Genomic DNA, 56,634 nt, shown 5'->3' with positions numbered 1-56,634 from the left:
TTTCATGAGCGACCACCTATGAAACGTGGCATGCCGTGCCGCACGGCGAGTGCCGGGCGCCGGGGAACCGTACATGGGCACGTTCACCGCAATGGGGTCTGACGAACTGTTTGGCCTGCTCAACTGTCCGTTTCCCGCCACGCTCAACCCTCACCTGCTACAAGCGCTTCGCCGCGGAGCCGTCGGTCCAGGAACTAGAGGAGTTCTCCTGGCCGGACGCGGTGCGCTGGAATGGGCGGCGACCCCACAACCAGGTTGACTGGATGGTGCAGTGGGCACGATGCGGAACCCCGGCGCTTTCACGGGGCGATGCGCCCTGTCCTTGTGTCAAGCGCTCCGTCCTTGGAGGAGGACTGGCGCCGGGAGGCTGATGGTGAACGGTGCCCCGGAGAAACAGCAGTACGCGCTGCTCCGCCGCAGGGCAGGCAGCCGCACGGACCACTCGTCCGCGGACATCGTGGCGGTGGCAGTGCGGGTTCTGAAACGTGCGGAGAAGAAGGTCCGTGTGCCGTCCAGCGCGCCGAAACCGGCCAAGGGCATGGGCAGGGCCGGGAGGCGCAGGCCGCCGCTCGTGGTGGTCAGGGTGGCAAGCGGCCCCTGCTCATCTGTGATGCGGACCTGCGAGCCGCTCCAGTCGAACTCGGCGTGCTCCTTGGGAACGCCCCAGATACGGCGGCCACCCCACATGGCCTGGCTGTCGTCGACCCGGATCACATGCACATACACGCCTGCCCGTCGGCCGCGTCGGACGAGCGAGCCAAGAATGAACTCGTCGTAGCTGAGGGTTCCTTCGCGGTAACGGATCAGCAGGGCGACCAGCGAGCGTGACGCCAAGGGGGACACATCTCCGGGCAGCACGGGGGCGGCGGCTGCGGCGAAGAATCCGCCCCACAGCTCACCCCGCATGCGCCAGGGTGCGGGTGGGTAGCCGGTGCCCACTTCCGGCCCGGCCCTGCCTTTGTCTGCCGTGGTCATTGTGACTCCTCACGCATAGTCGCGGCGGGCGCTGCCGCCCACTGCGGTCAGCCGGCGGACCGCGCCGGGGGCCAGCGCGTACACCCGGTACATGAGCGGCAGATAGCGAGGTACGTCCACGCCTGCCTGCCGCATGGCCACGGCTCGAACCGTGGCCGCCGCCACCGCCTGTGGACTGCTGGCCGGCAGCAGGTCCGCGATCCGTGGCATCCGGGAGGAGGGCACGTGTTCGCGGAAGAAGTCCGTGCCACGGACCACTCCCGGCCTGACCAGCGTCACCGAGATGCCGCTGCCCGCCAGTTCGAGGCGCAGGATCTCGGTGTACGCCTCGATCGCGGCCTTCGTGGCGGCGTACGCGGCGGAGGGGCCGCCGACGAACAGCCGGCCGACGGAGGAGCCGATGGCGACGATCTGCCCCTGCCCCCTGGCCCGCATCAGCGGAAGTGCGGTGCTTACGATGTGGACCAGGGTGTCGTACCCGGTGCGCATGTGCAGTTCGGCCTCCTCGACGGGCATCTGCTCGACATCGGTCCAGCGCACGAACGCCGCGTTGTGCACCAGGACGTCGATCCGTCCCTCGGTCTCGTGGACTTGGCTCACCCACTTCTCGAGACCCGTGCGGTCGGTGACGTCCAGCAGGCTGAACTCCACGGGCAGCCCGGCCAATTGTGCCGTGGCGCTGTCGAGATGGGCTTGCGAAAGATCGCAGGCGTGTACCCGGGCGCCGGCCTGTGCCAGGCCCAGGACGAGCTGTAGACCGATACCGGAGGCCCCGCCCGTGACCAGGCAGACCCGGCCCCTCAAGGTGTGAACAGGGGTGCGGCCGATGCGCATGGCAGGGCTCCCTTCGAGTTGGATGCCATCCCGCGCCGCTGTGGCGGACCGGGCCGGTTCCGTAGGTGGCCGAGCGCCGGCAGCGCGAAAGCCTCGGCGAGGACGGGGACGGTGAAGATGGACGGCCGCGGTCCGATGGAGTCGGGGAGCGACCGGATCCCGTGCGCCACGGGGCCTGCCATCCCCCGGACGCTGTCGCTCAGCTGGGTGGTGGCCGCCGTGAGTCCCCCCGGGCTACAGGGCCGGGGATCAGGGCTGCCGGCCGGGGGAAGTGCATGCATCCTCATGGCTGGTCAGTCCTCGCCTTGTGCAGGAACCGGGTGAGCTGCGCTGCCACGTGTTCGCCGGAGCAGACGCTGCTGTTGGTGGTCGAGTGGGCGAGGAAGTCGCCTCCGGCGAACCGCACGCGTGTATCACCGCGCAGGGTCCGGGCGAAGCGTGCGATGGCGCGGTATTCGCCGGGCCGCCGCATGACGGTGCACGGGCTGACCCGGAAGACCTCGGCCATGGTCATGTGCCGCTCCAGCTCGGGCAGCACGCCCAGCCGCCTGGTGCCCGCCAGGGCGTGCTTGACCACCTGCTCGTCGTCGAGTGCCCAGTGGTCGGCCGACCAGGTTCCCCTGAAGTGCGCCATGACCAGGCCCGTCCCGGGTGGCACCCGGTCGGGGTGCTGGTTGTGCTCCAGGACGTATGCGGCCAGCTCCGGATGCTCGATCCGGGGGATCTGGAGCAGCAGCGAGGATTCGGCGGTGGGGCGGTCGAGTCCGAAGGCGATGTGGACACTGCGGGAGTACGCGATGTCCTGGAGGTAGGTCCGCTGCCCGTCGTCCAGTTGGGGATACAGCCCCGGCAGTCGGGGCGGCGGTACGGCGATCACGCAGGCCGCCGCGGTCTCGATGTGTTCCGGTTCGCCGGGCCTGTTCCAGGTGACGGTGACCTCGTCCTTGTGCTCCTCCACCGAGGTGGCTTCCGCCAGGTATTCGACCGGGAGTTGGCCGGCCAGGCCGCGGGGCAGGAAGCCGACGCCCTGCGGTGTGGTGAAGGTGCCGCCGCTGGCAATGAGGGTGTTGAAGAAGAAGAACGCGCTGAGCGCGGAGGCCTGTTCGGGCTCGGCGAGAGCGGGTCCGGCGACGAACGGGGCCAGGAGGTATTCGAAGGTGGCGGGGTGCAGACCGCGCCGCACGGTGTAGTCGCGTACGGACTCGAAGTCCGCGGGCGCCGCGCGCGACATGTCGTGCCAGCCGAACAGGTTCCTGGCCCGGCCGAAGTCTGCGGCGACCTTCAGCAGGTCGCGGGCGGGCAGCGCGCGCAGCAACGGGCTGCGCAGCATGTGCAGCCGGTTGCCGCTGCTGATCCGTTGGACCGCAGCGTCCCTGAAGATGCCGAAGACATCGCCGGCGGGGCGGATCTGGTGGGCGAGGCCCGCGTCCACGGCCAGCTGGATCATTACCTCGTACGAGGAGAGAAGCAGGGTCGCGCCCACATCGATGTGGAAACCCTTGCGCTCGACGGTGCTCATCCGGCCGCCGATCAGTTCGCTCTCCGAGCGCTCCAGGACGGTGACATCGAATCCTGCGCGCTGCAGCCGGAAGGCCGCCGTCAGACCGGCGATGCCGCCCCCGATGACGATGATCCGCTGGTTCTGGCCGGTCATGCCTGCTCCTTTGGAACATCCGTGAGTTCGCTGCCTGCGTGTCCGTAACGGCCGGTCGCCAGGCTCCAGTCGAGGCTGCCGCGCATCAGTGCCTCGAACCCGGAAACCTGCAGCGCCAGGGTGCTGACTTCCGGCCGGGCCGGGCCGGGGCCGGCCGCCAGGAGCCGGGTGCGCGCTGCGAGATAGTCGTCCAGTCGCGCATCCAGCCAGCCGTGAGCGAGCCCGACAGCGGCAGGCAAGTCGCACTGCTCGTGGTGGAGCAGGGCGAAAACGAGATTGTGGGCCTCACCGGCTGCACGCTCCTTGTCCAGGGACAGCAGGTCGTTGACCGTGCAGGCCACGTCCCCCGCGGCGGCGCGCACGGACCGGTACGCCTCGCCGCCCCGCACCGTGTCCGGCAGCACGGGCCCCGCGCCCAACTCCACGAGAGTGGTCAGGATGTGCCAGCCGGATGTGGCATGACGGGCGGCCAGATACTCGGCGGGAGTGGGCGTCCGGCCCGCGGTCCGCGCGAGCACCTCGCGTCGCATGGCGTCGGAGAATCCATGCAGCTCCTCAGCCAGCAGCCGCCAGCCCGCGGCGCCCACCAACGGCAGGAGGCGGTGCCGCAGCCACCACACCGACCCGAGCAGCGGGTCCGCGGGCGCCACCGCACAGTGGCCGTCGAGAACCGGTCGCAGCTGCGCGGTGAGGTGCCCGGCGTAGTCGGGGTCGTCTCCGGGCCCACCCGGGTCGAGCGCGTCGTCGTACAGGAACAGCCACACCACCGCCTCGCCCATGAGCTCAAACAGGGCAGGGGCGGGGGTGGGGAACATCCTGCCCACGAGCTGCTCGAAGCGGGCGGCGCGCCACGAAGCGGGGCCGGAGGATCCGGCGCCGCACCACCGGTGCGCCCACTCCTCCAGATGATGGGTCAGATGTTCCGTGTGCGGGTTGATACGGGAGGGGAACGGCAGGGTCAGCTGCGGCATATCGGGCACACCATCGCCGGGTGGCGGACTCGGCATCGCGACCTCGGGCACGGAGGAGGGGTTCACGATGAGGACTCCAGCCGGTGTCGCAGGTGGCCGAGGGCGAGGAGAGGGAAGATGTCGCCGAGCGCGGGGACGGTGAAGATGAAGGGCCGCGGTCCGATCGAGTCGGAGACCGAGTCCATATGGCCATTGGGCCGTTGCCGGGCAAGGAGCCATTCCACGCCGCGTATGGCGGGCGCGGGATCGCTCTGGCGGCACAGCGCGATCAACCCGTAGGAGGTGCTGATGGCGTCGCTCGGGTCCCCGGGCTGCTGGCCCCATCCGCCGTCGTCGTTCTGCACCTCGCGGATCGCGTCCAGCGCGCGAGCTCCCATACGCCGTGCGGCCTCTGGCGGTTCAGGACCCAGGGAGCCGACCGCCAGGACGGCCCGGAAGAGGGTGTGATGGCGGCTGGAGCTCCAGTCAGGGGGGAAGCTGCCGTCCTGGTTCTGCTGCTCGGCCAGGAACGTCAGGCCCTGGGCGATAGCCGTGCGGTGCCGGCCGGGGTCGGTGGACAAGGCATTGACCGCTGCCGCTGTCATGCAGGCCTCGGCCGGCGCCCCCGCCACGTAGGTGGGAAAGCCCCCTGGTGCGTCCCGGACCCCCAGCAGGGAGGCGGTGGCTTGGGCGATCGCGTCGGCGTATTTGTGTGGATCGAGCTGGTGCAGGAATTCCAGGGTGACGGAGGTGTCGTCCACGTCGGTCTGCTGGGCGACGTCGGTGACGGCCCAGCCGCCGTTGGGGCGTTGCTGGGTGGTGAGGTGGCGGGCCAGTTGGGCCAGGTCGTCGCGCCCGGCGCCGGCCGCAGCCAGGGCGACGCCTCCGGTGGCCGTGCACCACGTGTCCGTGTCACAGGTGAACGGAATGCCGCCGTCGCTGCGTTGGTGGGCGAGCGCTTTGCCGATGCCCTGTTGGATCACGTGGTCGGTTCCGGGGATTTCGGTGAGGGCGTGCAGCACGGACAGGTGCAGCAGGAGGTTGCCTTCCCATACCCATAACGTGCGTTGGGTGGAGGAGAGCAGCTCGATGTCGCCGGGCCGGACGAGAGCCATGCGCTTGGCCGCGCCGGCCATGATGACTTTGAGCGCGGTGACCTGGACGGCTGCCCAGCTGTGCAGTCCGACGGTGGAGAAGGCCTCGGTTTGGGCGAGAGCCTCGGCGGGGGGCTCGCTGCCGAACAGCGTCAGCAGCGCATCGATCATGCGGCGCTTGCGGTGCGCGGTGAAGTCGGGCACCTGTGCCAGGAAGTGGTCGGCCAACTCGGGCGCTACCGCGGCCTGGCCGTCCAGCGCCGCACTCACCAAGAGACGGTCCAGGGGGTCCGTGGCCTCCCGATGAGCCCCGAGGAACGTGACCAGTCCGGCGCGGGCGGCGGGAGTGTGCCCGGTGCGCTCGAGGAGCCGTAGCAGCAGAGCGGACTCAAGGACACGGCTGTCACACGGATCTCTGAGCGCCCCATGCGGATCGACCCGGTCCTGTACACACTCCCGCAGCCGCTCGGTCGCGGTTTCGAGCCTTCCCGGGAAATACGCCGGCGACCAGGGCTTGCAGTCGGGGGGCAGTTCACGCACACGCATCAGAGCGAATTCCTTCCCGTGCCAGTACTGGATTGGAGGCCCGTCCTGTTCTTGTCTCGGACGGCAGCGGCCTCACAGATCTACTCGGGGGCGTTGTCCACGGCTGCGCCGAGTTCCCTGGGCAGGGCGAACCGCTGGTGTTCTTCGGTGTACGTGAGGGTCTGTACGTCGCTGTAGCCGCGCCCGGCGAGCCACGTGAGGGCCTCGTGGATGAGGGTCTCGGGTACAGAGGCCCGGAGGTGACACCGACTGTGTACACGTCCTCGAGCCAGGCTTCGTCGATCTCGTCGGCAGAGTCCACCAGGTGCGATGCCTTGGCGCCTGCGCCGAGGGCGACTTCGACCAGGCGCTGGGAGTTCGAGGAGTTGCGGGAGCCGACCACGATGACCAGGTCTGCGCCGGCTGCGATCTGTTTGACGGCTTGTTGCCGGTTTTGGGTGGCGTAGCAGATGTCGTCGCTGGGCGGGGCCTGGAGGATGGGGAAGCGCTCTTTGAGGGCCGTGACCGTCTGGGTGGTCTCGTCGACGGAGAGGGTGGTCTGGGAGAGCCACACCATCTTGTTCGGGTCGCGAACCTGGATGTTGGTCACGTCGCGGGTGCCGTCGACGAGCTGTATGTGGTCGGGTGCCTCGCCGCTGGTGCCGATGACTTCTTCGTGTCCTTCGTGGCCGATGAGGAGGATGTCGTAGTCCTGCTCCGCGTAGCGGGCGGCCTCTTTGTGGACTTTGGTGACCAGGGGGCAGGTCGCGTCGATCGCGGTCAGCCCTCGCTCGGCCGCCTCGACGCGGACGGCGGGGGCGACCCCGTGGGCGGAGAAGATGACGATGCTGCCCTCGGGTACTTCGTGCGTCTCCTCGACGAACACGGCGCCCTTGTCTTTGAGGGTGTTGATGACGCGGGTGTTGTGGACGATTTCGTGGCGTACGTAGACCGGGGGCCCGTACAGTTGAAGGGCCTTCTCGACGGTGGCGCTGGCGCGGTCTACCCCGGCGCAGCATCCGCGGGGGGCGGCGAGCAGCACACACTTGCGGGGGTTCATGAGGTGCGCTCCACGGCTCGGGCGGCGATGTGCCGCAGTGCGGCAGTGGCCGGTGGCGGGCAAGGGACGGCGTCGAGGGCGGTGAGCGCTTGCGCATAGCGGGTGGCGATCATGTCTTCGACCGTGGCGCGGGCGCCGGTTGCGTCCAGGACGGCGCGGACGCGGGCGGCGCCGTCGTGGTCCAGCTCCGGGGTACCGAGCAGGGTGTCGAGGAGCTTGCGCTGGGCAGGGTCGGCGCGTTGGGCGGCCAGCGCGAGCACGACGGTGTGCTTGCCCTCACGCAGATCGTCCAGGACGGGCTTGCCAGTGGCCTCGGGATGGCCGTAGACGCCGAGGAGGTCGTCGCGGAGCTGGAAGGCCTCACCGAGGGGCAGTGCGTAGCGCGACAGCTCGGTGTACAGGTCCGCCTCGGAGTCGGCCAGGGTTGCCCCGCAGTGCAGCGGACGCTCGCAGGTGTATTTCGCGGTCTTGTACCGGATTACTTGCAGGGCCGCTTCGTGGTCGGTGAGGGGTCCCAGCGGCGTCATGAGGTCCAGGTACTGCCCGTAGATGACCTCTTGGCGCATGACGTCGATGACCCGGCGCAGGCCGGCGAGACGGTGGGGCGGGTGACCGGCGCTGTGCAGGAGTTCGTCCGACCAGGCCAGTGCCATGTCGCCGATCAGGATGGCCGCACTGGCGCCGAGGTGGTCGTGGCCGTACCGGTTCGCGACCAAGCGGTGCACGGTGGGCTGTCCGCGGCGGGTGGCGCTGTTGTCCATGAGGTCGTCGTGGATGAGGCAGAAGGCGTGGAACATCTCCAGCGCCGCCGCGGTGCGCACCACGGCCGTGCCGTCGCCGTGTCCGCCGGCGGCGTGCCAGCCGAGCACACACAGCAGTGGACGCAGTCGCTTCCCGCCCGCTGTCAGAAAGTCGTTCAGCGTCGCCGCTACGTCCAGGGGCAGGGACCGGTCCTCGGCGCCGCGCCGCTTGGTGTCGAGGAAGTCGTGGAGCACCAGGTCGACTTGGGCCTGCACGGCGGCGAGGTCAGTGCTCTCGGCCTTCAGGGACGGGCTGGTCATGAGGTCCGTCCTGCCGGCGAGGTGGGCGCTTCGGTGAGGCGGAGGGCTTCGTCGAGGAGGGCTTCGACGACCTGGGATTCGGGGACGGTGCGCACGACCTGGCCACGGGCGAAGATCTGGCCTTTGCCGTTGCCGCAGGAGACGCCGAGGTCGGCTTCGCGGGATTCGCCGGGGCCGTTGACGACGCAGCCCATGACGGCGATCCGCAGGGGGTGGGGGAAACCGTCGAAAGCTGCCTCAACCTGCCCTGCGAGTTTGTGGATGTCAACTTGGAGGCGGCCGCAGCCGGGGCAGGAGACGATCTCCAGTTTGCGGGGGCGCAGGCCGAGGGACTGGAGGATGTGGTTGCCGGCCTTGACCTGTTGGACGGGGTGGTCGGAGATCGAGACCCGGATGGTGTCGCCGATGCCGTCGGCGAGCAGGATCGCGAAGGCGGTCGCGGACTTGATCGAGCCCTGCACGGCGGTGCCGGCTTCGGTGACGCCGAGGTGGAGGGGGTAGTCGCAGGCGTCGGCGAGCAGCCGGTTCGCAGCGATCATGGTGAGTGGGTCGTGGTGCTTGACGGCGATCTTCAGGTCCCTGAAGCCGTGTTCCTCGAACAGCGAGCACTCCCACAGCGCCGACTCGACGAGAGCTTCGGGGGTGGGGCTGCCGTGTTTGGCCAGCAGGCGCTGATCGAGTGATCCGGCGTTCACGCCGATGCGGATGGGCACGTGAGCGGCTGCGGCGGCCTTGGCGATCTCGCCAACCCGGTCGTCGAACCTCTTGATGTTGCCGGGGTTGACGCGCACGCCCGCGCATCCGGCATCGATGGCGGCGAAGACGTAGCGGGGCTGGAAGTGGATGTCGGCGATCACCGGGATCGGCGACTTGGCCACAATTTTCGGCAGCGCCTCGGCGTCGTCGGCAGACGGCACGGCGACGCGGATGATGTCGCAGCCGGCGGCGGTGACTTGGGCGATCTGCTGCAGAGTGGCGTCCACATCGGCGGTGTTGGTGGTGGTCATGGTCTGCACGCTGACCGGGGCGCCGCCGCCCACTGGGACATCGCCGACGTGGAGTTGGCGAGTGGGGCGGCGCACCGGGGTCTTGGGGATGGTGGGCAGGCCGAGGTCGATGGCGGTCATCGGATGCTGCCTTCGGTGGGGGTGGTGTGGGGTTGGTGGGCGCGGGCCCGCAGAGCAGCGTGGACGATGCCTTCGCGGGTGAGGCCGGCTGCCTTCAGCAGGTCGCTGCGGGTGCCGTGGGGCTGGAAAGTGCCGGGCAGGCCCAGGACGCGTACGGGGACGGTGGAGCCGGTGTCGGCCAGGGCCCGGGTGACGGCGGTGCCGGCGCCGCCGGCGCGGGTGTTGTCCTCGATGGTGACCACCAGGCGGTGGTGGTCGGCTAGTTCGGTCAGCTCGGCGGGCACGGGGAGCACCCAGCGCGGGTCGGCGACCGTGACGCCGATGCCCAGCTTGCCCAGGTGTTGGGCTGCCTCGAGGGCGGCTGTGGCCAGGGGGCCGATCGGTACGAGGAGAACGTCGCGGCTGGTGGTTTCGTGCAGGATGTCGAGGGGGCCCTCGTGGCGTAGGGCGTCGATGTCGCCGGTGACGGTGGCTTTGGGGAAGCGCAGCGCGGTGGGTCCGCCGTGGTGGGTGACGGCTTCGGCGAGCAGGTCGCGCAGCCGGGCGGCGTCGCGGGGTACGGCCACGCGCATGCCGGGGACGGCGCCGAGGATGGTCAGGTCCCACATGCCGTGATGGGACGGTCCGTCGGGGCCGGTGATGCCGGCCCGGTCGAGGACGAAGGTGACGGGCAGGCGGTGCAGGGCGACGTCCATGAGGACCTGGTCGAAGGCGCGGCCGAGGAAGGTGGCGTAGACGGCGACGACGGGATGCAGTCCGCCCATCGCGAGTCCGGCGGCGGAGGTGACGGCGTGCTGTTCGGCGATGCCGACGTCGTAGCAGCGGTCGGGGAAGCGTGCGGCGAAGCGGGCCAGGCCGGTCGGTCCGGGCATGGCCGCTGTGATGGCGACCAAATCCTCGTTGCGGGAGCCGAGTTCGCACAATTCCTCAGCGAAGACGCTGGTCCAGCTCGGCGCGCTGCTGGTCTTGGCCGCCTTGCCGGTGGCCGGGTCGATGACGCCGACCGCGTGCATGCACTCCGCCGTGTCCTGCTCGGCCGGAGCGTAGCCCTTGCCCTTGGTGGTGACGGCGTGGACGACCACGGGCAGGCGCAGGTCGCGGGCCATGCGCAGGGCCTCTTCGAGTGCGGGCAGGTCGTGGCCGTCGACGGGTCCGAGGTAGGCGAAGCCGAGGAGTTCGAACAGGCTGCGGGCCACCGGTAGCGGCCCGATCACCCCGCCCGGGGCGTCATCGGTAAGCCAGTCCATGCTGTCGGCCGACTCGCCGCGGAGTTGTTGGAGGTGGTCGGCGAGGCCACCGATGGTGGGGGCGTAGGAGCGTTCGTTGTCATTCAACACCACGATGACCGGGCGGTCCTGGGCGCCACCGAGGTTGTTGAGGGCCTCGAACGCCATGCCGCCGGTCATCGCGCCGTCTCCGATGACCGCGACCACCGCCCGCTCCTGCTCTGAAGTCAGCTGGCGTGCCTTGGCCAGGCCGTCGGCATAGGCCAGGGCGGTGGAGGCATGGCTGTTCTCGACCAGGTCGTGTTCGGACTCGGACTGGGAGGGGTAACCGGACAGGCCGCCGCCTTGGCGGAGCTGGTCGAAGTCCGCGGCTCGGCCGGTGAGGAGTTTGTGGACGTAGGCCTGGTGGCCGGTGTCGAAGACGAGCGTGTCGTGGGGTGAGTCGAAGACCCGGTGCAGGGCGAGGGTGAGTTCGACCATGCCGAGGTTGGGTCCCAGGTGACCGCCCACCGCAGTGACCTTCTCCAACAGGAACTCGCGGATTTCGGTAGCCAGTTCCGTCAGTTGGTCCTCGTCGAAGGAGCGCAGGGCCTTGGGGCTGTCCGCCTCGCACAGCAGCGGGAAGGCGGTGATCTGGTCGCGGGTGGGCGCGGTCATGTGTGGTTCCTCAGCGTCGCGGGCGGGGCGAAGTAGACGTCTTCGGTGGTGTGGGTGTGCTCCTCCACGGTCAGCGGGCCAAGCCCCTTCAGGCCGGCGATCGTGTCCTCGACTAGGGCGGGTGGGGCGGAGGCTCCGGCGCTCAGGCCGATCGCCTGCGCGTGCTCCAGCCAGAACGACCGGATATGGCTGGCGTCTTCGATCAGATGGGCTTCGCAGCCGGCGCGCCGGGCGAGTTCGACCATGCGCAGCGAGTTGGAAGAGTTGTCCGAGCCGAGTACCAGCACCAGATCGACTTGTGCGGCTACGGTCTGCAGCGCGTGCTGGCGGTTGGTGGTGGCGTAGCAGATGTCCTCGGCTCCCGGGCCCCGGGCGTAGGGGAAGCGGGCTTTGAGGGCGGCGACGGTCTCGGCGGTCTCGTCCACGGCCAGGGTGGTCTGGGTCAGGTAGGTGACCTTGGTCGGGTCCGGTACCTCGAGGGTGGCGACGTCGTCGGCCGTTTCGATGAGAACGGTTGCTTCGGGTGCCTCACCGAGGGTGCCCTCGGTCTCTTCGTGCCCGGCATGCCCGATCAGCACCACGGTGTTCCCACGCTGGGCGTAACGGCGGGCCTCGGAGTGGACCTTGGTCACCAGCGGGCAGGTCGCATCCACCACCGAGAGATGTTTGCGCTCGGCCTCCGCGCGCACCTGCGGGGAGACGCCGTGGGCGGAGAACACCACCCGCGCCCCGTCGGGTACTTCGTTCAGCTCCTCGACGAAGACGGCGCCACGCGTGGCCAGTTCGTCGACGACGTACTGGTTGTGGACGATCTGCTTGCGCACATACAACGGCCCCTCATCGGGTCCGCGCTGGTCCAGGAGGCGTTCGACCACGTCGATGGCGCGCTCCACACCAGCGCAGAAGGAGCGCGGCTGTGCGAGCAGCACGGTGCGCGGCCGCATGGTCCTTGCCCAGGTGTCCAGGGTGGCGCGGGCGGACAGCCAGGGGCCGGTGGTTCGGGTGCCGACGGCGAGACCCACACCCCGATCGCCGTCCGCACCCAGGACGGCCACCGCCGCCTGGAACCCGTTCAGGCGGACCTGGTCCACCAGGTGCAGCGGGCCGGTGCTCACCGTGCGTCCGGCGCGTTCGTACATCCCGGCGATCACCGGTGCGGCCGGACACGGCAGGATCTGCCCGTCGGGGTAGTGGAGTTCGCTGGCCACCCACAGCTGCTCGAGGGGCAGACCGGGCTGCGGAGGCATCGCGGCCCAGACATGTCGGGAGGGGTACTCCATGGGTTCTGCCTTCCTCAGTGGTGGCGGTGGGTCATCAGGTGGGCCAGGGCGGTGAGCTGTTCCACGGCCGCCGGGGTGGGGTCTGCCGCGGTCAGTGCGGCGAAGGCGTGTTCCAGCTCCCGGTGGGCTGCCCGCTGCGCGGTTCGTCGTCCGCCCGCCGCCTCGATCAGGTGGAGGGCTTCCTTCACATGTGTCTCTTCTAGCCGGCCTGGCTGGTGCAGGAGTTCACCGAGTCGTGCGGCTGCGTCGCCGCCGGACTGCAGCGCGGCGAGGAGGGGGTAGGTCTTCTTGCGGGCGGTGATGTCGTTGCCGACCGGCTTGCCCGTGACCTGCTGATCGCCGTACAGGCCGAGCAGGTCGTCGGTGATCTGGAAAGCCACCCCCAGATGCCGACCGAAGACCCCCAGGTGCTCCGCGCGCACCTCACCAGCCCCGCCGGACAGTGCACCCAGCTCGCAGGCGGCGCCCATCAACGCCCCAGTCTTGCCGCGCGCCATGCTCCGGTACTCCCCCACGCTCACGTCCCTGCGCTGCTCGAAGAAGGTGTCCATCGCCTCCCCCTCGATCAGCTCCAGCACCGCGTCCGCAAGCACTCCCACTGACCGGCCCGCGCCGGGTGCGGGACTCTCGGCAAGGACCTGCAGGGCCAGGGTGTGCAGCGCATCCCCGGCCAACACGGCCGACGGCATACCGAACGCCGCCCACAGCGTCGAACGGTGCCGGCGCAGTGCATCACCATCGATCACATCGTCGTGAACGAGGGAGAAGTTGTGCGCCAGCTCGACTGCCACTGCCGCGCCCACCGCATCGGTGGCCCGGCCGCCCACCGCCTCGGCGCTGACGTACGCCAGCGCCGGGCGCACTGCCTTGCCGCCCACGGCTCCCTGGTCGGCTGTCGGTCGGCCGTGCTCATCCAGCCAGCCCAGGTGATACCCGGCCAGACGCCCCATCTCCCGGGGCAGCCGACCGCCCCAGCCGCGCAGCGCGGGAGTGGTCAACTCCCGCGCCTGCACCAGGAGTCTGGAAGCACCCTCACGGTCAGCGGGCAGCACGGGCGCCGGTAAAGGCATGGCATTGTCCTCACGGAAGAGCACACGAGCACGGGCCTCGGCAAGGGGCCGGTTGGCCCGCACCGCAGGGCGGGTAGGTCCCTTCCATGAAGCATCGAACGGGCGACCGAGGGAAGCGAGCCGTCCTGATCGATGCGTGAACGCGTTGAAAACCGAACACGCGGACAACGACCATGAGGGGGCTCCCTTGAGCCGTCAGCATCGCCCGAACCGGCAGCTCGCGGCACTGCTCGCCGAGGCCGACTGGAGTGCGGGGGATCTGGCCCGCGCGGTCAACACTCTGGGCAACGCCCAGGGCCTGGCTCTACGCTACGACCGCACCGCGGTAGCCCACTGGCTCACCGGCACCCGCCCCCGCCCACCGGTCCCCGACCTGATGGCGGCCGCCTTCACCGAACGATTATCCCGCCTGATCACGCCCGCGGACCTCACCCCCGACGCCCGGTCCCTGCGCACACCGACTCCGCTGGCTCCCACCGCACTTGGAGAGGCAGCAACCGTGCGCCACCTCAGCGTTCTGTGCCGACAAGACACCGACCCCGCCCGCCGCGCCTTCCTGGCCCAGACCGGCTACACCCTCATCGCCCTGCCCCTTGTCGCCTGGAACCCACCCGCCCCAGGCCGTACCTCCAAGCAGCCGGCCCTGGGGCAGGTGCACGCCTCTGATGTTCAGGCGCTGCAGGAGATGGCCGGCTTCTTCGCGTCTTTGCGCCAGCGCTACGGCGGCGGGCACGCCCGCACCACCCTGGCCGAATACATCGCCGACGACGCCGCTCCCCTGCTCACCGCTCCCGCCCCGCACCGGCTACGGGGCGAGGTGCTCACCGGGGCCGCGCAACTCGTGTACCTGCTGGCCGAGATGAGCGCCGACGACGGCCTGCCCGGCCCGGCCCAGCGCTACTTCCACCTCGCCCTGTCCCTGGCCCGCCACGCCGGCAATCGCCGCCAGTACGCCATCACCCTGCGCGCCACCGCCGCCCAAGCGGGCCAGCTCGGCCACCACACCTACAGTCACCAACTCGCCGACACCGCCCTCGACGCCGCCGGCCCCCACGCAGACGGCGCCGTCCGCTCCTTCCTCCTCACTGAGCGCGCCCTCACCCACGCCCAGCAAGGCCAACGTGGTCACGCCATCCAGGACCTGACCGCCGCCGAACACCACCACGACCGCTCCACCAGCCCGACCGGCCCCTTCGCCACCTACCCCGAGGCCGGTCTGCACTACCAGCGCGCCCAAGTCCTCGCCGCGCTCGGCGAACACACCGAAACCCTCACCGCCCTGCGAGGCTCCCTGCGTGCCCGGCCCTCACAAGAGCACCGGCCCGTGGCTGTCACCCACGCCCAGCTCGCCGAGCACCTCCTGCACATCGGACACATAGAGGCCGCCTGCCCCCACGCCCACCGCTTCCTCGACCACTACCCCCACCTCCACTCCGCCCTCGCCGACCAAGCCCTCAGCCGCCTCACCGCCCGGCTCAAACCTCACCGGAAGTACCGGTACGCCTCAGCCGTGCTGAACCGCGCCCGCACCCTCGCCTCTCCCCGGTCGGCAACCTGACCCGGCAGCACCAACTGGACTTCAGGCAAATGATCCACAGTGAAACGATTCTTCGGGTGCATCGAGAGCGCTACCCGATACGACGTCTCGCCAGCGGCATATACCACAAGCATGGATGATCCTTTCACCCACCCCCACGCCCTGCCGCGCCCACCCCTGGCTCCCGAGACCACCGCCACCGAATCGCCCGCGCCGTCAGCCACGCCTCCACCGCCTTCGAGCGGTACGCAGAACCAGACCCGGTACACAGAGGTCGAGGCCCCCACCGCCCACGGCCAAACCCACGCTCAGGCCCCCGGCAAGCCGAGCAGCCCCTCAGCCTCGCCGAAGCCAACTCTCCAGTGACGTTCAACGCGTTCACGCATCCCTGCCCACCTGCCCCTCCCCAGGTACCGCGCCGTGCGCTGCACTGAAGAACGGGCCCCTCGCCACAGCCCTGGCAGCACGACACGGCCAGCCACGCCACATCCAAATCCGTGACGCACCACCGTCAGCGCACAACACCTGGCCGTTTTCGGGCGGTCTTCTCACCTGCGGAAAGACGGGTGCGAAAGGTGTGCTGCCGCTTCGCGGCGGCCTGCCGGGGGGCTTCCCGGAGCTCCTCCGGCCTCATCACGATCCCCTTGCCGTCCACGGACAACACCAACACCGTGGAAGCCGGGCAGGGTTCGACGACCCGCGCATCGTAGAAGGCGTCGATATCGTGGGCGGCCTCGACGAGCAGACCGGCGAGGCGGCGTTTGCCGAGCACCGGACCGCACCGACGAAAGATCGCTTCTCGTGCGGCGTCGCAGGAGACACGGATCGCCTCGCGGACCGCGAGGCGGGCCAGCCCGTGCGAATGCCGGCCACGAGGCAGCGACAGGACCGCGTCGGCCGGGTGCACGTTGCCCGCTTCCAGTCGCCGCCAGGCGCAGCGGGACACGGTCACCGTGCCGAACACCGTGGCCAGCAGCCGCTGATGGCCCGTCTCCAGCCGCGGCCGCAGCAGGCCGTCGGGGCCCACGACCCGAAGCCGCCGCATCGTGACGGCTTCGGTTTCGCGTCGCGCGCGCAGGTCCAGATGATCCTGGAACAGCTGTCGCAGCAGGTCACGACCCGGATCTCGAGGAGTTCCTCCAACTCGTGATGGGGCAGCCCGCCCGTTTCGGGGGAGGCCAGATCGGTCACGAGCGCGTCGAACAATTTCGTCGCCGCTTCAAAGGAGTCAGCACTCAGCGGCATGTCGTACGGTTCCACTGCTCTTCTTCCTACGGACGTTTGGGTGGTACCTACGAACGTAGGAAGAAGGGCTCTCACCCGCCAGAGTCCGAACCGTGCGACCCGAGCCCTGCGGCCCGATCTACCAGCGCGAACAGGCCCGAACTGTCCTCGGTGAGCCAGCCCCTGCTCGCCAGGCGCTTCAGTTTCACCCGGATCGACTCCACCTTCGAGGCCCCTCGCCCCAGCCGATCGCCACGGAGACCGCCTTCGACCGCATCGGACGTCCCGCAGCCTGCAGCCCTTCCATGATGTCCCGATATGAGGACGGCAGGACCGAGGTCTCCATCCCCGGCTCCCACTGCGGCACCGTCGTCACCCCGATCGGTGACACCGCCTCCGCCTCCCGAGGCCCCGCCGCCGCCCGCGCCACCTGCTCGCCAGCAGCCGCGTCGTCGAGGATCTCCCGCACCACCACCCGGGCGACCTCGACCTGCGACAACATCTCCTCGAACGACTCCAATTGCTCACTCAACTCCGCAACCTGCACCCCGGAGTTCTGACACACGCTCCCGGATCGCAGCCTCGCGCCGCTCCAGCTCCTCGAGCAGGGACACCATCACCACACCCCCTCGTCGCCTACTCGAAAAGGTAGAAGCGATCAGCACCCACCACCAGCCTGCTCACATGAAAGCCCAGCTCAGCCAGTCACTCGAAACGAGCCGGACCCATTCGAATTCAATCCCACCGAAGAAGGAGGGGCAGATCGCGCTTTAGAACTCCAGTACGGAATCGGCGACAGGTCATCCATTGCACACCCGCCCATTGACCGGATAGCGAGGTTTAGAGCTGGATGGCCAAATGGTGGTCTTGCCAAGAGGGAGCTCTGACGACTGAGGTGTGAGGCGACCCCGAGAGGAGCATCGGATGGCACCGACGAAATGTGGCGGGGATATTCACGCCTACTACGGTCACACCTACACCGGCACCTCATCCTTCGCGTTCACCAAGGCCCCTGACTGGCTGGAGAACTTCGACCAGCTGAAGGAAGGGAAGCTGACGGCGCTCTTCAACATCATCCACTTCCTCGCGAACAGCTACGACATCACGTGCCGGTTCTACGAGGATCACGACCCCTGGGTGGACGTCACGCTCAAGTGGCACCTTCCCTCCTGGTTCCCGGCCAATCTGCAGGACAGGGCGTCCAAGGCGGTCGAGCGCCGTCCGGCGCACACCTGCCGTACCGGATTCGGCATCGATACCCGCCCGACGCTGGTGCAGGTTTCCTTCCACGCAGAGACGGGGCCGCCGACGAAGACCAGGGTGGTGGAGAGGACTCCGGGCGGGAAGGTGCTTGAGGACTCGTTCGGACAGACGCTCTACGGCACGTGGGTGACCCAGCCCCGGCAGACCTTCAAGCTGGAGGCCACCGACTGCGCACAGGACACCGTGCTTCCCCAGCGGCTGCGGCAGGTCGTCTCCGGCCCGACCAAGCGCATCATCGAACTCAACCGGACCAGCTGAAAGAGGCCAGCATGACGCAGACAACCGCAGTCCCCGAAGGCCTGGTCCTGATCAGCCCGTTGCCCGGCGGCGAGATGAAGGTGATCCCCCTGGGAACAGATCTCGAAGTCCTGGCGCCCCTGGCTTCGATCCCCGGGGTGGACCAAGCGGTGTGGGAACTGCTTGAGCACCCGGTACTCGCCGGCAACTCGTTCCTCCTGGCCCGACTGTCTTCCGGGGAGAGCATCGAATTTGCCCCCGGTGAGGAGGCCTCGAGCCAAGGAGATCCCCTGTCCTCGGCATTCGGTACTGGTCTTGACACTGCATTCCGCACCGCCCTTGACTCGGCACTGCGACCAATAGCCGACGCCGCAGCCGGTTCAGCCACAGTGCTCCAGACCACCGGCAACACCCCCGTGCAAATCAGCACTGAATCCACCTGATGCAGGAAGGATCGCAGTACAAGAAGTCTGCAACGGAGACTGACTCACAGCGCCGTATCCGCATGTACTGCGGTGAGGAACACCCCTTTCCCCTCCGGTCGTTTACGCAGGTAGTACGCCTGCCCGGCGGTCTTGTGGCGGATTTGGGTGATGGCCATGACATGCAGTGCAGAGTTCAGCTGGCGATCCCCGGCCCGCGACAGGCGGTGCCGTTTCAGTCCCCGGAGGAGACTTCGAACGGGGCAACGCCGCAGTAGGAGGCGAAGTCGGACGCAGAGCGGAAGCTATCCACGCCGACGGTGCGGGTGAGGATCTTGGCGGCCAACAGGTCACCGATGCCGTGCAGTTCGGGCAACGTGGTGCCCGACTCGCTCACCGCGGTCGTGATCTGTTCGGCGGCGGACACGATCCGGCGGTCCAGGCGGCGTATCTCGCCGACGAGCTCCCTGGCGAGGCCGCGCAAGGTGCGGGTCAGCGCAGTCGTGGACCGGACGCCTCACAGAGCTGCGGCGGCGGTATCGGCAGTGAGCTTGCGCGGCAAGCCGGCGGGCACGAGCTTGGTCATCAGGGCGTGCAGCCGGTTGACGGTTTGCGTGCGGGTGCGGACCAGGTCGTCGCGGTGCTCGGTCAAGGTGCGCAACGCAGCGACGGCTTCCTCGACCCGTGCTGTGTGCAGCCGGTCGGCGGTGTGGGCGGCGACACCCACGGACAGGGCATCGGCTTCGTCGCTCTTGCGACCGTGGCCGGTCGACAGCAACCGCACCCGCCGGGCGAGCTTCGCCGACACGTCAATAACCTCAATGCCGTCGTCGGCCAGACGGGACGTGAGCGGGCCGCGGCTGACCGGGACGCGTACCGCGTCCAGAGGCTGCAGACGTGAGTCGACAGCGACGGCCGTCCAGGACACCTTGTGCGGGTCGACGGCGATGATGACCTGGCCGGACGCGGTCTTGGTTGAGCGGCGGGACGGCACGGCAACTCCTCCACGATCGGCTTGGTGGTGACCGACGGGAGGGCAGACCAACGTGAGGCAGTGCAGACCTCTCTCGAGCCACGCCCGTCGGCGGCCGTGGCCGGGACGCACGCCGTTTGAGAGCCAGCCCGCAGACGGCAGGTGTAACTTGAGCGACCCCAACCACAACCTCGAAGATCATGGCTGCAGACCACGAACTCCGCCGCCGATCAAACACGTTGGTGATACCTCTCTGTTCGCTGCGGCTTGACACAGAAAGGTGCCGTTCCATGTACAGGGCCTCGACGCCTTGGGGATGCGCTGGTGACGGGCCAGGAAGTGACGAGCTTGGTGAACAGGCTCTGGGGCGAGCACGGAGACGCTGTGAGACGGGGAGTCTTCCGTGTCGCGCCGTTACGTGGTGAGACGACGTTCTCGGTGATCTGTCGTCTCGCGGGTCGGTACGGGGTGCCGGAGACCGCTCTGCGCTCGCAGTGGCGGTGGCACGGCTCTCGGCCTGGGCATCGGGGTGGGGGTGCGAGGGCGGATGCCGAGGTGATGCTGAACGCATCGGGGCGGCAGGTACTGGCGGGCTTATGCGGTGTCGATGGCGCGGTGATGGCACGGACGTTGCCTTCCTGGACGCACGAGGACGCCGCGTTACTGATCTCTCCGGGTTGTTGTCGGGTGGTTGGTGACGGTGAGTCCGGTGCCAGCGAGGCAGCCGTCGATGAGGCCGGGGCGGTTTTGGATATGCCGCAGACCTCGGCGGAGGGTGCGTTCGAGGTGGGTCGGTGAAGGCGACGTTGGCCAGTGGTCCCCGCCGCAAGAGGGACCACACGCCCTCCACCGGATTCAGGTCGGGTGCGTAAGAGGGCAGGTGGACGATGGTGAGCCAGTCGTGGCGCTTGGCGTACTCCCGCATCCCGGCGGCCCGGTGGGTGCTGAGGATGCCCCTATGTTGCGTCAAGCTGCCGAAGGCGACGTGGCAAGGGTCGAGGCTGGCAGGATCTGACGGTAGATCTCTCGAGCGACGTAGCGTGAGGCAACGGATGATCTCGCGTTTCGACAGGCCCTGCTTCGTGCGTCGTTCGAGGTAGAGATGTGTGCGGGCCTCCCGGCGGAGGCGGGTGACGACGATGCGGTAGAGCGCGGCGTTGGCCTGCCGATTGCCCCCGCGGTTCAGCCTTCGGCGCTGCGTCTTGCCGGAGGACTGCTCGACGGGGCTGACGCCATACAAGGCGGCGAACGATGCCTCGTTGGCGAGCCGTTCAGGGTTGTCGCCGGCGGCGATGAGTAAGGCGGCGGCGCTGTCGGGCCCGACACCGACGATGTCCAGAAACCGCGGATGGCTGCGGCGTACGGCGTTGGTGAGTCGGTGGGCGAGTTCCTTCGCCTCAGCGGTCAGCTGCTGGATGCGCCGGGCCAGCAGCCGGAGAGTGAAGACGGTCGCATCCTCGGCGTCGGGCAGCTCGGCACATTCGGTGATCAGGGCCGTGTTGCTGAGCTTCCACAGCGCCTCACGCAGCGCCGGATCGAATCCGAGCAGCACAGCCTTGAGCTGGTTCTTTGCCTGCGTGCGGGCCTTGACGGCCGGCTCCTTCGCCAAGCGCAGCACCCGCATGTCAGCGGCCGGGCCCTCGCCGGCCTTGGGCGTGACGTCAGCCCGTCCCGACAACACCGCGCGGGCGGCGGCCTCCGCATCGACCGCGTCCGTCTTCCCACGCTTGCGGCGCGTGGCGCGGTCAGGCTGGTTGACCTCGATGACGGGACTGGGGGTGCGACCTGGGGTGGTGTCTGTGGCGCCCTTCGCCTCCGAGACCGCACTGCTCTCGTCCCGCCGTGCCGGGAACCCGGTCCGGTGCGGTCCGTAACGCGGTGCGCTGGGCGAGGTGGTGCGCCCGCCCGTCCGGTTCGATCTTGGCTGCGGTTCGACGGGACCACCATTGGGCAGCAGGCAGCCGGTGTGCGGTCACGGGGTGCTCAGCCGATCGGTGCCCGCCGAGCCGGTGATTACGCTGCGGCGAATGGCGCCCTGCCGCGCGGCAGGATCACCTTCCGTCCTGGTGCGCTGTGCGTACTGGTTCCGGTATCCGACCGACCGGAGCTCACGAAAGGCCGCACTGATGCACCGTTGGCCCCTGATGGGAGGCGCGGGCTTGGCCGCGCTGCTCCTGGCCACACCGCTCGCCTCACCTGTCCGATCCCATGCCGCCACGGCCGCGGGCCCCGACCCCGATCGCCCGTGGGTCACCCGCACCACCACCGTCGACCTCGTGCCCGCACACTTCAGGCACCTCTGCGAGCGTCCGCAGACCGGGGAGCCGGAGGTGCTCACTCTCTCGCCGTTCCCGTACGAGGTGATGGCGCAGGTCGTCGCGGACTCCTCGTACGACAACGGCAAGGGCACCATCGACTGGACCGGGCACGAGCTCGGCAGGACCGACCGGCGCTGGCAGCTCCATGTCACCAACGCCTGTGACGGCGGCCCGATCTCGATGTCGGGCTCGGCGGACATGGGCCGTTTCGTGTACCACGCGCGGCCGGTGAAGGGGCAGCCGGGGAAGGCCCGGTTCGAGGAAGTGGACACCACCAAACTGCCCGATGAGCCCGTGGAGATCGATGACGCTGCTGACTCTCCGGTCAAGCATGGCGGCCAGACAGGCACGCAAGGCATCGCACGGGCCGCGGGCGCACCCGGACAGGACGCCACCCCGGAGGACCCCGCGGTTGTCGACGTCATCGTCGGATTCACACCGAAGGGGGCCGACGCCGCGCTGCGCGACGGCAGCAGCCTGGAGGAGGTCGGATCGCGGATCGAGAGCATGATGAACCACTCGCTCGCCGACAGCGACGTGCCGGCCCGTATCGACGTCGTCCTCACCCATGAGTTCCCGGAGTACTCCGGCCTGGAAGCGGTTATTCCCATCCGTAACCGGGTGAGCGAATTGAACAATCCGGAGCTCGGCAAGTATGCCGCGAAGCTGCGCGACCAGCACGGCGCCGACCTCGTCCACGTGATCTCCGGGACCAACCGGGCGGACTTCGCGGCCGGTGTCGCGAAGAACGGCCTCACCGGCTTCAACGTCCTGGGGCCCGGCACCGCCGACGTCGGCTGGCACACCTCGGCCACGCACTACGAGGCCATGAAGTCGAAGTACACGTCCAGCCATGAGATGGGGCACAGCCTCGGTCTCGCCCACGACCGCAGAACCCTCGTCCGCAACTCATCCGGGGGCGGCATCAGCAAGAAGGTGAGCAAGCTCTACCCGTATAACACCGGCTGGATCGCACCGAACGAAAAATGGGTCACGATCATGGCCTACCCCAGTTCGTGCCACGGCCCATGCATCCGGATCCCGCGGTTCTCCAACAAGGCCCAGAAGTACGACGACGGCCAGCCGCTGGGCAACGAGCGCAGTGACGCCGCCGCCATCCTCCGGATGACCACTCCGCAGGTCGCCACCTACCGGACGCCCAGGACCCCGCGCACCCGGTACGCCTTGAACCTCACCCCGTCGCCCAAGGCGGGCGGCACCGTGCAGCCCGAGGTGTGGGGCCCCTACCGGCCCAACACACGGGTGACCATCACGGCGACTCCCAAGGACGACTACGTCGTCGGCGGCTGGACGCTCAACGGCAAACGCCACCAGGCCACTTCCACGAGCCTGGCCGTGACCATGGACAAGGCCCAGGATCTCGCCGTCGCCTTCCGCAAGTGCACCTCCCCGGTGCGCGGGGCCTTCCGCCCGCTATGGCTCACGCACGAGGGGGTCAAGGACCAACTTCGGTGCGCCAGGGGCGCGCAGCGCCGCACGCCCGGAAACACCGGCTGGTACCAGCGCTTCGACGGCGGATACATGTACTGGAGCCGCGGCACCGGGGCCCACGCCGTACACGGCACCTTCCTCAAGGCGTGGCAGAAGAGCGGGCAGGTGAGGGGCAGGCTCGGCTTCCCGAGCTCCGAGGAGACCCCGTCCGCCGACGGCAAGAGCGTCGTCCAGAAGTTCCGGGGCGGCACGCTCACCCAGGACACCGCCACCGGCAAGGTCACGGCCACGTACGGGAAGTAGCACCTGGCGGACCACGGCCACGTCCCGCCCCCGATCACAGGCGGGCGGGACGTGGCCGTCCCGCGAACCCCGTGTGAGACCAGATCACTTGGGCGGCAGCCCGGCCGTGGCATCGCAGGCCGCAGGCAGCCAGTCCTCCAGGGCCTCGTCATCGAGGGCTCCTCCCGCCACGTACACCCCACCGCCCGCCGTGCGGCCGCGGAACTCGACGGGGCGCGCACCGGGCTGAGCCGGAGCGTCGCCCAGGTCGTCGGGGTCCACGCGTACGAACAGGTCGTCCCCGGACACCCCGACCACCGTGTTCCCCCGGTCCAGGAAACAGACCGAGCCGAACATCCTCTGCTCCACCGCGTCCAGGTCCGCGCTTTCCAGCCGCCCCCGGACCCGGCTCGCCAGCACCTCGTCATAGACCACAAGCCGACACCAGGCGCACCCCACAGGGCACGCACCCGTCTCCGCCGATCGGCGGGCTCGCGTGGGAGCAGCGGAGTGATGCGCCGCCCCTCGTGAGGGCGCGCCTCCCCCTCCGTACTTGATCTTAATGACTCCTTGGGTGGGTACATGTGTCCGGTCTCCGAAGGAGCCATCCCGTGAAACCACACCTGAGGTACACCGCTGTCGTGGCCGCTCTGGCCGCCATGGCCTCGCCCGGTCTGCCCCCGGCCGCTGCGGCCGGGTCTGCGCCCGTGCCCAAGAGCCAGAAAACAGTCATCGATGTCGCCGTCGGCTACACCCCGGCCGCCGTCATGGGCCTCCGCGACGGCAGCGGCTCTTTGGAGCAGCGACTGAATCCGGACTCTCGCTGGCACCCCAGGGAGATGAAGGACGAGATCAAGGCCGCCGCCCGGCAGATGAACGAGACACTGGCCAACAGCGGCGTGGATGCCAGGGTCAGAATCGTGCACACCTTTGAGGTTCCGTTGTACGTGGGCAACGAGAACCCCATGGAACTGGCCGAAGACTTGCGCCTCGGCAAGGGGCAGGCGGGCAAGCTGGCCCATCAGGTACGCGAGCAGTCCCACGCCGACCTGGTCTCGGTGTGGACGAATCCAGGGCTCCGCAGACAGCCGGGAGCCCTCACGGGAACCGGGAACATGCCCATGGACCCCTCGGCCCCCGAGAAGCTCGCACCCGTCAAGGTCACTCCCCGTACGGACGCCTACGCCTACAGCGCCATCGACGTCTTCCTGGCCCACGAGAAGGGCCCCGGGTTCACCCACGAGCTCGGTCACAACCTGGGGCTCTCCCACGACAAGGCAACGCTGGAATGGCAGATCGCTCACGTGCTCCCGCACTTCGCGGAGGAGAACGGTGCCAGCGAGAGCGACGTCAAAGCGATCGAGGAGCAGCTGCGAAACGAGGACACCCCGCCCTATGAGACAGGCAGAGGCTTCGTCACTCCCGACGCAAAGTACTTCACGGCCATGTCGTACGTGCAGGTCTGCAAGGAGCACGCCAAGAAGATCGGAGCGGGTCCGGACAGCTGCCGGTACTCAGGAACCTACGCGAGTCCGGACCTGCACACCAAGGACCAGGACGGGCAGAAGCTCGGCGACAGCACGAGCGACCAGGTGAAGGTGTTGCGCGAGACCGCACCCATCGTCGCGGGCTACCGCTCCGCCTCGGACGTCGCGCTGGCCACGCGCACCCGGCCGGACCTGCCTGACGCCAGGGTCGAGGTCTCACCCGCGCCGCCGCACAAGAAGGGCCAGAGGCTCACGCTCACCGCCGTCGCACCTGACAGCTGGAAGCTGCGTCGCTGGCACGTGGGGAAGAACCCGAAGGCAGCGAAGAACCCGCTGCGGCTGCCGTATCAGGGCCAGACGGTGACGGCGGAGTTCACCTGCGAGATCGGCGTCGTGGGCGGAGGGGTCGGCAAGGAATGGAAGAAGCTGGAGGCCGCCGCGCTCCGGGACCGGAAGTCACTGCTGTTGCTCGAGCAGGTCGGCTGTCCCATCGCCCCTGCCGTCCGTAAGAAGAACGGCAACGTATCCCAGGAGTTCGACGGCGGTGTCTTCTTCTGGGACGCCAGGACGAAGAAGGCGACATTTGATCCCGACGCGTGAGCGGTCGGCAGCTGCAGCCGTCCTCGGAGCCGCCTGCAGCCCGGGTCTCTGGCAGTGGGTTCGACGAGACCCGGGCGTTGGGGAGCGGCCTGCGGGACTGGCCGCTCCTTGTCGTGAACGATCAGCTACTTGTAGTGGACCGTCAGCTTCTTGCGCTTGCCGTCCCAGATCAGCGTGCCGCCTTCGAACCGCTGGTAGCGCCGGCCCTTGGTCCACGTCGTGTCACCGGTGGTGGGGCAGCCCAAGCGATGACGTTGGTCCGGGGAGTGGACACCGGGTTTCATGCGACAAGTGGCAGCGTACTCGGCTGGAGTGAGGCAGCCGAGGGCGGAGTGGCGGAGGCGGCGGTTGTAGTACGACAGCCAGCGGAACAGTTCCAGACGGGTCCGTGCCTTGGAGGTCCAGCGTCTGCCGTGAGTCAACTCGCGCCTGAGGACCTGGAAAACGATTCCGCCAGGGCATTGTCATGACTCAAGCCGACTCGGCCCATGCTGCGCCGGATGCCGTGGCGGCGGCATACCTCAGCGAAGGCGGCCGCACTGTATTGCGCGCCCCTGCGCACATAAATGGTCAAGCCGGTCTGTTCTGCCTCCGGCAGGGCCGGAGCTGAGGACTCGTACGTCTGGACACCTGTCCACAGGCCACATTGTCAACACACCTCACCCCAACGGGTGTTGCCACCCATGTCCACGACCGCAACCGTGCTGCTAGCGTCATTCATCAGGTGAGGATCCTCCATGAACTGCCCTGCGCTGGAGCCGGACGGCTGTCGGCTCACGATCGAGCCACGGTTCACGACCGGTTCAAGCCTTCTCACCTTGGTCTTGGCCGGTGAGCTCGACGTGCATACTGTCGAAGCGCTCTGCGAATCCGCCGTTCAGCAGATAGCATCCGGAAACCGTCACTTACATCTCGACCTGGCCAGCGTCACGCGGTGCGACAACGCCAGCCTCTTTGTCATTCTCGGCGTACGCCATGCCCTTCACGCCGCAAGCGGGCATCTGGACCTCGTAGCTGTCAGTGAGCCTGTCCAACAAGCCATCGCACGCAACGGCCTCGGCCACGTCCTCCACACCTGAGCCGGCTGGCCAGCGACGCCGCGATATCGGTCCACGGCTCGATCCGAGGGCTGAGGAACATCGGAACGAAAACCCCGTCCTCCCTGGTGGGTAGCTGTCGGGTGTCCTGTTGCTGCGAAGCTTGAGCGAATCTCAGCAGATTCTGACGGAGTGTTGGGGGGTTGGGGTGTTGCCGCGCGATGTTGCGTAGGAGGCTGGATCGTTCGGCTCAGTGTTCCGGCGCTGCGTGGTTGTGTTGTCGAAGTCGGGGCCCGCATCCCGTACTTGCGCACGCCGATACGGTTTGCCATGCTCCCTGTCCTGCTGATCCTGAGATCGCGCAGGGTAGGTGGTACGAGTAGCGAACTCATCGGACGCACCATTTCCGAGAGAGTTCCTGCCTCACGGAGCGACCCTGGTTCATTGCCTGGTGGCAGTCCGGACGGGGTTCCGTCTCATATGACCATGGTGCTGGGCGGTAACCGACGTTGGGCGGCCGGGCGCGAGCTCGGCCCCGTTGACGGGCACCGGGAAGGGGCTCGCCGATTACCGCCGCGCAGCAGAGCAACCCGCCTCCCTACGCGTGGCCGCCAAGGCCGGGTTCGCCCCCGTGGGCCGGGCTCATGACGCGGAAGCGGGCGAGGTCGTCGTGCTGGAGAGACGAGCCCGGGACGCCTGAGGCGCGATCCCTCGGCACGTCAGGGGGTGAGGCCCGCGTCGTGCGCGAGGATCGCCGCCTGCACGCGGTTGAGGCCCAGCTTGCCGAGCAGTTTGGTCATATACGTCTTGACCGTGCCCTCGGTCGTGTCCATCGCCGCGGCGATCTCGGCGTTGCTGAGCCCTTCCGCGAGATGCGCGAGCACTTGCCGCTCACGCGGGGTGAGCCGTTCGAGCTTCGCGAGCTCCGTCTTCGCCGTTGCGAGGGGCCGGCTTCCCCGCAGCGCGTCGATGACCTGCCCGGTCACCGCCGGGTCGAGGGTGGCCTGCCCCTGAGCCACCCGCCGTACCGCGGCGCCCAGTTCGGCAGGTGAGGCGTCCTTCAGCAGGAACCCGGACGCTCCGGCGAGCAGCGCGTGGTCGACGTACTCGTCCAGGGTGAACGTCGTCAGGACGAGCACCTTGGGCGCGGCCGGCAGGGCGGTGATCTCGCGGGTGGCGGCGATGCCGTCGCGCATGGGCATCCGAATGTCCATCAGAACGACGTCGGGCCGGTGCGCCCGCACCGCCTCAACGGCTTCGACACCGTCCGCCGCCTCGGCCACCACCTCGATGTCGTCGGCAGGCTCCAGCATGGCGGCGAAGCCGGTGCGCACGACCGGCTCGTCGTCGACGATCAGCAGCCGGATCACAGCACGCTTCCCCTCGCCCGTACCAGATCCCGCCCTTTTGTCAGTCACAGCGGAATCACCCCACTCAACGCGAAGCCCCCGCTGCTCGTCGGCCCGGACTCGAAGGTGCCGCCGAGCAGTTCGATACGTTCCCTCAGCCCAGCGAGCCCGCTCTGCGCACCGGGCACGGCGCCGGCACCGGTCCGAGTGGCAGCCTCATTGACGACCCGGACGCGCAGCGCACGCTGATCGTCGGTGGTGGCGAGGTCGATCCGTACCGGGGCACCGTGCGCGTGTTTGGCGGCATTGGTCAGACCTTCCTGCACCAGGCGGTACGCCGCCCGCTGCACGCTCGGCGCGATGTCCAGGGCGGCGGGCGGCGGCCCGGACCACTCGACCGGGGTGCCGAGCCCTCTGGCCTGGTCCACCAGGGCGTGCAGGTCATCGAGTGTGGGCTGGGGGGCGAAGTCGGCGTCCGTGCGGCCGGACGCGGCGCTCAGCACGCCGAGCACGTCCCTGAGTTCCGCCAACGCGGTCCGTCCCAGGGTTCTGATCTGTGCGGCTTCCTCCGCGACCGCCTCGGGGCCGCGGTCGGGCTGGGATTGAAGGGCACCTGCGCGGATGACCAGGTGCGCGATGCGGTGCGAGAGGACGTCGTGCATCTCGCGCGCGATGCGCTTCTGTTCCTGGGCCCGCGCCCGGTCCGCGATCAACTCCTGCTCGCGCTCCAGCTGTCGGGCCCGCACGACGGCGACGGAGGCGAGGGCCTGGCGGGAGCGCGCGTACAGCCCGATGAGCTCGGGCAGTGCGACCAGGAGCAGAGTGAGGGTCAGGATGTGGCCCGCGGACTGGCGGGGACCGATCTGCGCCCAACTGTGTGCGGCCATCGCGCACAGCGTGAGGGCGATACGCACGGACCGGGAACGGGCGTAGGCTCCGACGCCGAACATCGCGACGGCCAGCGCCACCGGCTCGTAGAAGAGCAGGTCGCTCAGCATGACGAAGAGCGCCACGTGCACCGGCCAGCGGCGAATCAGCACGACGACCGCGCCGAGCGCGACCGGCAGCAGACCGCGCACCCAGACGTGGGGGTGCAGTAGCCCGTACGGCTCGTCGGTCAGCGCTTCGAGTGCGCCGACGGCCGCGACGGCGGCACTGAGCGCGATGTCGGAGGGGGACGGCCGCCAGGGCGCACTCACGGGTGGTGCGGCGCTGGGGGAACTGGCGGTCATGGTGTCCCGTTCCGTCACATTTCTCATCGTAGATATGGGGCAGCGGGCCCGCGCTCTGTGAGGAGGTCACGCGGGCCCGCTGAGATTGCGCGGGCGATTACGCCAGTGCTTGTAGCTGTACCTGTGCCGTGTGGCTTACGGCTCAGGCCTGGGCGCCGGAACGGCGACGCAGAGTGGCGACCAGCACACCGCCGGCGCCGATCAGACCGACCGCGCCGAGGCCGAGACCGGTCAGATCGGCGGCACCGGTGTGGGCCAGGCTCTTGCCGGTGGCCTTCTGCTCGGCGGCCTTGGCGGACTTGCTCTCCTTCGCGCCCTGGGTGTGCTCGCTGCCGGTGACCTGGCGGTCGTGACCGGCGGTGATCATGCCCTGGCCGTGAGCGTCGTGGTCGCCGGTGCCGGGGACGACCGGGTCGATACCGATGTTGCTGCCACCGTCGTTGTGGTGCCAGCCGATCAGACCCGGCTCCGGAACCTCCGGGGTGGGGTGGATCGGGTCGACTCCGATGTTGCTCTCGTCGTCACCGCCGTTGTGGTGCCAGCCGATCAGACCGGGCTCGGGGATCTCCGGGGTGGGGTGGATCGGGTCGACACCGATGTTGCTCTCGTCGTCACCGCCGTTGTGGTGCCAGCCGATCAGACCGGGCTCGGGGATCTCCGGGGTGTCGATACCCGGGTGCCAGTCGATGAGACCGGGCTCGGGGATCTCGCCGGTGCCCGGATCGACGATGGGGTTGTGGTCGTCAATGATCGTGCCCGGGTCCGGGATCGGACGGACCGGGTCGATCGCCGGGTCCACGATGGGGTTGTGGTCGTCAATGATCGTGCCCGGGTCCTTCGGATGCACCGGGTCGATGCGCAGGTCGGTCTCGTCGGCGAGCTTGCCCTTGACGACCACGTCGACGAACTGCTTCCAGAGCTTCTCGTCCTGCTCCTTCCAGCCCTTGATGGTCTCGTTGTGGTCGCGGACCTTGCCCTTCATCTGGTCGAGGAGGTCGTTGACGGCCCGCTGGTGCACGTCACGCAGTTCGCCGCTGGTCTTGATCCGGGCCGCCAGCGCCTCGAGCTGGTTCATCACCTTGTCGTGGGCCGACTTGGCCTGGTCGCGGTCCGACTTCGCGGTCCGCGCCGTGTCCCTGGCCAGCTCAGCGGCGGCCTTCAGGTAGGGGCCGTCCTCCTTCTTGCTGTGCGGGTCGGCAAGCCACCGCATGTAGTCCCGGCTGGCCTTGTCCGCCAGGCCCTGCTGCTTCTTGTACGTGGCTTCCTTCTCCGTGAGGTCGGACTTGAGGCCCTTCTCCGTACCCTCGAGGTCGTGCTTCTTCGCCTCGGCATCCTTGACCTGCTTGTCGAACTCGGCGCCCTTCTTCGCGTTCCAGTCGCGCTGGTTGCCAAGGTCCTTGAGCGCCTTGTCGTAGTCCTTCTCGGCCTTTTCGCGCTTCTCCCCCTGGGCCTTGGCGAGGTCCTTGTCGTACTGGTCCTTGGCCTTGGTGAAGTCGTCGCGGTGGGGGTTGCCGACGATGTGCGGGTCCTGCGGCTTCGGCTCCTGCTTGCCCGTGGCGGGCGTCTTGGCCTCGTCCTTCGCGGGCTGCGGGGTCTTGGTGCCCTCGGTGCCGGTGGCCGGGGTCTTGGTGCCCTCGGTGCCGGTGGCCGGGGTCTTGGTCTCGGAGGTCTTGGTCTCCGGGGTCTTGGTCTCCGGGGTCTTGGTGCCCTGGTTGCCGGTGGCCGGCGTCCGGGTGCCCTCGTTGCCCGTGGCAGGCGTCTCCGGCTTCTGACCCTGACCGCCCTGGCCCTGCTCCGACGTCGCGGGCTCCTTGACACCCTCGTCCGACGTCGCCGGGGTCTGCGTGCCCTGGTCAATGGCGGGGGCCGGGTTCTGCGCCTGGTCCGAGGTCGCCGGGGTCTCGTCCTGACCAGCGGTCTCGGGCGCGGTGACCGACGTCTCGGAGGTCGCCGGGGCGACGGAGTCCTCGTCGGCGGCGAAGGCGGCGGTGTTGCCGAAGACGCCGGAGACGATGCCGATGCCGGCGACGACCGACGCGGCGCGGGCGACGCGCTTGCGGTTCAGAGTGTGCTTGGCCATGTCCTTGCTTTCCCTTGTGACAGGTGATCCGGGTCGGCAACGTCCTTGGCAAGCGGTGGGCCGCCAGGCGCCGACAGATCCACCATCGCCCGGTGGGGCAGGCAGTCAGCAGGGCAGGAAGGACCGGAAAGGTCCCTGACTGCCGCTATCTTTCGATAGCTCGTCCGTGCTGACTTCGGAGAGCGCGGCAGCTCGGGCCGAGACGTACGCGGGTGTCCTGAGTGTGTCGTGAGCGGGGCCGCCCCAGCCGCGGAATCCTCCGTCAACTCTCCTGGAAACAGGGGATATTGGGCCCCTTGCGCCAAGGGCTAACGGGTACCTCTGCGGGCACGGTAAGCGGCGGTCTTGGCGCGGGCCGCGCAGGCAGTGCCACAGTAGCGGCGGGCCCCGTTGCGCGTGAGGTCGACATAGACCCGGTCGCAGGCGTGCGCCTCGCAGGTACCGAAACGGTCCTCGCCGAGGGTGTCGATGACCAGGGCGAGGGCCGTCGCGAGTTCGCCGCCCACCGCCTGGACCGGACCGCCGGTTCCGTGGAAGTGGAGGTGGAACGGCTGACCGGTGTCGTTGGTGAGGTAGGGGTGGGCGTGGCAGCGGTCGATGAGGGTGTTGAGGCGTGTGGCTGTGGCCGCGATGCCGGGCGCCGTGAGCGCACCGTGCAGATCGGCGGCCAGCTCCACGAGCCCCTCCCCCGCCCCCTCGGTGTCCGTGAGAGCCGTCCTTCGGGGTTCGGTGAAGTGGGTCGCGAAGCCCGAGAGCACCTCGGCGGCTGTGGGCGCCTCGTAGGGGGCGCCCTGGCGCAGGCCAGGGACGGCGAGATTGACCAGAGCGGCGAGCAGCTCGGCCTGGCGTCGCATGTTACAGGCTAGGTTCATTTGACAGGTAACCCTCACTCGCACACTCTCGTTACAGGTAAATCTCATTTTGATGGTAACCGGAGGTGTGGGTATGAACGCCTACCGCCACGTACTCGCCCAGCGCGGCGTACCCGGCCTGTTCACCGCCCTGGTCACCGCCCGGCTCTCCACCTCCGTGCTGAGCCTGTCGCTGCTGCTCGCCGTGCGCGAGGCCACCGGTTCCTACGCCACGGCCTCGCTGGCGCTGGCCGGGCACGGGCTGTCCCTCGCCTTCCTCGCACCGGTCCTGGGGCGGCTCTGCGACCGGAGCCGCCCCGGCCGTGTGCTGCTCGGTGCGCTCGCCGCCCAGGCACTGGCCTACGCAGGCCTGATCACGGCCTTGAGCGCCCACGCCCCCGCAGCCGCCTTGATCGCCACGACCATGCTGGTCGGCGCCTTCACCCCACCCGGCAGCGCGGTCGCCCGCGGCACCTGGCCCCGCCTCGTGCCCGCCGAGCGACTGCCGACCGCCTACGCCCTGGACGCGGTCAGCAACGAGGCCACCTTCATCAGTGGCCCGCTCGTGGTCGCCGCGATCACCGCCTTCTCCTCCCCGGTCCATCTGATCGCCGCCGGTGCCGTGGCCACCGCGCTGGGCACCGTGGCCCTCGCCCTGCACCCGGCCGTGCGCCACGCCCCCGCCGGCACCGCGCCGGACACCTGCCCCCGCGGCCTCGAGCAGCGCCTCGGCCCCTTGGCCGTTCCCCGGGTGCGGCACCTGCTGCTGATCGCCTCTGCCGGCACCTTCTGCTATGGCCTCATGCAGGTCGGTGCGGCCGCCGGCGCCACCGCCTGGGGCGCCACCTCCTCGGTCGGCCTGATCGTCAGCGCGCTGTCCGCCGGCGGTGTCGTCGGCGGCCTGATCTACGGCGGGCGCCGCTGGCCGGGCGACCACCGCGGTCACCTCACGGCCCTCTACGCCGCGAGCGGTGCCGCCCTGTTCACGGCGGGCGCGGCCCCCAACTTGCTCGCACTCGGCGTGGTGTACGCCGTGGTCGGCCTGATCTGCGGAGGCCGCGACACCGTCGAACAGCTGCTGCTCGGCGAGGCGGGGCCCGAACACCAACGCACCGAAGTCTTCGCCTGGCTGGGCACGTTCATGTGGGGCGGCTACTCCCTGGGCACCGCAAGTGCCGGTCAGCTGATCCCGCGCTTCGGCACCGTCACCGCGTACACCACCGGAGGCGTTGTCCTCCTCACCGCAGCCCTGGCCGCCACCAGCCTGCGGGCCGTCAAGGCCACGGCCGTCCCCGCGGCCGGAGCCGACCTCAGGGGCTAGCAGGGCCCCTCGGGCCATTCCGCCCGCCGTCGGACCATGCCGCCTCTCGGCCGACGCGGCAGCAGCCACGTGAGCTCTTGATGATCTTGCCCCCGCGTGCCTGCCGACCCGGCACGCCCTGCCGACGCACGATGCCTCCATGCCCATTCCCGCACCCGTCCAGGCACCTCCCCCACCCCCTCCCTCTGGCGGCGACCTCCGCGAACAGCACCGCCCCACACCTGTCCGACGCACCACCGGAGCACTGCTCGGCGGCGCGGCCGCCCTGCTCGTCACGGCCGCCGCCCCACTGCCGCCCGGCCCCGATCCCAAGTCCGAGGTCCACACCGAGATCAACCAGGCCTACGAGCCCGCCAAGGTCATGGTGCCGGGCCAGAAGTTCACCGTCGCCTACAACTTCTTCCACACCGGCCCCGGGACGGCCGACAAGATCGTCGCTGAGGCGAGACTCCCCGCAGGCCTGACACTCCTCCACCCCGGCGGCGGGCCCTGCCGAGAGCCCGAAGAGAACCATCTGCGGTGCGAGTTCACCGACCCGGGCCAACCCGGCAAGGACCTCTTCGCTTACGCCGTTCCCAGCTTTCAGGTCGACAAGGACGTCCTGACCAAGGGCGGCAAGGACGTCGCGCTCAGTGCCGACCTGACGATCAGCTCCTGGCGCGACGGCGCGGTCTCCGACAGCAGCAACCTGCGCCGCACGATGCGGATCAAGCCCGCACCCGTCTACCCCGCGCCCACCGATCCGTCCGTCTTCCCCCAGAGCCGCACCGCCACCTGGCACCCGCTGCCGTCCGCCAAAGCGGAGCAGGAACGCCTCGGCCGCTGGCACAAATGGCCCGAGTACCGGCCGACCGGCTTCCACCTCAACGCGGGACAGGACCTCACCGTCGACGTACGGCAGACAGAACCCGGCGACCCGCTCCCCCAGTTGGTCATCGGCAACCACGCCCTGATCGACACCACCGAACCGGGCACCGACCTCCCCGAGCCGCGGACGTACGACCTCAAGCCGGGCAAGAACACGATCAACGACTACCGTGGCGGACCCGTCAACTACCGCTACGTGGACGACCGGCCGAACCCACAGGAGCACCCGGTGACGGTCACCCTTGGTGAAGAGGCGCACCCGATGCCGTACTACGAACTCGGCAGGACCACCGGCAAGCAGTGGCGCGCCATGCTCGCCGCCGCTACCTCGCCGTACGCCCAACTCGCCAGCAAGCGAGTCCACTTGACGGTCAAGAGCGAGACCGCACGCGAACACGCCACCGCCGACCAGGACGAGCTGCTCAGGACCTACGACACGCTCAGCGAGGCCGAGGACGCGATCAGCAACGTGGGCGGCCGTGACCCAGGGGCCGCGGCGGCGAGTCAACTTCCGCAGCAGATCGTCGAGTTCCGCACCGGCGGCACGGCCAACGCCGCGGACCATCGGGTCGCCTGGCCCACCGACTGGGGCAGCGGCGAGCTGCTCACCGCCGACGGCCTGAAGAAGTCCTGGGGGCTGTGGCACGAGCTCGGCCACCAGCGTCAGATGGCGAAGTGGACCTGGCGCGCCATGCAGGAACAGACCGTCAACATCTACTCCCTCGCCGCCGACCGCCGCCTGCCCGGCACACAGAGCGCGCACGCCACCCCCGCGGAGTGGAAGCTGGCTCTCGAGTACCTGGAACTGCCCGACGCCGAGCGGGACTTCGACGCGGCCGGCGGCGGGACCATGCAGGGCTCGAAGTACCACTTCGGCCGCTTCGCCATGTTCGAGCAGCTGCGGGTGCTGTTCGGCGACGACTTCTACCAGCGGCTGCACGCGGCCGCCCGCCCGGCGACGATGGCGGCCGCGGGCGACGACGCGGCCCGCAAACGCTTCTTCATGGTCGAGGCGAGCCGGGCCGCGGGACGGGACCTCACCGCCTACTTCACCGCATGGGGGCTGCGCCCCGACGGGGCCGCCAAGCAGGCCATCGCGTCGCTCGGACTGCCGCAGGCGGAGGCCCGGCTGGCGCGTACGAACCCGTACGCGAAGGGCGGGATGTAACCCACGGCCACATCGACGACGGGGTTCGCTCGCACCGCCGCACCGGCGAGCGCGGGCCTCGGTGGTGGGGGGGGCGCGGGTGCGGGCCCCCTACCGCCCAGGCAGCAGAGTCACCGTCGAAGCCAATCCCAAGCGCGGCCACCGGCTGACCGGCTGGACCCTGGACGGCAAGCGCCTCAAGAGCCGGTCGGCACGGCTCGCCATCGGCATGAGCAAGGCACGCACGCTCACCCCGGTCTTCAGCTGAGCCTCAGCTACGGCTGTCGGACGCCCGCCGCTCCCGCACGGCCTGCTGCGTCTCCTCCTGCACCAGGTCGGCGTTCACGGCCATGGCCGCGGCGGAACCCGCGGAGGCGGCATTGATGACGGACGCGGTGGGGGTGGCCACGTTGCCCGCCGCCCACACCCCGTCGACGCTGGTGCGCCCCATGGCGTCGATCACGGGGCAGCCGTTGTCGTCGGTGGCGCAGCCCAGCTTGGTCAGGAGCTGGTCGTTGAGCTCGGGCAACGGGGCGATGAAGGCGGCCGTGCGGGGGTGTACGTCGCCATCGGCGAGTGCGATGCCCCGCAGGCCGCCGTTCCTGTCGGGCACCAGCCGGGCCACGGTGCCGTCGACGACTGGGACGCCCCGGGCCATCAGCTGCTCGTGTTCCTCGGGCGCGAGCGGCCGGTCATGGGGGAAGTACGTGACGTCGTCTGACCACTGGCGTACCAGGAGTGCCTGGTGGACCGACATCGGATGGCCCGCGATGACTCCGATCGGCTGGTCGCGTACCTCCCAGCCGTGACAGTAGGGGCAGTGCAGGACGGCCCCGCCCCATTGCTCGGCCACTCCCGGAATTGCGGGTAGTGCGTCGCGCAGGCCGGTGGCGACCAGGACCCGGCGCGCATCGAACTCGCGGCCGCCGCGCAGGCGCGCCACGAGAGCCGAGGTGATCTCTTCCACCTGGCCGTCGATCAACTCCCCGCCGTACCCGGCCACTTCGGCCCGCCCTTCGGAAAGGAGGTCGCCGGGCGGCATGCCGTCGCGGGACAGGAATCCGTGCATGTGCGCTGCCGGGGCGTTCCTCGGGGCGCCGGCGTCCACCACCGCGATGCGGCGCCGGGCACGGGCGAGCACCAGGGCGGCGCTGAGACCGGCAGCACCTCCTCCGACTACGACGACGTCGTACGCCGATGCCTGCACTCTCGTGCCGGTCATGCCGTGGCCACCTCACTGTTCTTGATCCACTCGGTGATTGCAGCCTCGGTCCGGTGAGCGCAGGCGGCAACCGGGGAGCGCCGGGCGGGAAGCCGAGTCGCCCGCAGGAATCCCACCGGGACCACCGCCGCGCCTCAACAGGCGCTCCGCGCCCGGCTGTGACGATGTCCTGCATGAACGACTCCAGCAAGAGCGGGACGGGCCCCGACCTGACCCACGCGGCGGGCGAAGCCGGCGACGCGCCGCGTGAAAGGCCGCCTTGGCGCTGGAAACCGGCGGGCACATCCGAGTGGGTGCTCACCGTGGCGGCCGCGCTGCTCGCGCTGATGGGCGTGGTCACCGCCGTGGCCGTGCTCTGGATCGTGAGCCCGCTCGTGCTCCTGCGCATCGCCGTACTGGCCTTCCCTCTGCACCTTCTGCTCATCGCCCTGGTGACCTGCGGCCTGGTTCTGCTCGCCCGGCGGCAACGCATGCTCCCGGCGGCCTTGTGTCTGACTCTGGCCGTGGTGCTCGCCGTCACCGTCGCCGTGTGGCCGACGGTGGCCCTGTGGCGGCGGGCCGACGGCGTGGGCGTGCCGGTCTCCCTCGGCACGTACGCCGCCAACTCCCTCAACCCCAACTTCGAGGACCGCGACCCACGGCGCAGCCGTACGTACGCGACGCTGTCCGACGGTACGAGACTCGAGCTCGACGTGTGGCGGGCCCGCGCATCGGGCTCCGGCGGCCGCCCACACCCGGCGGTCGTGAAGCTGCACGGCGGCGCCTGGGTGGCGGGGTACCGCAGCCAGCAGCCCAAGTGGAACATCTGGCTGAACAACCGGGGTTACGACGTCTTCGACGTGGAATACCGTCTCGCGCCGCCCGAGCGCTGGAAGGACGCGGTCGGCGACGTGAAGTGCGCGCTCGGCTGGGTCGCCGCACACGCCGATGAATACGGCGTCGATCCCTCGCGTATCAGCACCCTGGGCATGTCCGCAGGGGGCAACCTGGCGATGCTCGCCGCCTACACCACCGATGCCCCCGCTCTGCCGCCGTCCTGCGATGTGCCCAAGGTTCGGGTCAAGTCCGCCGTCAGCCTCTTCGGGCCGCCGGACATAACCCGGCTCTACGACGCCACCGGGTCGACGATGGGGGTGGGCCCGGCGCTGCGCAAGTACATCGGGGGCACCCCGCGGGCCTTCCCCGAGCGCTACCGGGCGGTGTCGCCGCTGTCCCGCGTGGGCGCCGACTCGCCGCCCACGCTCGCCTTCCAGGGCGAGAGCGACTTCTTCCCCGCCACCGCGACCCGCCTCCTCGGCCGGTCCCTTCACCGGGCTCAAGTGCCGCACGAGACCGTCCTGTTGCCCGGTACCAGCCACAGCTACGACGCCAACTGGGGCGGTTTCGCCACCCAGATCACGCGAGCGAAGCTGGCGGAGTTCCTGCGTCGGCGCGGCTGAGCCCGGCATGACTGCTCCTGGCTGAGCCTGGCTGAGCCGCGGTGCGGACCGCCCGGCGGGGCGTCCGCGCCGCGGCTCATCGCCCGGCGGCCTGCTACCGCTTGACCGGCACCGCCACCGTGGAGAACGGCTGGTCACTGCTGTCGTCCGGGTTGCCGCCCGTGTAGGCGTAGTAGTCGAAGACGACCTCGTCGACGCCCTCGTCGACCATCACCTCGACGGTCATCGGCTTGTAGGAGCCTCGCGCTGGGATGCCGTCGTCCTGGCGGGCGCAGATCACCCAGCCGCTGTCCGCGATCCGGCACACGCTGCCCCAGTACGCCTGGCCGCCCACGGTCTTGATCCGGGCGCCCTCGCGGGGCTTCAGCCAGAAGCTGACCCGGTCGTTGACCAGAGCGTCGGTGTTGTTGTTCACCGTTACGTCCATGGCGTTGCTGCCGGGCTTGAGCGCCTCGGTGGTGCTGCCTTCCCAGCCATCCTTCGGGGTGAGGGTGGCACTGAGCGGCGGGGGCGGCAAATCCTTCAACTTGAAGGCGCTCTTGGACCTTTGGACGTCCCTGTTGTCCGGGCCCTTGGTCAGGGTGTAGGTCCCGGCGAGCTCGTCCGGGGCGTCCTTGGCGACCTCCACCTCGATGGGGACCTCGCCCAGGGTGAGGTTCGCCGGCACGTCCCTCTTGGTGGTGCAGGTGACCCGCTGCCCGGCGACTGTGCACTCGTCCTTCCAGAAGTTCTCGGTCGAGCCGCCGGCCCGCAGGGGCGTGATGCCCACGGGGAAGTCGTACACGAAGGAGATCGGCCCCTTCACGGGTACGTCGTCGTGGTTGCCAAGGACGGCGTTGACGTATCCCTTGCCGCCCTTGAGCAGTGTTTCGGCCCAGCTTCCGTCCTCGTAGGCGGTCGCCGGACGGATGTCCGCCACCAGGCGGGGCGCCTTCGTCGCCTGGGGCTCCTGAACCTCCTTGGGGCCCTTCGCGAAGGTGAGCGGGATCTCCACGGCGGGAGCCCGGTGCCCGCCCTGCGCCTGCACCGAGGACTTCACGGCGCCCTGCCCTGCCGCGTCCGCCTCGACCTTGGTCGTGAAGGTGACCGGTGGGAACCGACGTCCGGGCTCGATGGCCTTGGCGCCACCGGCGTCATAGGTGCAGCCCACCTGCTGCCTCTTTGTCCGGCACGTCCAGCCGTCGCCGGTGGCCTCGCCCGGAAGCACGCCCTTGGGGAAGGTGTGCTCGACCTTGACCTCGCCCTTCGTACGAGCGGCGACCTTGTCATTGGCCGTCGTCATGGTCCAGCCGACGTCCGCGCCGGGTGTGAGGGGGCCGTCCGGTTTCAGGCTCGACGTGACGTTGGCTTCGACGGTCTCGATGCTCGCGTTCCATACGTCGTGGGTGCTGGCCCGCATTCCGGTGCCGGCCGCGATGCCGACCCGAAGCGTTTCGGGCACCTTCGGCTGGCCCTCGATCTTCCCGCTCAGGTCCACGGGGTCGATGACCTTCACAGGGCCGCGGCCGTCGTGGAAGTCAATGGCCACGGACAGCATGCCGGTCGGCAGCAGGTCCACATATGCCGTGCGCTTGGCGTCCGCGCGCTTCTTGGCGGTGGGAACGGCAAGCGGCTGCTTCAACTGCCGTCCCGTCACCACCGGGTTGGGCCGACCGTCGCCCTCGATCCGGGATGCGCCGCGGACGGTGACGGAATTCGGTTTTCTGCCCCCCTCCCCCGCGTTGCTGAAGTTCCCGTATTCGTCGAGGCCGACGCCCAGATAGCCGCCCTCGATGCCCGTGTAGCCGAGGCCTCCGCCCATCTGTCCCGGCTTCTTGGGCCGCTTGGCCGCGCCGTCCAGGAGGAACAGTGAAATGCCGTCGGCGGCGACCTCGGAGTCGTAGCTGGCGAAGTCCACCTTGAACCGCATGCCTTCGGCGGAGGGGAAAGCCTTCTCGCTGAGCAGGAACCCACTCTGGTCGGGCTTGTTCGAGGTGAGCCGCAGCGCTCCTCGACCCGGCTCGTCCACCTTGCCGTCCGGGCACTGCCCCAGCGGTCCCTTCCTCGCCTCGGCCGCGGTCAGGCACGCCCATCCCGAGGTATCGCCGGCGCCGTCCGCCGAGCTGTACCACTGGCCCGCGCCCAAGGACGCGCCGGTGAACGCTTCTTGGGCGATCTCTTCCGCGTGGGCCGTGAGCGGCGACAGCAGCGACAGGGTCACGGCTGCCGCCGCGGCCATGCCCACGGGAAGGGGGATGCGCCTCCTCCAGGTCGCGTCTCTGCGTCGCCGCCGGTTGCCGGGATGCGCCATCGGGATGCCTCCTCCAGTCCCACGCGCGTGCCGTCTCGGCAGGAACGCGGGTCGGTGAACACGCATGGACGACTACTGACGGTCATGCGTTTCGACCAGAGGAACACCCTGTGTGAGGGGTGTGCGACCGCCGGAGGCCAGGCGAGTGATCTGTCCTGAGCGCCGGGCGGCGCGTGCCGGTGTGCCTGCGCGTGCGCGCAGCGGCAGCAGGCGGGACAGCGGCGCCCCGCTCTGCACTGCGGGGCTGCGGGGAATTAGATTCGTACACCATGAAGCTTGATGCGGTGATGTGGCCGGACGCGCCCTGGCCGACAGCGCGGGCCGAGTGGCAGCTCGCGGAGAATCTCGGGCTCGGTGCGGGTTGGCTCTACGACCACTTGTTCTGGCAGCGGACAAGGCCCTGGCACGAGGCGTACACCACGCTCGCCGCGGTCGCCGCGAGCACGACGCGGATCGGCATGGGCACGATGGTGACCTCGCCCAACTTCCGCCACCCGGTGACGTCGGCCAAGGCCGCCTTCACTCTGCACGACATCTCCGGCGGCCGTTTCACGCTGGGTGTCGGCGCGGGCGGCTCGGGCGGGGACGGCGACGCGTTCGGGCTTCCGGCGCCGTCGCGTGGCGAGCGCACCGCCCGTTTCGCCGAGTGGCTGGCGCTCACGGATCAGCTGCTCGGTGTGGACACCACCGATCACACCGGGCGCCACTTCTCCGCCCGCGGCGTGGCCATCGGCGCGGACGGCACCTCCGCCACCCGGCCTCCGCTGGGCGTCGCCGCAACCGGCAAGCGCGGCATGGCCCTTGCAGCCCGCTTCGCCGACCGGTGGCTCACCCAGGACATCAGCCAGGACCCCGCGGTCTACGCGGGCACCCCGCACGCCGAAATCAAGCGGCAGACCGACCTCCTCGACGAGGTCTGCCACACCCACGGCCGGGACCCGGCCACCCTGCCGCGCCTGTGTGTCCTCGGCTACGGCGACGAACGCCCCCTCGCCTCCATCGAAGCGTTCCGCGACTGCGTGGGCCGCTACGGCGACCTCGGCATCTCGACCATCGCCGTGCTCTGGCCGCGTGGCGACGCCGCTTCCGCACAGCTGCGGGTCCTGGAGGAGGCGGCCGCCGAATCCACCGGCTGAGCACGAAAGGCCGCTGCGAAGGCGGTGGTTGACGGCCGGGGTCCGGCAATCAGCTCCGAGTCGGGCGCGGACTCCGGCCGTCAGCTCCGAGCCGGGCGCGGGGTCAGGAGTACGAGGACGACTCCCGCCGCGCCGACGGCGAGGCCCAGGTGGTGCAGCCCCGCGTCCCCCGTGTGCGGGGCCGCGAGCAGTGCCACGGCGGCTCCGGCGAGGTTCGCTCCGGCATACTGACTGGTGCGGTACAGACCGGAGGCCGCGCCCGTGTCGCCGGGCGGTGTGGCCGCGTAGACGGATGCCTGGTTGGCCATGTTCGCCAGACCGTTGGGCAGGCCGAGGAGGGCCAGGACGGCAAGCAGGGCGAGCAGGGGCGTGTGGCGGTCGACGGCCGTGCCGAGCAGCAGCCCGCCGGCGGTGAGGGCCGCGGCTGCGGCCAGGAGTGCGGCGCGTGGGCCGCGGTGCTCGGTGAGGCGGGCCGCGAGGAGGGTCGAGGCGATTCCCAGGGCGGCGAGCGGCAGCATGATGATGCCTGCCCCGGCGGCGTCGAGGTGTCGGGACTCCTCCAGCCACTGCGGCAGTCCGTAGAAGAGGGTGTAGAAGCCGGTGGCGGCTACGGCGCTGCGCAGGTAGGCGAGGGACAGGGACGGGCGGGCGAGCAGCCGTACGTCGAGGAAGGCGTCGCGCCGGCGCCGGGAGTACGCCACCAACAGTGCGGCCAGGGGCGGAACAGCGGCGAGCCAGAGCCACTGGGGGCGGGTCTCCAGGGAGAGCAGCCCCAGCATGAGGGTGGTGGCGGTGGCCGTGAACAGCAGCATGCCGGGCAGGTCCATACTCCGAAGTGCCGTACGCGCTCGGGTGGTTGGGGCCGGGTCCGGGGGTATGGAGCGGCTCAGTGCCACGGCGGCGGTGAGCGCGAGCGGGACGTTGATCCAGAAGGTGCCGGGCCAGCCGAGCAGACCGCCGAGGGCCGGACCGAGGGCCGCGGCGGTCTGGGAGGCGACGGCGAGCAGCGCGAGGGCGCTGCCGGTCGCGCTCCCGGTGCGGGCGGCGGCGCCGCGGATGAGGGCGACGCCCGCGGGGAACTGGGCCGCTGTGCCGATGCCGATCAGGACCCGCAACCCGATGAGCACGCCGAGCGAGGGTGCCCACGGCGCGACGGCGGAGGCGGTGGCCACCAGCGCGAGGCCGCCGAGTGCCGTGCGGCGCGGGCCGAAGAGGTCGGCGATCCTGCCGGTGGCGGGGGCGGCGACGGCGGCGGCGAGGAAGAGCCCGGACACCAGCCAGGTCGCGTCGCCGCCCCCGAAATGCGCCCGTACGCCGCTCAACACCACCGCAATCATGGAGGAGTTGAGCGGCTGCAGGATGGTGCCGAAGGCGATGGGGGCGGCGATGCGCGCGGACAGCTGCCGGGGCGCACTCAGGCGCTGCGGGTGCCGTCCGCGCTCGGCGGGACGCGGGGTCACGGTGGTCAACGCCGTACGGGTCAGGCGCCGAAGGCCTGCGCGACGGTGGTGATCTTCGCGGTGTGGGCGAGGATCCGCAGGGCCGCGGCGCGGTCCTCCGCGGTGGCGGCCGCGGTGGCGTCCTCGAGGACCTCGATGCGGAAATCGCGGTCGTGACCCTCGCGGGCGGCGGAGAGGACCACCAGGTCGGTGGAGACTCCCGCGAGGAGCAGGGTGTCGATGCCGCGGGTGCGCAGCTGAAGCTCCAGATCGGTGTTGTGGAAGGGGCTGATGCGGTGCTTGACGATGACCGGCTCGCCCGCTTCGGGCCGCACCGACTCGTGGATCTCGGTCGCCCAGGTGCCGAGCCCCAGGGCCTCGTACTTCTTGGCGTCGCCGAGCAGCGGCGAGGTGGGGGTCCAGTCCGCGTAGTCGGGGGCGAAGCCGACGGTGACGAAGAGGACGGGGATGTTCGCGGCGCGGGCCTTGGCCAGGGCGGCCGCGGTGTTCTCCAGGACCTTGTGCTTGGCGACCTGCTCCGGGTAGCCCCAGGCGGCGAACTTGCCGTCCGGGTGGACGAGTTCATTGATCACGTCAAGGACGATCAGGGCGCGGCGGTCGTTCGACATATCGCCTTCTCTCACATCTCTCGATTTCGCGGGCCGACAGCTCATGCCCGACGATTCACACGAAACAGCTAGCTGATACTCATCAGTCGACTGATTCTTATTTCAGACATAACGTACCACGATGACCCCGATATGTCAGCCGACTAATACCTGTAAGCTGGCTCACATGTCGCCCGAAGCACGGCCACAACGGCTGCTCAAAGCCTTCAAGCAGGCAGAACTGCGCATCCGCGCCGCCAAGGAAACCGCGACACGCTCCGCCGGGCTCTCCCGTGCGCAGTACGTCGTCCTGCAGACGGTCTCGGCCGACCCGGGGGTCACCGCGGCCGAACTGGCCCGCCGCGGCGAGGTCACGCCCCAGACCATGTCCGTGCTGCTCACCCGCATGGAGAAGGCCGGGCTGATCGAGCGCAAGCCCCATCCGCGGCACTGCGGGGTGATGGAGATCCACCCCACCGGCGACGGCATCGCCAGATTCAAGGCCGCGGACGAGCAGCTCGGCCAGGTGGAGCGGCGGCTCCGCGACAGCCTGTCAAAGGCGGAGCAGGAGCAGTTCGAGGAGCTGCTCGGCCGCTGCGCGGGGGCCCTCGACACCGAGCAGGCGGGCGCCTAGACCCGCACGGGCGGGGCACGAAAGCAGGAGGCGGGGCGGCCGATCGACTCTCTCCGCCGGGGACCATGGCCCCTGCCCTTGCCAGTCGCCCGAGGCAACCATGAATGTATGGGTGCTCCCTCTCTGCTCGCGTGCCGCCCCGAGGGCCACCGGCCGCTCCGCGCGCTGGCACAGCCAAGTGACCTCTTCCGTGACTTCGGCCCGAACTGGTACGCCGCCGTCATGGGCACCTCCATCACCGCGACCGCCGGATTCACGCTGCCCGTCCACCTGCCCGGTATCGCGACAGGCTCAACGGCCCTGTGGGCGCTGTCGGTGCTCATGCTGCTCGGCGTGGGCGGCGCCCGGACCGTGCACCTGCTGCGCCACCGCGACCGCGCCCGGGCACAGTTGCTCGACCCCGGCATGGCGCCGTTCTACGGCTGTCTGTCCATGGCCCTGATGTCGGTCGGCGCGGCCACCCTCATCATCGGGCAGCGAGTGATCGGCACATCGGCCGCGGTCGGCGTCGACACGGCACTGTGGCTGGCCGGCACCGTCATCGGCGTCCTGGTCATGGTGGTCGTACCCGCCCTGATGCTCACCCGCTACGACGCCGACGAACGCACCCTCTACCCGACTTGGCTCCTGCCGGTTGTCGCCCTGTACGTGTCCGCCTCGCTCGGCCCCCTCCTGCTGCCGCACCTGCCCGACGGGCAGTGGCGCGCGGCCATGCTCATCCTCTGCTGCGCCATGCTCGGCATGGTCATGCTGGCCACCCTGATGATGCTCCCGGTGATCTGGGCACGGCTGCTTCGGCACAGCCTCGGCCCCGCCCACATGGCACCGACCCTCTTCCTGGTGCTCGGCCCCCTGGGCCAGTCGGTCACCGCCGTCGCCAAGATCGCGGACCTGGCCAAGGGCACGCTGCCCGAGCCGTACGCGACCGGCCTTCGCGGCATGGCCATGGTCTACGGGGTTCCTGTGCTCGGTGCCGCCCTGTTCTGGATCCTGCTCTCCGGGGCACTCGTGCTGCGCACCGCTCGCCGCGGCATGCCCTTCGCCCTCACCTGGTGGGCGTTCACCTTCCCGCTCGGCACCTGCGTCACCGGCGCCACCGCCGTGGCCCAGCACACCCACCTGGCCGCGGCCCGCTGGCTGGCCGCCGGCCTGTACGCCCTGCTCACGGCGCTGTGGACACTCGTCGCCGTCCGCACGGCCCGCGCAGCGTGGACGGGACGGGCGTTTCTGCCTCCCCAGACCGCGCGGACCTGACCTGCCGCACGGGCGGGGCCCCCACGCCAGCTGTACCAACTGTTCGCTGATAGCGGCCGGTTCGGAATTCCGGTGCATCGCGAGCCAGGATCCCGGCGGCCGGCGCCGTCGAGGACAGCAACGGCACAAGGATCAAACTCCGCGAACGCCAGGGCCTACCGCGCCAGTTGCAGTCGCCGCGCCGTACAACCGTCGTGGTAGCGGAAATGCCAACTCTGGTTCGACTACACCCGACAGACCACTGCCCTACCTTCAGGCACTGCAAGGAAATAACGGATGCGCGGCGAAGACGAGTGGAATGTCAGGCAGGTTCGACCTCCATGGGGTTGTCCAGGGAGGCTGCTTGAGGGCGTTCCATTGGTTACGCACTCGGCTTGAGGAATGAGAAGAACGCTTCCATCTCCGTGGCACTGAAGTTCGGTCCAATCCCACGGAAGGAAAATCCTGCGCGGATCAAAAACGCGACTCTGGCCGCGCTAATGGCGACGGGCGTCGCTCTCGGTGGAGCTGGTGCGGCGGGCGCCTCCACATCTGCATGGCAGCTCTCGCAGACCGTTGATATCGCCGGTAGCGCACCGTCTTGCATCGCCTACACGGACTACCCGATACCAGTGGGCTGGACAAGCATCAGCAACTATTGCGGGGAGTCGATGAGCGTAAAGGTGGTCGTCAAGTACGGCCCCGATAGCGACTGTAAATTCCTGCGGAACTATGAGGGGTTTTCGCACTACTATTACGTAGGGAGTTTCCAGAACATCGTTACGTGCTGAGGCAGGGCCACGATCGGTCGATGAAACAGCCGGAGGGCGGCCAAGCGCCACCCTCCGGTCACCCTCGACCAGTCACCTGTCCGCACGGTTCGCACGCGCCAACTGCTCACCTACCGATGCCCTCGGGGACCTCATCCGCGTGCGCTCCGTAGTTCCACGGGTCGGCAGGCGCGGCGCCGTCAGTGCCACAGCCATCAGGAAGGCGCCTTAATAATCCGTATATGACCGGATCTGAAGCGTCGCAGCCGCCCTCCATGACCCCACCAGGCACCCCGCCGGACCAGCCGGCCCCTGGTGCGGCGAGTGAACGGCACGCAAGCTGGCTGGAGTTGTTCTTCGACCTGGTGGCGGTCGCCGGGGTGGCCCAGTTGGCGCACCGGCTGCACGAGGCCGCCAACTGGCAGGACGCGGCTGCCTATCTGGGCCTGTCCCTGGCGTTCTGGATCGCCTGGGTGACCTTCACGATGTACGCGAGCGTGGCCGACGAGACGGTCGGCTTCCACACCATGTACCTCGCCATGTTCGGGATGGCGACGATGGCCGCCGCGGTCCCGGAGGCCACCGGCGATCGCGCCACCGTCTTCGCCGCCGCCTACGTCCTCGTACGGCTCCTCTCCGCGCGCGTGTGGGAACAGCGCAACGAGGCCCTGGTGGACTGGCCCACCGGACAACTCGCCGCCGGCCTGCCCCCGTGGATCGCCTCGTTGTGGGTGGAGGGGCCCTGGCGGTACGGCCTGTGGGCCTTCGGCCTGGCCCTGGACGTCGCGCTGCCTGCCCTGCTGAACACCGACCGCTTCCTGGACCGCCTGCGCACCGCGCGCTCTCCCCAGCACCCCCGCAGTCGGCACCCCCGCAACCAGCGCGCCCGGCACCCGCAGGCGCCGCCCCTTCCCGTGCGCCTTGACTCCGGCCACATCGACGAGCGCCTTGGCCTCTTCACCATCATCGTGCTCGGCGAGGGAGTGGCCCAACTGGTCGCCGAGACAGCCTCGGTGGCCGACTGGAACCAGGTCGTCATTCGTCATGCTCATCTGCCTGTGGCGGCTCGCGTTCCGCTACGGCTTCACCGGCGTCCCCCACGTCTCCCTGCACACCGCGCCCGCCCGCGCCGTGCTGCCCGCCCACTTCATGACGACGGCGGCCCTCACCGCAGCGACGGGCGGCGACATGGACGCCTTCGGCAGCGCGGACCGCCTGGCCGGCTTTGCCGGCCTGGCCCCGCAACCTCGCGACTCGGGCCGCATCAGCGGCAACCTGCGCAGACCCCGCCGCTATCACCGCGGGCTGCTCCGAACCATGTACTTGTCGGCAATGGCCAGCCTCAAATCCTGTCCTGACTCCAAGGTGTATTACCAACGCAAGCGGCGGGAAGGGAAAGGCCACAAGCAGGCTCTGCTTGCCTTGGCCCGTCGTCGCGTCAACGTCCTGTGGGCAATGATCCGTGACGGAGTGTGCTATCAGAGCTCACTTCAAGTCGCGGCTGCGGCTTGACAGCAGCATTGGGAAGTCCCGTAACCGCCGGATGAGACGTGTCCGCCAACGCCCAGTTCGCCGAGGAAAGCGCAGTTTGCCCCACCTGGTGAGGGCTCTCAGAAAATGGGACGCGACCGTTCCCCTGGTTGTGCCAGGCTGGCGGATCGCCCCGACACCAGTCCTACGCAGGAGCCTTCGATGACGACACCGTCCCGCTTGATTCCGCTGCTCGAGCAATTCGACTTCGCACGCGAGCGCCTCACCAACCGCATGGCAGGGCCCATCATGGACAGCGGCGACGGGGCGGATACCAAGGTGGGTCCCATGACCGACGAGGAGTATCTCTGGGAGCCGGTGCCCGAGTGCTGGTCGGTACGCCGACGCGTCGACGGGCCAGGATCGCGCGCGACTGTCCTCGTCGGCACCGGTGAGTGGGGGCGCGATGCCGCCTCCTACCCGCATCCCTGGCCGCCGCCCTTCACCACCATCGCCTGGCGCCTGAGCCACCTCAGCGAGATGCTGACCCTGCGCGCTGACCACACCGCCGGCGGCCATGTGCTGACCCGGGACGACTACCTCGTCAGCGGGGACGCCGCGGGGGCGGTAGCGGCCTTCGACGCCGGCGCCACGGCCTGGCACAAGGCGCTTCTGAGCGTGGATGACGCCGCACTCGACACCGTCGGGTTGTGCACCTACCCGCACGGCAGCGATGCGGAAGAGCCGTTCCTCGACATCGTGTGGTGGGTCAACCAGGAACTGCTGCACCACGGGGCCGAGATCGCCCTGCTGCGCGACCTCTATCGCACCGGATCGCACTGATCTCCACCCACAGCGGCTGACGCACCACGGCAGCCAGGTCTCGCGCCAGGGATGGCTTGACGTGAGTACGGTGCTCGCTGGCTGGCCTGGTCGGCTGTCCGGCGAGGACGATGTTGTGCAGGCGGGCGATGCCAGGCATGGCGTGATGGACGCCGTCGCCTTTGAGACGGCCGTCGCCCAGGATCTTCCAGCCCTTCATCCGGGCGAAGGCGCGCTCGATGCGGGCACGAACTCGTTTGTGGGAGCGGTTGTGTTCCTCCTTCCAGGCCGGAAGTTCGGCTTGGCCCGCCTGCCTACGGTGCGGGATGACCAGGCCGGTCCCTTGGTAGCCGCCGTCGGCGATGGTCATCGTCGCGCCGACGGCGGCCCTGGCACCGGACTCTTCCCAGCCGCGGAAGTCGTGCCGGTTGCCCGGCACGGGCCGACCGACCAGGATAATCTGGCGCGTGTCGGCATCGATGACCACCTGATGGGCCGTGGAATAGCGGTAGTTCTCAGAGGGCGTTGAGTGAGTCGTCGGTTCGGTTGTCCGGATTGAGGGCTTGCGGATGACCGGAGCTGCGGTCTGCTGGAGTCGTGACTGAGCGGCCGGCTCCCTCGGGTCGGGCTCAATTCACGGTACTGCCGGGGAGACTTGGCGTCATGACCGACCAGCTTGTCGCCCCCGCCGTGCTCGTCCGTGATGGCCGCAAGGGCGGCGCCCCGGCCTGATGGTTGGGGCGGTTCGTTATGCCGCAGCCCTCTCCGTGAGCGGCGTCGCTCTCCGGGATGTTCGCCCGTGACCTCTGCTCGTGGATCAAGTTCACCGGTCATGAGTCTTCGCGGGACGTGTGCCGTTGTCGTCTAGCGACTCGAACAACAACGCGAACACCAAGGCAGACGGCCGGGAGAACAACGCGATCAACAACTAGGCCGCGGCCCTGTCGGTGAGCGGCAGCCAGCGTAGGTGTATCTCGACGAGGCGCCGATCCGGTAGGACCGTCCGACTTTGCGTGTCTGCTAGCGAGTTACGCGATTCCTCCCACCGATACCGTGATGCTTGCATAAGTCATCGAATGGAGGAGTTGCCGTGAATCGTATTAGTGGGCGTATCGGGGCTGGTGCGGGGTTGGCGGGATTGGCGTTGAGCCTGCTGGTTGGCTCGCCGGCCCATGCGGAAGCTGTCGGCCCAGCGGCGGGAGGCCCGAAGCCCTCCTTTGCGTGCTCTGGGCGCCAAGGCCTCCCGACTTTTGAAACAACGACGAATCACTTCGCGGCGTCCGCTGGGATGAAGAACTTCGAACTTTGCCACAAGTGGATCGAAGTGACCCATGGGGACCACACCATCTACGCGAGGATCGTCGACAAGTGCAAGGCTTGCAAGGTGGGGGAGATCGACTTGACGCCCGCCGCGGTGAAGGCACTTGGCAATCCTTCCGCGAAGGACATCAAGTGGAAGGTCATTCAAGGCCCCCCGAAAGGGTCCCTCGCTCGCCTCAACGTCAATTCAGGCCTCAACCTGCTCTAGAGCGCCGAGCGCGAAGCTAGCCCTCGCAGGAGTGCCCCCGGTCCGCCGTCCAGGCCGGGGGCGCAGGCATGTTCAGCCGAGGTAGCTGACCTGCAGCACGGTGACCGTCTTCAGGGTGTGTCCGAGAAGGATGACGGCCCGGCCGTGATCGGTGTCGACGGACGGCCGGCGGCAGACCTCACAGGGCCAGGAAGTGGGGGCGTCAACGATGGTCACCGCGGTTCTCCTTGCACGGTGCGGGGTGGTCAGCGCTGGTTGAATCGGTCGGTCCAGTAGCGGCGATCCTCGGCAGCCTCGCTCCCAGGTCGCCCGGTGCACCAGCTGGCCGGAGGCGCGGATCTCCCGCCCCTGCTCCAGGTACGTGTACCAGGTGGCGCTGATCCCGGCCAGCAGTGCCAGTTCCTCTCGGCGAAGTCCCGGAGTCCGGCGGCGGCCGGTCTGGGGCAGGCCCACCTCGCCAGGAGTGAGGCGCTCTCTCCGGCTGCGCAGAAACGCATTCAACTGACGGCGCTGGTCGCGTCGGTCCGGCTGCGTGGGCATAGCGGGGCACCTTCAGTTCCAGAATAGGTACGGTCTGGATACCAGGCTGAAGCTCCTCAAGACTGGTGTGCGAGCACAAGGCCACGGCGCTACCGAGGGCCTCACACGGTCTCACCGGTACCCGGCCGTCCAGTGCGCAACAGCTTCCGACGCTCCCTCGGGAGCTGCTGCCGCTCAGTACCCCGGCCCCGGTGCCCAGGACGGAGAGGAAGACTTCATGTCCGGAATCGAGGGCAAAGTGGTGGCGATCACGGGAGCCAGCAGCGGCATTGGCGAGGCGACCGCGCTGCTGCTCGCCGCACACTGCGCGCGACTCGTCCTCGGCGCACGCAGGTCCGAACGCCTGGCGGAACTGGTGGCCCGGATCGAAAAGGCAGGCGGCAGGGCCGTGCAGATCCGCATCGACGTGACCCGGCGGGACGACCTGCAGGCCCTGGTCGCGCTGGCCGGTGAGCGCTTCGGCCGACTCGACGAACTCGTCAGCAATGCCGGAGTCGGCACCATCGCGCCTCTCGACGATTTGTGCGTCGAGGAGTGGGACCACATGGTCGACGTCAATGTGAAGGGCGTGCTGCACGGGATCGGCGCCGCGCTGCCGGGATTCCGGGCGCAGGGAACCGGCCACTTCATCACCACCGCCTCCACGGCCGCGTTTCGCATCGTGCCGACCATGGCCGTCTACGCCGGCACCAAGTTCGCGGTCCGGGCCATCTGCGAAGGGCTGCGGCAGGAAGCCGGCGACTCCTTGCGGGTGACCACCGTCTCTCCTGGTGCGACGGCGACCGACTTCGCCGAGGCGTCGACCAACAGCCAGGTCAGAGCGGAGATCACGAAGATGCGAGACGGGATCGCGATCCCGCCCGACGCGATCGCCCGGGCCATCGCCTTCGCGATCGAACAGCCTGTCACGGTCGACGTGAACGAGATCGTTGTCCGGCCCACCGCCCAGAGCTGACCTCCCCGGCCCTTCCGGTGCGGACACCCGCACCCGCCGGGCTGCTCATCCAACTGCCGTTGTCCTGCACGTCGGTCCCATGGGGAGCGCTGTCTGAGAACTTGGCGGTGCCTGCCTCAATGTGTGCTGGTGCGTCTGGGTGACGGCGCCGCCCAGCAAGGCGGAGGTACTCCGAAGTGTTCAGCGTCCTCGAAGACGAGTGGCGTGAGGAGGTCGGCTCGGAGGTGCACGAGTGGCTTTGGGCGCGCTCACCGGGTTCCGGTGGTTCAACTAGTCGGGTTTCGGCTGGAGTTCGTCGAGCCGGAGGAACTTCAGTGCGCGGCGCATCAGGTCGATGAGGTCCTCGGGGTCGTCCTGCCGGGCCCAGTGCTCCATGGTGACGGTGTACGCGTCCAGCACCGCGGTGGTCAGGAGCTGCACTTCGAGGCTGTCGGCAGAGGCTCCTGTGCGGGACGCGAGGGCCGGTGTGAGGCGTTCCCGCGTCTCCCGCCCCGCGGCGAGCCAGCTCATCCTCAGGGCGGGGACGGTTTCCAGGCTGCGGATGAGCCGACGGGCTCGGGCCGTGTCCTCCAGGCGACGCTCGGCTGTCGCCGTCACGAACGATGCCTCGATGGCGGCGCTCAGCGGTTCGTCGGCCGGGTGCGCTGCGAGTACGTCCACGAGTTGGCCGACGCCGGAGGCGAAGAGGGGGATGAGGGTGTCCTCTTTCGCCGGGCAGTAGCGGTAGAAGGTGCGCAGGGAGATACCCGCGGCCGAGGCGATGTCCTCGACGGTCGTCGTGTCATAGCCGCGGTCGGCGAACAGGGTCGCTGCGGCCTCCGCGATCTCCAGTCGGGTCTGAAGACGCCGCTGTTCCGTCAGGGACGGACGGCCCCGCGCTGCCGCCATCGTGTGCTCCTTGCCGTGTTTCGCCTCGGCCCTCATTGTCACAGACAGATTTTGCGGCATGGCATGCCAAAAAAGCGTACGTTGATTAAAGATTGTTCAGGAGCGGATCAGTCGATGGCCGGTGCCGGTCTATTCGGTACGCCTGCGCACGGCCGACACGCGATGATCAGCGACCCGTGAACGTACAGCGCCAGCGAAGGAGCCGACCATGTCCCGCACTTACCTCATCACCGGAGCCGCCTCCGGCATCGGCAGGGCCACCGCCACCCGACTCAAGGTGCAGGGGCACACGGTCATCGGCGCCGACCTCAAGGACGCGGATATCGTCGCGGACCTCGCCACCTCCGAGGGCCGGGCCCATCTGGTGCAGCGTGCGGGCGAGTTGAGCGGTGGGCGGCTCGACGCGGTGATCGCGAGCGCCGGGCTCGCCGGTTTCGAACCGCGCGCCGTGAGCGTCAACTACTTCGGCGCGGTCGCCACCTTGGAAGGGCTGCGTCCCCTGCTGGCTTCCGGTACGGACCCGCGCGCCGTCGTCGTCTCCTCGATCGCCTCCGTCCACCCGCACGATGCGGCCATCGCCGACGCGGCGCTCGCCGGTGACGAGGAAGCGGCGCTGGCCGCAGCCCAGGCAGCGGCCGACCGGGGCGAGGGCTATGCGATCTACGGCTCGACCAAGGCCGCCATCGCCCGGTGGGTACGCCGCACCGCCGTGACCGCCGACTGGGCGGGCGCCGGTATCCCCCTCAACGCCATCGCCCCCGGAACCGTCGTCACCCCCATGACCGAACCCATGCTGGCCAGCCCCGACCTGCGCCAGGTCATTGACGAGACCGTCCCCATGCCGCTCCACGGCCACGCAGCAGCGGCACAGATCGCTCCCCTGCTGGACTGGCTCACCTCCCCCGAGAACGAACTGGTCACCGGTCAGGTCGTCTTCATCGACGGCGGCGCCGACGCCGTACTGCGCGGCGACGGCACCTGGTGAGCCGTCAGGTGGCATGTGACCTGCAAGCGCAGTTGTGCGCCTTGCGACATCAGTGATCGGATCACCGACGACCGCGGCTTCGCCACCCGCATCATCAGCGAAGCCCTGTCCCGGTCATGGCGCGAGCGCCTCATCGCGTGCGGAGTATCCGTACAGGAAAGCGTGCACCCCGGCCGCGACCGCCGCCTCGCGCTCTTCGTCGGTGCGCGGGGCGCCGGGCATGGAGGGGTTGGCTCCGGAAATCAGCAGGGAGTAGTGCAGGGCCGCCTGTTCGGGATCCGCCACCCGGAGCTGGCCGAGTTCGGCGAGGCGGTCGCCCAGGGCCCGGCGCACCCGCAGTGGCCCTGCCTCCTGCCAGGCCGTCACCGCTTCCGCCGGGAGGTGTCCGGCCTCGGCATTGATCTGCCGTACCAGCGCGGAGTGTTCGGAGTCGGTGCCGGCCACGGTCCAGGCGAGCCCGAAGGCGACCAGGTCCGCCTCCAAGTCGGTGATTTTGCCGAGGTGCCGGTCGATCAGGTCGAGGTGCGCCTCCGCGATGCGGGCCGTGCTCGTCTGGATCACCGAGTGGAACAGCTCGGCCTTGTCCTTGAAGTGGTTGTAGATCGTGCGGGTCGACACCGCTGCCTCGCCGGCGATTCCGTCGATGCTCGCGCGGGTGTAGCCGTCCCGGGCGAAGACGGTGAGCGCCCCGGCGAGGATGGCCTGCCGCTTGTCGGCGGTGCCTCCTCGGGGGCGGCCCCTGGTGACGTTCTTGCTGGTCAACATGGACCTCCGGCAGTTAATTACAGCGGTCATTGCATTTATAGCTACGATCGTTGTACTTTACTGGCGTCCGGCCGCTCCGGCCAGTCCGAATTGCCCAGGGGGTCTGCCTTGTTCATCGCAACCGTCATCGTCAGCGCACTGCTCGCGCTGGTCCTGGCCGGGTCGGCCGTCGCCATCTGGACCCGGAACAAGGACGTCGTCGCCACCCTCGACGCGGTGCGCGTGCCCCACTCCTGGATTCCGCCGCTCGGCGCGGCGAAGGCCGCAGGCGCGGTCGGGCTCGTGCTCGGTCTGTTCGTGCCGTGGATCGGGATCGCCGCCGCGATCGGGGCGGCGCTGTACTTCGCCGGTGCCGTGATCTTCCATCTGCGGGCACGGCACTACGAGTTGGCTCCCGCGGGCGTGATCCTGGCGATGGCCGCGGCGGCGCTGGTGCTGCGGGTCGCGACCGCGTAAGGCCCGGTGCGTCCGCGGGGGCGTGGCGCGCCCGTGTGAGGCGTGGTGCGGTCCAGGGCCTGTTCGACGTCAGCGGGGACCTCCGCCTGTTCGCGGAGGATATCGGCCTGGCCTCTTCGACTGAGGCAGAGCAGTTCGGCGGCGCCAGCCCCATGAGCGCTACGGATCGCCGCGGTGGTGACCATCGACAGCGCCGCGCCCCCGGTGAGGCCGACCTGGACAAGCAGCTCGCCGAACCGCGAAGAGCTCCGGCGCGCAGGCGAAGGGGCGGAACTTTCCCTTCACCTCCACGCCGAAGCGATCCCGAACGCGCGGGCTGGCTACTTCCAGATGTCGCCGACCCATTCGGGGTGGTCGATGAACGGGTTACGGTTGTGCTGGAACTGGTCGAATATCACCTGGTTGCGGCGCTTTTCGAAGGCGTCCGGCGGGTCGTCGTTACTCCACTGCTTCAGGACCGACAGGCGGCCGATCGCGGGTGCCGAGCCGTTGTCGACCTGGTCGTTGGGCTCGAGGTCGGCGAAACCGTCCTCACCATCGTAGCGCACCGCCATGTAGAGAATCATGCGGGCGACATCGCCCTTGACCGCGTCGCGCGGTTCGTAGGAGTCGTCGTCGGTGTAGTTGCCCGGCGCCTCGGCCAGTTCCTCACCGCCGTTGTCGAAGTCCTTGCTGCCGCGGGTGCTGTTGACCGACACATCGGTCGGCCGCAGATGGTGGATGTCCGTACCCGGGCCGGTGGCGGTGCCGAAGTCGCCGTGGGACTTCGCCCACACATGTTCGCGGTTCCAGTCGTCCTCGCCACCGCCGTTGGTGGTCTTGGACTGTGAGCGGCCGGTGTACAGCAGGATCACGTTGGCCGGGTTGTCCGGGTCCTCGTCGGTGGCCTTGAGGGCGTCCCAGACCTCGTCGTAGGAGAGTTTGGTCTGCTTGCTGATGATCGTGTGCAACGCGCCCTTGAGCTCCGGTCCTGTCTTGCCGATCGCGTCCTTGTAGTAGGTGTCGTCCAGTGTCTGCTGCGCACTGCGGGGGCTGGGAGTGCTGGTGGGGGCGGGTGTGTCGGTGGCGAAGGCGACCGACGGGACGGCTATCGCGGCGATGGCGGCCGCGCTCAGCAGCGGGCGCCGCCAGGGGCGGTGCGAGCGATGAGCGGACATGGCGTGGGGGGCGTCCTCTCGCGTGACGGTATGGAGTTTCCTCAACACCCGACGTTGGACAGGGCCATGACAGGGTGTCAAGTGCCTTGCATGCTCCCACGTCACATTGGTTTCCCGGTGCACACCATCCGGCGATCACGTAACCATCGCGTGTCCACCCACTGCGGCGCGGCCGGTCAAGGGCACGGCGGGGCGCGACGGGCCCGACCAGGCCGGCCGAGGGCCCGCCACCTCGCCGGTGGGACGGCCATTTCCTGGCCATTTCCTGATGCGGTCGGATGCCGGAGGGGCAGATCTGCATTCCGGTGGAACACACCGGGAAGGAACGACCTCTCAACCGGTGCCGGACGCGATCCAGTCCTCGTTGCTGCGGTGACGGTCAAGGCCCAGCGCCTCGAACTCGTCCTCGCCCTCGTCCTCGTCCTCGTCCAAGCCCTTTTGCACGCCAAGCCGCCGCAGTCCTTGCGAAGTCGGCGTCAACGCCCGCGAGAACCGGCTGTTCTCGGGCTTGTCCAGTGGGCCCAGGGCCAGCGAGCCGTCAGCCCAGACGGCTGCGCGTTGCTCGCCGACTCCCCCGAAGTACTCGGCTTCCCCGTAGGCGACCGGCCCTGTGGAGGACCACTGGGCGAGCAGCGTCTCGAAGCTCCCCGGCGACTTCCAGAACCCCAAGGCTTCTCCGTCGCTGCCGTCCGCGCAGGCGTCGAAGACCTCATCGGTCATCGGCATCAGTGACAGGCCCTGACGCAGCGGCACCACTCGGGCTCCAGGAACCTCCCGCGATGCGCCGCGCAGCAACTCGTCCGCCGCGACCGCTGCCTGCAGTTCGTACCCCACCCCGCGGCCTCCCCTGCCGATTGGAGCCCCATCTTGCCTGACAACGCCGCGGACGCACCCACGTGGCTCCACGCCCCGGAACCCACACCCCAGCAGGGCTCCTGGCAGTCGGACCTTCAGATTCGACGGACCCGCTGGTTGCGGTCTACGGCTGGGATGCCGCGCCGCGCTCCCTGCGGAGGAAGACCCAACTCGCCTTCCAGTGACTGCCGTTGGCGTCCGGACAGGAGCCGGTGGCGCGTCGTACATATGCCGGTACGGGACGCTCGCG

Annotated in this window: 47 protein-coding genes and 8 pseudogenes; 20 read left to right on the top strand and 35 right to left on the bottom strand. The window is 69.2% G+C overall.

Going from position 1 to position 56,634, the window contains the following annotated elements; translation table 11 throughout:
- Positions 1-327: 327 nt before the first annotated feature.
- The 11 genes and pseudogenes from ACFQVC_RS32605 to ACFQVC_RS32555 form a co-directional block, all read right to left on the bottom strand.
- Positions 328-975, bottom strand: a complete 648-nt coding sequence (locus tag ACFQVC_RS32605) for an acetoacetate decarboxylase family protein (RefSeq protein WP_381837388.1) — start codon at positions 973-975, stop codon at positions 328-330.
- A gap of 9 nt (positions 976-984) precedes the next feature.
- Positions 985-1,809: an SDR family NAD(P)-dependent oxidoreductase gene (locus ACFQVC_RS32600; RefSeq protein ID WP_381837386.1), complete on the bottom strand. Its 825-nt coding sequence runs from the start codon at positions 1,807-1,809 to the stop codon at positions 985-987.
- Between the two features lie 283 nt (positions 1,810-2,092).
- A complete protein-coding gene (locus ACFQVC_RS32595; RefSeq protein ID WP_381837384.1) occupies positions 2,093-3,463 on the bottom strand; it encodes a protoporphyrinogen/coproporphyrinogen oxidase in 1,371 nt (456 codons plus the stop codon).
- Positions 3,460-4,500 carry a terpene synthase family protein gene (locus ACFQVC_RS32590; protein WP_381837382.1) on the bottom strand — a complete coding sequence of 347 codons (1,041 nt, stop codon included), beginning with the start codon at positions 4,498-4,500 and terminating at the stop codon, positions 3,460-3,462. Before ACFQVC_RS32590 ends, ACFQVC_RS32595 begins: the two co-directional genes overlap by 4 nt.
- Positions 4,497-6,053, bottom strand: a complete 1,557-nt coding sequence (locus ACFQVC_RS32585) for a prenyltransferase/squalene oxidase repeat-containing protein (RefSeq protein WP_381837380.1) — start codon at positions 6,051-6,053, stop codon at positions 4,497-4,499. The genes ACFQVC_RS32590 and ACFQVC_RS32585 overlap by 4 nt, the downstream gene beginning before the upstream one ends.
- A gap of 80 nt (positions 6,054-6,133) precedes the next feature.
- Positions 6,134-7,092 (bottom strand): annotated as a pseudogene (locus tag ACFQVC_RS32580) (4-hydroxy-3-methylbut-2-enyl diphosphate reductase).
- Positions 7,089-8,153 carry a polyprenyl synthetase family protein gene (locus ACFQVC_RS32575; protein ID WP_381837378.1) on the bottom strand — a complete coding sequence of 355 codons (1,065 nt, stop codon included), beginning with the start codon at positions 8,151-8,153 and terminating at the stop codon, positions 7,089-7,091. Before ACFQVC_RS32575 ends, ACFQVC_RS32580 begins: the two are co-directional and overlap by 4 nt.
- Complete coding sequence (ispG, locus tag ACFQVC_RS32570) at positions 8,150-9,280, bottom strand: flavodoxin-dependent (E)-4-hydroxy-3-methylbut-2-enyl-diphosphate synthase (RefSeq protein ID WP_381837376.1); 1,131 nt, start codon at positions 9,278-9,280, stop codon at positions 8,150-8,152. Before ispG ends, ACFQVC_RS32575 begins: the two co-directional genes overlap by 4 nt.
- Positions 9,277-11,163: a 1-deoxy-D-xylulose-5-phosphate synthase gene (locus ACFQVC_RS32565; RefSeq protein ID WP_381837374.1), complete on the bottom strand. Its 1,887-nt coding sequence runs from the start codon at positions 11,161-11,163 to the stop codon at positions 9,277-9,279. Before ACFQVC_RS32565 ends, ispG begins: the two co-directional genes overlap by 4 nt.
- Entirely contained in the window at positions 11,160-12,443 is a 1,284-nt protein-coding gene (gene ispH, locus ACFQVC_RS32560) for a 4-hydroxy-3-methylbut-2-enyl diphosphate reductase (RefSeq protein ID WP_381837372.1), read from the bottom strand. The genes ACFQVC_RS32565 and ispH overlap by 4 nt, the downstream gene beginning before the upstream one ends.
- A gap of 14 nt (positions 12,444-12,457) precedes the next feature.
- Positions 12,458-13,441: a polyprenyl synthetase family protein gene (locus ACFQVC_RS32555; RefSeq protein WP_381837370.1), complete on the bottom strand. Its 984-nt coding sequence runs from the start codon at positions 13,439-13,441 to the stop codon at positions 12,458-12,460.
- A 259-nt stretch (positions 13,442-13,700) separates the two neighbouring features.
- Here ACFQVC_RS32555 and ACFQVC_RS32550 point away from each other — a divergent pair, with 259 nt between their 5' ends.
- A complete protein-coding gene (locus ACFQVC_RS32550) occupies positions 13,701-15,071 on the top strand; it encodes a hypothetical protein (protein ID WP_381837369.1) in 1,371 nt (456 codons plus the stop codon).
- A 490-nt stretch (positions 15,072-15,561) separates the two neighbouring features.
- Here the strand turns inward: ACFQVC_RS32550 and ACFQVC_RS32545 are convergent, their stop codons facing one another.
- On the bottom strand, positions 15,562-16,077 hold the full coding sequence (locus ACFQVC_RS32545) for a tudor domain-containing protein (protein WP_381837367.1): 516 nt from the start codon (positions 16,075-16,077) through the stop codon (positions 15,562-15,564).
- Between the two features lie 402 nt (positions 16,078-16,479).
- Complete coding sequence (locus ACFQVC_RS32540) at positions 16,480-16,839, bottom strand: hypothetical protein (protein ID WP_381837366.1); 360 nt, start codon at positions 16,837-16,839, stop codon at positions 16,480-16,482.
- A 359-nt stretch (positions 16,840-17,198) separates the two neighbouring features.
- Here ACFQVC_RS32540 and ACFQVC_RS32535 point away from each other — a divergent pair, with 359 nt between their 5' ends.
- Both ACFQVC_RS32535 and ACFQVC_RS32530 read left to right on the top strand, forming a co-directional pair.
- Positions 17,199-17,795 carry a hypothetical protein gene (locus ACFQVC_RS32535; protein ID WP_381837364.1) on the top strand — a complete coding sequence of 199 codons (597 nt, stop codon included), beginning with the start codon at positions 17,199-17,201 and terminating at the stop codon, positions 17,793-17,795.
- Positions 17,796-17,806: 11 nt separating this feature from the next.
- The gene (locus ACFQVC_RS32530; protein ID WP_381837362.1) at positions 17,807-18,217 is read left to right on the top strand and encodes a hypothetical protein; all 411 of its coding nucleotides are present in this window, start codon (positions 17,807-17,809) and stop codon (positions 18,215-18,217) included.
- Between the two features lie 44 nt (positions 18,218-18,261).
- On the opposite strand, the gene ACFQVC_RS32525 is transcribed toward ACFQVC_RS32530, so the two are convergent.
- The 5 genes and pseudogenes from ACFQVC_RS32525 to ACFQVC_RS42600 all read right to left on the bottom strand — a co-directional run.
- Positions 18,262-18,420, bottom strand: a complete 159-nt coding sequence (locus tag ACFQVC_RS32525) for a hypothetical protein (RefSeq protein WP_381837570.1) — start codon at positions 18,418-18,420, stop codon at positions 18,262-18,264.
- An 11-nt stretch (positions 18,421-18,431) separates the two neighbouring features.
- Positions 18,432-18,680 carry a transposase gene (locus ACFQVC_RS32520; RefSeq protein WP_381837360.1) on the bottom strand — a complete coding sequence of 83 codons (249 nt, stop codon included), beginning with the start codon at positions 18,678-18,680 and terminating at the stop codon, positions 18,432-18,434.
- A gap of 33 nt (positions 18,681-18,713) precedes the next feature.
- Entirely contained in the window at positions 18,714-19,190 is a 477-nt protein-coding gene (locus ACFQVC_RS32515) for an IS110 family transposase (RefSeq protein WP_381837358.1), read from the bottom strand.
- Positions 19,191-19,829: 639 nt separating this feature from the next.
- Positions 19,830-20,118, bottom strand: a pseudogene (locus tag ACFQVC_RS32510) (transposase); the annotation flags it as partial.
- Positions 20,119-20,135: 17 nt separating this feature from the next.
- A pseudogene (locus ACFQVC_RS42600) lies at positions 20,136-20,937 on the bottom strand (transposase); the annotation flags it as partial.
- Positions 20,938-21,328: 391 nt separating this feature from the next.
- On the opposite strand from ACFQVC_RS42600, the gene ACFQVC_RS32500 reads away from it, so the two are divergent.
- Entirely contained in the window at positions 21,329-23,242 is a 1,914-nt protein-coding gene (locus ACFQVC_RS32500; RefSeq protein ID WP_381837356.1) for an InlB B-repeat-containing protein, read from the top strand.
- A gap of 84 nt (positions 23,243-23,326) precedes the next feature.
- On the opposite strand, the gene ACFQVC_RS32495 is transcribed toward ACFQVC_RS32500, so the two are convergent.
- Entirely contained in the window at positions 23,327-23,656 is a 330-nt protein-coding gene (locus ACFQVC_RS32495) for a TfoX/Sxy family protein (RefSeq protein WP_381837354.1), read from the bottom strand.
- A gap of 176 nt (positions 23,657-23,832) precedes the next feature.
- On the opposite strand from ACFQVC_RS32495, the gene ACFQVC_RS32490 reads away from it, so the two are divergent.
- Positions 23,833-25,308 (top strand): hypothetical protein, encoded by a 1,476-nt coding sequence (locus tag ACFQVC_RS32490; RefSeq protein ID WP_381837352.1) that lies wholly within the window; start codon positions 23,833-23,835, stop codon positions 25,306-25,308.
- Positions 25,309-25,433: 125 nt separating this feature from the next.
- On the opposite strand, the gene ACFQVC_RS32485 is transcribed toward ACFQVC_RS32490, so the two are convergent.
- Entirely contained in the window at positions 25,434-25,553 is a 120-nt protein-coding gene (locus tag ACFQVC_RS32485) for a hypothetical protein (protein ID WP_381837568.1), read from the bottom strand.
- 54 nt (positions 25,554-25,607) lie between these two features.
- Positions 25,608-25,864, bottom strand: a pseudogene (locus ACFQVC_RS32480) (integrase core domain-containing protein); the annotation flags it as partial.
- 181 nt (positions 25,865-26,045) lie between these two features.
- Between ACFQVC_RS32480 and ACFQVC_RS32475 the strand changes: the two are divergent.
- Positions 26,046-26,387 carry an STAS domain-containing protein gene (locus ACFQVC_RS32475; protein WP_381837350.1) on the top strand — a complete coding sequence of 114 codons (342 nt, stop codon included), beginning with the start codon at positions 26,046-26,048 and terminating at the stop codon, positions 26,385-26,387.
- Positions 26,388-27,064: 677 nt separating this feature from the next.
- Here ACFQVC_RS32475 and ACFQVC_RS32470 read toward each other — a convergent pair.
- The 4 genes from ACFQVC_RS32470 to ACFQVC_RS32455 form a co-directional block, all read right to left on the bottom strand.
- Positions 27,065-27,715: a response regulator gene (locus tag ACFQVC_RS32470; RefSeq protein ID WP_381837348.1), complete on the bottom strand. Its 651-nt coding sequence runs from the start codon at positions 27,713-27,715 to the stop codon at positions 27,065-27,067.
- A 44-nt stretch (positions 27,716-27,759) separates the two neighbouring features.
- Complete coding sequence (locus tag ACFQVC_RS32465; protein WP_381837346.1) at positions 27,760-28,944, bottom strand: sensor histidine kinase; 1,185 nt, start codon at positions 28,942-28,944, stop codon at positions 27,760-27,762.
- Positions 28,945-29,068: 124 nt separating this feature from the next.
- Positions 29,069-31,006 (bottom strand): hypothetical protein, encoded by a 1,938-nt coding sequence (locus tag ACFQVC_RS32460; RefSeq protein ID WP_381837344.1) that lies wholly within the window; start codon positions 31,004-31,006, stop codon positions 29,069-29,071.
- 308 nt (positions 31,007-31,314) lie between these two features.
- Positions 31,315-31,860, bottom strand: a complete 546-nt coding sequence (locus tag ACFQVC_RS32455; protein ID WP_381837342.1) for a CGNR zinc finger domain-containing protein — start codon at positions 31,858-31,860, stop codon at positions 31,315-31,317.
- Between the two features lie 91 nt (positions 31,861-31,951).
- Between ACFQVC_RS32455 and ACFQVC_RS32450 the strand changes: the two genes are divergently transcribed.
- From ACFQVC_RS32450 to ACFQVC_RS32440, 3 genes are all read left to right on the top strand, one after another.
- Positions 31,952-33,178: an MFS transporter gene (locus ACFQVC_RS32450; RefSeq protein WP_381837340.1), complete on the top strand. Its 1,227-nt coding sequence runs from the start codon at positions 31,952-31,954 to the stop codon at positions 33,176-33,178.
- A 139-nt stretch (positions 33,179-33,317) separates the two neighbouring features.
- On the top strand, positions 33,318-35,213 hold the full coding sequence (locus tag ACFQVC_RS32445; RefSeq protein ID WP_381837338.1) for a M60 family metallopeptidase: 1,896 nt from the start codon (positions 33,318-33,320) through the stop codon (positions 35,211-35,213).
- Positions 35,214-35,292: 79 nt separating this feature from the next.
- Complete coding sequence (locus ACFQVC_RS32440; protein ID WP_381837336.1) at positions 35,293-35,460, top strand: InlB B-repeat-containing protein; 168 nt, start codon at positions 35,293-35,295, stop codon at positions 35,458-35,460.
- Between the two features lie 3 nt (positions 35,461-35,463).
- Here the strand turns inward: ACFQVC_RS32440 and ACFQVC_RS32435 are convergent, their stop codons facing one another.
- Positions 35,464-36,414 (bottom strand): NAD(P)/FAD-dependent oxidoreductase, encoded by a 951-nt coding sequence (locus ACFQVC_RS32435; protein ID WP_381837334.1) that lies wholly within the window; start codon positions 36,412-36,414, stop codon positions 35,464-35,466.
- 173 nt (positions 36,415-36,587) lie between these two features.
- Between ACFQVC_RS32435 and ACFQVC_RS32430 the strand changes: the two genes are divergently transcribed.
- Entirely contained in the window at positions 36,588-37,853 is a 1,266-nt protein-coding gene (locus ACFQVC_RS32430) for an alpha/beta hydrolase fold domain-containing protein (protein WP_381837332.1), read from the top strand.
- 94 nt (positions 37,854-37,947) lie between these two features.
- Here ACFQVC_RS32430 and ACFQVC_RS32425 read toward each other — a convergent pair whose 3' ends face one another.
- Entirely contained in the window at positions 37,948-40,143 is a 2,196-nt protein-coding gene (locus tag ACFQVC_RS32425) for an L-type lectin family protein (protein ID WP_381837330.1), read from the bottom strand.
- A 269-nt stretch (positions 40,144-40,412) separates the two neighbouring features.
- Here ACFQVC_RS32425 and ACFQVC_RS32420 point away from each other — a divergent pair, with 269 nt between their 5' ends.
- Entirely contained in the window at positions 40,413-41,279 is an 867-nt protein-coding gene (locus ACFQVC_RS32420; protein ID WP_381837328.1) for an LLM class flavin-dependent oxidoreductase, read from the top strand.
- Positions 41,280-41,359: 80 nt separating this feature from the next.
- Here the strand turns inward: ACFQVC_RS32420 and ACFQVC_RS32415 are convergent, their stop codons facing one another.
- Positions 41,360-42,739 (bottom strand): MFS transporter, encoded by a 1,380-nt coding sequence (locus tag ACFQVC_RS32415; RefSeq protein ID WP_381837566.1) that lies wholly within the window; start codon positions 42,737-42,739, stop codon positions 41,360-41,362.
- Positions 42,740-42,759: 20 nt separating this feature from the next.
- Entirely contained in the window at positions 42,760-43,347 is a 588-nt protein-coding gene (locus ACFQVC_RS32410) for a cysteine hydrolase family protein (RefSeq protein WP_381837326.1), read from the bottom strand.
- 166 nt (positions 43,348-43,513) lie between these two features.
- On the opposite strand from ACFQVC_RS32410, the gene ACFQVC_RS32405 reads away from it, so the two are divergent.
- The 5 genes and pseudogenes from ACFQVC_RS32405 to ACFQVC_RS32385 all read left to right on the top strand — a co-directional run bounded on the left by ACFQVC_RS32405 (position 43,514) and on the right by ACFQVC_RS32385 (position 48,276).
- Entirely contained in the window at positions 43,514-43,960 is a 447-nt protein-coding gene (locus tag ACFQVC_RS32405; protein WP_381837325.1) for a MarR family winged helix-turn-helix transcriptional regulator, read from the top strand.
- A gap of 108 nt (positions 43,961-44,068) precedes the next feature.
- The gene (locus tag ACFQVC_RS32400; RefSeq protein ID WP_381837323.1) at positions 44,069-45,214 is read left to right on the top strand and encodes a TDT family transporter; all 1,146 of its coding nucleotides are present in this window, start codon (positions 44,069-44,071) and stop codon (positions 45,212-45,214) included.
- 991 nt (positions 45,215-46,205) lie between these two features.
- Positions 46,206-46,988 (top strand): annotated as a pseudogene (locus ACFQVC_RS32395) (low temperature requirement protein A); the annotation flags it as partial.
- Positions 46,989-47,121: 133 nt separating this feature from the next.
- Positions 47,122-47,475, top strand: a pseudogene (locus ACFQVC_RS32390) (transposase); the annotation flags it as partial.
- 180 nt (positions 47,476-47,655) lie between these two features.
- Positions 47,656-48,276 (top strand): DinB family protein, encoded by a 621-nt coding sequence (locus tag ACFQVC_RS32385; protein WP_381837321.1) that lies wholly within the window; start codon positions 47,656-47,658, stop codon positions 48,274-48,276.
- Positions 48,277-48,373: 97 nt separating this feature from the next.
- Here ACFQVC_RS32385 and ACFQVC_RS32380 read toward each other — a convergent pair.
- Positions 48,374-48,775, bottom strand: a pseudogene (locus tag ACFQVC_RS32380) (transposase); the annotation flags it as partial.
- Between the two features lie 570 nt (positions 48,776-49,345).
- Here ACFQVC_RS32380 and ACFQVC_RS32375 point away from each other — a divergent pair.
- Positions 49,346-49,783 carry an RlpA-like double-psi beta-barrel domain-containing protein gene (locus ACFQVC_RS32375; RefSeq protein WP_381837319.1) on the top strand — a complete coding sequence of 146 codons (438 nt, stop codon included), beginning with the start codon at positions 49,346-49,348 and terminating at the stop codon, positions 49,781-49,783.
- Between the two features lie 315 nt (positions 49,784-50,098).
- Here the strand turns inward: ACFQVC_RS32375 and ACFQVC_RS32370 are convergent.
- Positions 50,099-50,323 (bottom strand): annotated as a pseudogene (locus tag ACFQVC_RS32370) (helix-turn-helix domain-containing protein); the annotation flags it as partial.
- Between the two features lie 217 nt (positions 50,324-50,540).
- Between ACFQVC_RS32370 and ACFQVC_RS32365 the strand changes: the two are divergent.
- Positions 50,541-51,278, top strand: a complete 738-nt coding sequence (locus ACFQVC_RS32365; protein ID WP_381837317.1) for an SDR family oxidoreductase — start codon at positions 50,541-50,543, stop codon at positions 51,276-51,278.
- 270 nt (positions 51,279-51,548) lie between these two features.
- Here the strand turns inward: ACFQVC_RS32365 and ACFQVC_RS32360 are convergent, their stop codons facing one another.
- Positions 51,549-52,166 carry a TetR/AcrR family transcriptional regulator gene (locus tag ACFQVC_RS32360; protein WP_381837315.1) on the bottom strand — a complete coding sequence of 206 codons (618 nt, stop codon included), beginning with the start codon at positions 52,164-52,166 and terminating at the stop codon, positions 51,549-51,551.
- 208 nt (positions 52,167-52,374) lie between these two features.
- On the opposite strand from ACFQVC_RS32360, the gene ACFQVC_RS32355 reads away from it, so the two are divergent.
- Positions 52,375-53,151 carry an SDR family oxidoreductase gene (locus ACFQVC_RS32355; RefSeq protein ID WP_381837313.1) on the top strand — a complete coding sequence of 259 codons (777 nt, stop codon included), beginning with the start codon at positions 52,375-52,377 and terminating at the stop codon, positions 53,149-53,151.
- A gap of 114 nt (positions 53,152-53,265) precedes the next feature.
- On the opposite strand, the gene ACFQVC_RS32350 is transcribed toward ACFQVC_RS32355, so the two are convergent.
- The gene (locus ACFQVC_RS32350; protein ID WP_381837311.1) at positions 53,266-53,916 is read right to left on the bottom strand and encodes a TetR/AcrR family transcriptional regulator; all 651 of its coding nucleotides are present in this window, start codon (positions 53,914-53,916) and stop codon (positions 53,266-53,268) included.
- A gap of 108 nt (positions 53,917-54,024) precedes the next feature.
- On the opposite strand from ACFQVC_RS32350, the gene ACFQVC_RS32345 reads away from it, so the two are divergent.
- Entirely contained in the window at positions 54,025-54,372 is a 348-nt protein-coding gene (locus tag ACFQVC_RS32345) for a DoxX family protein (RefSeq protein ID WP_381837309.1), read from the top strand.
- A gap of 320 nt (positions 54,373-54,692) precedes the next feature.
- On the opposite strand, the gene ACFQVC_RS32340 is transcribed toward ACFQVC_RS32345, so the two are convergent.
- Positions 54,693-55,529, bottom strand: a complete 837-nt coding sequence (locus tag ACFQVC_RS32340; protein ID WP_381837307.1) for an endonuclease I family protein — start codon at positions 55,527-55,529, stop codon at positions 54,693-54,695.
- 333 nt (positions 55,530-55,862) lie between these two features.
- Entirely contained in the window at positions 55,863-56,363 is a 501-nt protein-coding gene (locus ACFQVC_RS32335) for a hypothetical protein (protein ID WP_381837306.1), read from the bottom strand.
- Positions 56,364-56,634: the final 271 nt, after the last annotated feature.

The sequence above is a fragment of the Streptomyces monticola genome, assembly GCF_042665355.1.
Lineage (GTDB): Bacteria > Actinomycetota > Actinomycetes > Streptomycetales > Streptomycetaceae > Streptomyces > Streptomyces monticola.
Note: the sequence above shows the minus strand (reverse complement) of the source record. Positions and strands in the feature narration are given on the sequence as shown.

Bases quoted from the DNA above. Each gene is read 5' to 3' on its own strand.
- ACFQVC_RS32605 (WP_381837388.1), bottom strand. From the start codon at position 975: ATGACCACGGCAGACAAAGGCAGGGCCGGGCCGGAAGTGGGCACCGGC.
- ACFQVC_RS32600 (WP_381837386.1), bottom strand. From the start codon at position 1,809: ATGCGCATCGGCCGCACCCCTGTTCACACCTTGAGGGGCCGGGTCTGC.
- ACFQVC_RS32595 (WP_381837384.1), bottom strand. From the start codon at position 3,463: ATGACCGGCCAGAACCAGCGGATCATCGTCATCGGGGGCGGCATCGCC.
- ACFQVC_RS32585 (WP_381837380.1), bottom strand. From the start codon at position 6,053: ATGCGTGTGCGTGAACTGCCCCCCGACTGCAAGCCCTGGTCGCCGGCG.
- ACFQVC_RS32575 (WP_381837378.1), bottom strand. From the start codon at position 8,153: ATGACCAGCCCGTCCCTGAAGGCCGAGAGCACTGACCTCGCCGCCGTG.
- ispG (WP_381837376.1), bottom strand. From the start codon at position 9,280: ATGACCGCCATCGACCTCGGCCTGCCCACCATCCCCAAGACCCCGGTG.
- ACFQVC_RS32565 (WP_381837374.1), bottom strand. From the start codon at position 11,163: ATGACCGCGCCCACCCGCGACCAGATCACCGCCTTCCCGCTGCTGTGC.
- ispH (WP_381837372.1), bottom strand. From the start codon at position 12,443: ATGGAGTACCCCTCCCGACATGTCTGGGCCGCGATGCCTCCGCAGCCC.
- ACFQVC_RS32535 (WP_381837364.1), top strand. From the start codon at position 17,199: ATGGCACCGACGAAATGTGGCGGGGATATTCACGCCTACTACGGTCAC.
- ACFQVC_RS32530 (WP_381837362.1), top strand. From the start codon at position 17,807: ATGACGCAGACAACCGCAGTCCCCGAAGGCCTGGTCCTGATCAGCCCG.
- ACFQVC_RS32475 (WP_381837350.1), top strand. From the start codon at position 26,046: ATGAACTGCCCTGCGCTGGAGCCGGACGGCTGTCGGCTCACGATCGAG.
- ACFQVC_RS32460 (WP_381837344.1), bottom strand. From the start codon at position 31,006: ATGGCCAAGCACACTCTGAACCGCAAGCGCGTCGCCCGCGCCGCGTCG.
- ACFQVC_RS32455 (WP_381837342.1), bottom strand. From the start codon at position 31,860: ATGCGACGCCAGGCCGAGCTGCTCGCCGCTCTGGTCAATCTCGCCGTC.
- ACFQVC_RS32450 (WP_381837340.1), top strand. From the start codon at position 31,952: ATGAACGCCTACCGCCACGTACTCGCCCAGCGCGGCGTACCCGGCCTG.
- ACFQVC_RS32445 (WP_381837338.1), top strand. From the start codon at position 33,318: ATGCCCATTCCCGCACCCGTCCAGGCACCTCCCCCACCCCCTCCCTCT.
- ACFQVC_RS32435 (WP_381837334.1), bottom strand. From the start codon at position 36,414: ATGACCGGCACGAGAGTGCAGGCATCGGCGTACGACGTCGTCGTAGTC.
- ACFQVC_RS32430 (WP_381837332.1), top strand. From the start codon at position 36,588: ATGAACGACTCCAGCAAGAGCGGGACGGGCCCCGACCTGACCCACGCG.
- ACFQVC_RS32425 (WP_381837330.1), bottom strand. From the start codon at position 40,143: ATGGCGCATCCCGGCAACCGGCGGCGACGCAGAGACGCGACCTGGAGG.
- ACFQVC_RS32420 (WP_381837328.1), top strand. From the start codon at position 40,413: ATGAAGCTTGATGCGGTGATGTGGCCGGACGCGCCCTGGCCGACAGCG.
- ACFQVC_RS32410 (WP_381837326.1), bottom strand. From the start codon at position 43,347: ATGTCGAACGACCGCCGCGCCCTGATCGTCCTTGACGTGATCAATGAA.
- ACFQVC_RS32405 (WP_381837325.1), top strand. From the start codon at position 43,514: ATGTCGCCCGAAGCACGGCCACAACGGCTGCTCAAAGCCTTCAAGCAG.
- ACFQVC_RS32400 (WP_381837323.1), top strand. From the start codon at position 44,069: ATGGGTGCTCCCTCTCTGCTCGCGTGCCGCCCCGAGGGCCACCGGCCG.
- ACFQVC_RS32385 (WP_381837321.1), top strand. From the start codon at position 47,656: ATGACGACACCGTCCCGCTTGATTCCGCTGCTCGAGCAATTCGACTTC.
- ACFQVC_RS32365 (WP_381837317.1), top strand. From the start codon at position 50,541: ATGTCCGGAATCGAGGGCAAAGTGGTGGCGATCACGGGAGCCAGCAGC.
- ACFQVC_RS32360 (WP_381837315.1), bottom strand. From the start codon at position 52,166: ATGGCGGCAGCGCGGGGCCGTCCGTCCCTGACGGAACAGCGGCGTCTT.
- ACFQVC_RS32355 (WP_381837313.1), top strand. From the start codon at position 52,375: ATGTCCCGCACTTACCTCATCACCGGAGCCGCCTCCGGCATCGGCAGG.
- ACFQVC_RS32350 (WP_381837311.1), bottom strand. From the start codon at position 53,916: ATGTTGACCAGCAAGAACGTCACCAGGGGCCGCCCCCGAGGAGGCACC.
- ACFQVC_RS32340 (WP_381837307.1), bottom strand. From the start codon at position 55,529: ATGTCCGCTCATCGCTCGCACCGCCCCTGGCGGCGCCCGCTGCTGAGC.